Consider the following 55271-nt stretch of genomic DNA (forward strand, 5'->3'; position numbering starts at 1 on the left):
CCTACAGGAAGTGAATCACGAACGTCGCCTCACTGGAATCCCCTCTCGATTCAACCTGAGCGTCCGACGCTCTAGCGCGATACAGCCAGGAGCAATGATCAGTGGTTTGAACTTACCCGGCTCTCTGATCAGTTTTTTGGGCTTTTCTTGGCTTACCTGGTGCGTTTGTCGGGCCACGCCCGCTGGTGTCGGAGTCGACGTCGGAGACAAAGCAGTATGCAAAGATATTCCCTCGGTTCTCGTCGGTTACCCGGATCCAATCCTTTTCCCACGTTCGGAGGGTAACATGTCGATCTGTCGACATGGCGGCGGCTTTGAAAGGGCTCGGCGCGTTGATGATGCGCACCGCGATCACGTCATCGCCCTCCATTTGCTCGACAAGGTATGTCTGCATAAAGCCTCCCAAGCGCCCATTGCAGCCTTTAACGTCAGCCAAAGAGTTGGGTTGCAGCGTAGCAAAGAGATTTTTGACAAATGTGACGAACCGAGGAGGCCGCTCAAGGCGTGCGGACGAGTGTCAACGCTGGATCGCCCAAGCGGCGCGAAGATCGTCGGCTTGGGCGGTCCTGAGGCCGCAAGCAGTCAGCGCGCCTTTGGTCGCCGTTACGAGGGCAGCATTGTCGTTGGCGGTTGTACCGTCGGCCAGAGTAAAATTGTTCTCGAAGCCGACGCGGGCGTGACCGCCCAGCAGCGCACCTGTTGTAACGCAGGCGGTTTCTTCCCGACCGAAGGCGCAGACCATCCAGTGCGCGAAGCGCGGGCGGTCATGCGCAAGGAAGGGAAGCAGGTCGGCCGGCCGCGAAACCTGGCCTGGCGTGTAGCGGCCAAGCACATAGAGCACCGGGATGTCGTCGAAAGGCACCAGCCCGCGCTGCTGCATGGCGGCTAGGGCCGACGCCTCTTCGGGCGCGTAGAGGATCATCTGAGGGGCGATCCGTTCGCTCTTCAGCCACCACAGGAACTCCGCGAAAGCGGTCTCATGGGCAGCGTCCGGCACCAGTTCGCGCAGCGCCAGCGAAACGGCCTCAGGGCGGGTAGCGCGCACAATCGCCATCTGCTCGGCCGGCTGGTATCGGCCGACCGCTTCGCTGGTGATCTGGATGATTAGCCGCTCGCCCACCGCATCGCGTATCGCTTTCGTCGTCTCGCGATAAGCGTGCGCGTCGAGCAAATGGCCGCCGTCGCGATCACGGACATGCGTGTGGATCATAGCGGCGCCCGCCTCGAGGCAGGCGGCGGCGGTCCGGGCCAGTTCCCAGGGGCCGATCGGCAGGGCAGGGTGGTCTTTCTTGTCACGCCGACCACCATTCGGCGCAACGGCGATTGCCGTCGGCGCGATAAGTCCGGGGCCGGTCACGTCCCTGTCGACTGTCATAGGTGCAGTCCAATCGTTTCAGTATTGCGCACTATGTAACATATGTTGCATGATAGGTTCGCGCCAAATCGCGCGATCGTCAATCGAGGAAAGCATGACACACATCCTGCATCGCCAGATCCATGCGACCCTGCCCGTCGCGGCTGGCGGCAAGGGTATCGAACTCTTCGACGGCGATGGCCGCGCCTATATCGACGCGTCAGGCGGCGCGGCGGTTTCCTGCCTCGGTCACGGCCATCCCGACGTGACGGCCGCGCTCCACGCACAGGCCGACAAGCTCGCCTATGCCCACACCAGCTTCTTCACCAACGAGCCGGCCGAGACATTGGCCGACAAGCTCGTCTCCGGGGCGCCACAAGGTATTAGCCATGCCTATTTCGTGTCCGGCGGCTCCGAAGCGGTGGAGGCGGCGCTCAAGATGGCACGGCAGTTTTTCGTCGAGACTGGCAAGCCCGAGCGGCGAAACGTCATCGCCCGTCGACAGAGCTATCACGGCAACACGCTCGGCGCTCTCGCTGCCGGGGGCAATGAGTGGCGCCGCGCCCAATTCCGCCCGTTGCTGATCGATACGCACCACATCGAGCCATGCTATGCCTACCGCTTCCAGGAAGCCGGTGAGAGCGAGGAGGCCTACGGCCTGCGCGCCGCCAAGGCGCTCGAGGATAAAATTCTCGAGCTCGGTCCGGACACTGTCATGGCCTTCGTCGCGGAACCTGTCGTCGGCGCGACAGCAGGAGCGGTGCCGGCCGTTCCTGGCTATTTCGGGCGCATCCGCGAAATCTGTGACCGCTACGGTGTGCTCCTCATCCTCGACGAGGTGATGTGCGGCATGGGCCGCACCGGAACGCTGCACGCCTGCGAGCAGGACGGTGTCGCGCCCGACCTGATGACAATCGCCAAAGGCCTCGGCGGAGGCTACCAGCCCATTGGTGCGGTGCTGCTTTCACGCCGCATTTTCGACGCGTTCGCCGAAGGCTCCGGCTTTTTCCAGCACGGCCACACCTACATATGCCATCCGATGGCCTGCGCGGCAGCCCTTGCTGTCCAGGAGGTGATCGCTCGCGACGATCTGCTCGCCAATGTTCGGGCGATGGGAGCACATCTTTCACGGCGACTGGGCGAACGGTTCGGCAACCATGCCCATATCGGCGACATTCGCGGGCGTGGCCTTTTCATGGGGCTTGAGCTGGTCGAAGACCGTTCGTCGAAACAGCCGTTCGATCCGGACCGCAAACTAAATGCGCGCGTCAAGCGCGAGACGATGGCGCGCGGACTGCTGGTCTATCCCGCGGGAGGCACGATCGACGGCGTGCGCGGCGATCATGTGCTGCTTGCGCCGCCCTTCATCATAGACGCCGCAGCAATCGATTCGGTTGTTGAACGGCTCGGCGACGCGATAGACGCTGCAGTGGCATAGCGCCAGTGCTCTTCATTCCGGCAGGTAGGCACCGAACGCCTGTAACTCCAGTTCCGTCTCCCTGACACGAGCCGCGGCGGCCGGCCCGCTGCGCGCCAGCATCGTTGCAGCCAGCGCTTCCACGATAGCCATAGCTGCGGCTACCGACGGGAAGAAGGACGGGCTGTCGGTAGAGAATCGCAAGGTGACGTCGGCATGCCGCGCGATCGGAGCAGCCATGCTGTCTACGATCGCGACAATCGGAACGCTGTGTCGTTGCGCAGCCTCCATCACCGGCCCGAGTTCACGCGAATAGGGCGAAAAGCCGATCGCGACGACCGCTTCCCTCTTTCCAAGCGCTGCGAGTTCCGCCTCGATCGCACCGCCGTCGCCGCCGAGCAGCGTGACGTCGCGCCGAAACATCCGACAGAGATAGACGAGCGCGTGGGCGGGCGCGCGGCAGCTTCGGAACCCCGCGACGCGTATGCGCTGTGCCTTCTCCAGTATCGCGCAAGCCCTTGCTATTTCTTCGCTGCCGTTGGCCGCTTCGGCCGCCGCCAGATTGGCAACGGTCGTCCTCAGGGATTCAGCGAAAATCGCCTCCGACCCGCGCTTGACAAGCGCATCGGCCCTTGCCGCGAAAGGCGCCTTGCCGGAGCGCAGCCGGTCCTCGAACGGCTTGCGTAGCGCCGCCCAGTCGCCGAAGCCCAGCCGCCGCGCCAGTCGCACGAAGGTCGTCGGTGTCACCTCTGATCGCGCGGCCAGCACCCGCATGGAGACCAGCGCCACTTCGTCGGGATGATCGACCAGGAATCGCGCCGCCTTGCGCAGTTCTGAGCTCAGTTCGGGGAGTTCGGTCAATATGCGCGCCAGAAGCGCGTCGAAACCCATCTCCCGCGTATTCATTGTAACAAGCATTTCCCTTGATTGATAAAGCGCAACAATCGTAGCATGCATTGACGTGCCTTGACACTAAAACACCGGACGGCCTCGACGGCACGCAAAGTACCAAGGGAGAACCAGATGAAACATGCCCGGACTGCACGCCTCGGAGCGCAGATCGTTGCCTTGTCGGCCGCGCTGCTGTTTTCGGCCAGCGCAATGGCGCAGCAGAATTTCGTTACCATCGGGACCGGTGGCGTCACCGGCGTCTACTACGCCGCCGGCGGTGCTATCTGCCGCCTGCTCAACAAGGATCGTAAGACACACGGCATCCGCTGCTCGGTCGAATCGACCGGCGGATCGGCATTCAACGTGAACACGATCAAGGAAGGCGAACTCGACTTCGGCATGGCCCAGTCCGACGTCCAGTACAACGCCTACAAGGGGCTGGAATCATTCAAGGACGGTGGCGCCCATACCGACCTGCGCGCGGTTTTCTCGATCCATCCGGAGCCGTTCACGGTCCTGGCGCATCCGAATGCCGGCGTGACGAAATTCGAGGACTTCAAGGGTAAACGTTTCAACGTCGGCAATCCCGGTTCCGGGACGCGCTCCTCCATGGAACGTCTGCTCGGTGCGATGGGTTGGACGTTGGCCGACTTTTCGCTCGCATCCGAGCTAAAGGCGGACGAGCATGGTCCGGCGCTCTGCGACGGCAAGATCGACGGGTTCTTCTACGGCGTCGGTCATCCCTCGGCTAACATTCAGGATCCGACCACTACCTGCGCTGCCAAGCTGGTGCCGTTGACCGGGGAAGTCGTGGACAAGCTGGTCGCAGAAAATCCCTACTACGCCAAGGCGGTGATCCCGGGCGGGCTCTACGCCAATAATCCCGACGATACCGAAACTTTCGGCGTGCTCGCCACGCTCGTCACCTCGGCCAAGGTTCCCGACGAGAGCGTCTATCAATTGACCAGGGCGGTGTTCGAGAATTTCGACGAGTTCAAGTCGCTGCATCCGGCCTTTGCCAATCTCGATCCGGCCAAGATGGTGTCGGAAGGAAATTCCGCGCCGCTGCATCCGGGTGCTGAAAAATACTTCAAGGAGAAGGGCTGGCTGAAGTAGGCTTCGTGAACTGACGACAGACCGGCGGGTCAGCGGACCCGCCGGGGCCATCCGCAACAGGAGGCGTCATTGAGCGAAGTGAAAGAACAACCGGCCGGCGTCGATCTCGAAGAGCTCGAACAGCTTGTCGCGGAGGCTGATACGGGTGGCCGGCATCCGAGCGGAACAGTCGCTCGAATCCTGCTCTGGGTTGCAGTTGCCTGGTCGCTTTTCCAGCTCTGGTACGCTTCGCCTTTGCCGTTCGTGTTCGGCTTCGGCATCCTCAATGATACGGAAGCGCGCGCCATCCATCTCGGCTTCGCGCTGTTCTTGACGTTCCTCGCCTATCCGGCGCTGAGATCCTCTCCCCGCGATCGTGTGCCGCTGCTTGACTGGGTGCTGGCCGTGGTCGGCGGGTTTGCCGGTTCCTATCTCTTTCTCTTCTACGTCCAGCTTTCCGGGCGCCCGGGCCAGCCGACCACGCTCGATCTCGTTACCGGCACCGTTGGCATCTTGTTGCTCCTCGAGGCGACGCGCCGCGCGCTCGGCCTTCCGATGGTGGTCGTGGCATGTTTCTTCATCTTCTACACCTTTGCCGGCCAGTACATGCCGGACGTGATTCAACATCGCGGCGCATCACTTAACAAATTTCTCAACCATCAATGGCTGACCACCGAAGGCGTCTTCGGGATTGCACTTGGCGTATCGACCAGCTTCGTCTTTCTCTTCGTCCTGTTCGGTACGCTTCTGGAAAAGGCCGGCGCCGGCAACTGGATGATGCAGATCTCGATCGCGCTGCTCGGCCATTTGCGCGGCGGCCCGGCGAAAGTCGCGGTGGTCTCATCGGCTCTCAACGGCGTCGTGTCCGGCTCGTCCGTCTCCAATGTGGTTTCAGGCGGCATCTTCACCATCCCGCTGATGAAGCGCACCGGCCTTTCCGGCGTCAAGGCGGGCGCCATCGAGGCCGCGGCCTCGATCAATGGCCAGATCATGCCGCCGGTCATGGGTGCGGCCGCCTTCCTGATGGTCGAATATGTCGGCATTCCCTATTCGGAGATCGTCAAGCACGCGCTGCTGCCGGCGGTCTTCTCTTATATCGCGCTGCTCTACATGGTTCACCTCGAAGCGATAAAGATGGACCTGAAGACGATCCCGCAGCGTCCGACGCCGGCAAGAGAACGGATGCTGCGGATGGGACTGGGACTGTCGGGCAGCGTTCTCGCCGTCTGTATCGTCTATTACGGCATTGTTGCTATCCAGGCTGTCTTGGGTGGGACCGCGCCGCCGGTGCTCGCAATCGCTGGCGTGGCTCTCTACGTCGCCTCCGTCTGGTATTCCTCCCGCTATCCGGACCTAGCACTGGACGATCCGAACTCGCCAATCCTGGAACTGCCGCGCGCCTGGGACGTCACGCGGACCGGGCTCGATTTCCTCATCCCGATCGCCGTGCTTCTGTGGTGCCTGATGGTCGAGCAGATGTCGCCTGGCCTCTCGGCGTTCTGGGCAACGGTCTCGATCCTCGGCATCGTCATGACGCGTAAGCCGCTGATGGCGGTATTCCGTAACGAAAACCTCGCCGCCTCAATACGGGCTGCCTGGGACGACCTGATCGACGGGCTGGCGCTCGGCGCCCGCAACATGATCGGCATCGGTATCGCCACGGCCACCGCCGGCATCGTCGTCGGCACGATCACGCTGACCGGTCTCGGCCTGATGATGACGGAGCTCGTCGAGTTAATCTCCGGCGGCAACGTCATCCTGATGCTGATCCTGATCGCCGCGATCAGCCTTGTGCTCGGCATGGGCATCCCGACCACCGCAAACTACATCCTGGTCGCCACGCTGATGGCGCCGGTCGTGGTCGATCTCGGTGCGCAGGCCGGATTGCCAATCCCGCTGATCGCGGTTCACCTGTTCGTCTTCTACTTCGGCATCATGGCGGATATTACCCCGCCCGTCGGGCTGGCGGCCTTCGCGGCGGCGGCGATTTCCAAGGAGGATCCGATTGCCACCGGTTTCCAGGGTGCGCTCTATTCGCTGCGTACGGCGATCCTGCCGTTCGTCTTCATCTTCAATCCGGCGATCTTGCTGATCGGAGTCGACACCTGGCCTCAAACGATCTGGGTGGCGACGGTTTCGCTGATCGCCATCCTGCTGTTTTCGGCCGCGACAATGAACTGGTTCGTGACGAAAAGCCGGCTTTGGGAAAGTGCGGCCCTGCTTCTCATCTGCTTCACGCTGTTTCGGCCGGACTGGTGGCTCAATCAGGTGTCGCCGCCCTACGAGGAATTGCCGGCGAGCGAATTCCTGTCGGCGGTCGCGCAGACGCCCGCGGATGGCCGCATCAATTTCGTCGTCGAGGGTGTCGACCTCATGGGCGAAGATGTACGCAAGACGGTCAACGTGCCGCTCGGGGAGCCAGGCGAGCCGCTGGAGCGGCTGCGCGGCATTGGACTTACCATCACGCAAGCGGGCGACGCACTGATGATCAGCAATGTCGATTTCGGATCCTACGCCAAGCGCATTGGGCTGGATGTCGGATATGACGTGGTGGCGGTGCTCAGAAAGGCCGACCAGCCCTCGAGCCTCATTCCGATCGGCTTGGCGCTCGCTGCGACCGCCGGCGTTGCCGGCCTGCAGTTTGCGCGGGCGCGCAAGCAGGCGGACAGGAGGGAAACCGGGCCGGCGCGCTGAAACCGGAACGGTTGATAACAGCTGGTGGCGGGGCAAACCCTCAGTCAGCGGTAAGCACGACCTTGACGCTCTGCGAGCGGTCGGCGGCCAGGGCAAACGCATCGCGGGCCGAGGAAAGGGGGCGTTCGGCGGTCACCAGCTTCAGGACCTCGATATCCCCGCCGACGATGAGATCGACCGCCTGGTTGAATTCCGAGCCGAAACGAAACGTGCCGTTCAGATTGATCTCCTTGGCCATCACCGCATTGGCCGCCACCGGGATCTGACCACCCGGAAGATTGCCGACCTGAACAACCGTGCCGCCGCGCCGGACGCTGGCGATTGCTGCCGCGAGGCCCGCTGCGGTGCCTGAAATCTCGAACGCGACATCAATCGCCTTGTCGGCCGCGAGCGCCTTGAGTTCGTCGCCGCCGCCGGACAGGTCAATCGTCCTGTTTGCTCCAAGTTTGCTGGCGAAGGCGAGCGGCGCCTCTGCTATGTCGGCGACGGTGAGTTCGCCACATCCCTTGAGCCTGGCGGCGAGCATGGTCAGGAGCCCGATGGGGCCGGCGCCGAACAGGATGACGTTCCTGCCGGCGATGTCGCCGGCCCGTGCCACAGCATGCAGGCTGACGGCGAGCGGTTCGGCGAGTGCCGCCGCCTGGTAGGCGACGTCGGGCGGGACCTTGACGCATTGCGCGGGCGTGGCATCGAACACGCTGGCAAAACCGCCTTGCATGTGCGGCGTTCTCGACGCTGAACCCATGAAATAGATGCTTTCGCAGAGATTGGCGCGGCCCTCCGCGCATCGCGCGCAGTGTCCGCACCAGCGCGATGGGTTGACCGCCACGCGATCACCGACGGCAAGTCCTGGCGCGTCCGCGTTGATTTCGACAATCTCCCCGGCGACCTCGTGGCCGAGCACGAGCGGCGATGTCACGACAAAATCGCCGGTCCGCGCATGACGGAAATAGTGCAGGTCCGAACCGCAGATGCCGCCTGCGCCGAAGCGCACGCGCACCATTCCCGGCGCGAGGGGGCCGAGCGGGTGCTCGATGACGCGCAGATCCTCGGGGCCGAACAGCGTCGCGGCGACTGCGCTGCCGGTCATCGGATCAGTCCCATTTGCGTCGGCAGCCATAGCGTGATGGCGGGGATGAAGGTGATCAGGATCAGCGCGACGATCAACGGGACGAGCCAGGGCAGAATTGCCATGGTCGTACGCTCGACCGACAGCTTGGCGACCCGCGAGAGGACGAACAGCACCATGCCGAGCGGCGGATGGAGGAGACCAATCATCAGATTAAGCGTCATGATCAGACCGAAATGCACCGGATCGATCCCGTAGAGAACCACGATCGGCAGGAGGATAGGCACAAGGATGGTGATCGCAGCAATCGTGTCGAGGAAACAGCCGACTACCAGCATCAGGATGTTCACCAGGATCAGGAACACCCACTTGTTTTCGGTCAGCGATGTGATGAAGACCGAGAACAGCTGCGCCGCCTGACTGACCGTGAGCAACCAGGCGAAGATCGACGCTGCGGTGACGATGAAGAGGACCGACGCGGTCGTCTCGATCGTGTCGAAACTGGCCTTGGCGAGGGCTGCGAGTGTCATCGTCCGATAGCGCACGAGCCCTAGAAACAGCGACCAGATGACGGCGGCCATGGCCGCTTCGGTCGGCGTGAACCAGCCCATGGTCATGCCGCCGATCAGGATGATCGGTGTCATGAGCGCCATGACGGCAGAGAAATCGAAATACCAGTCGCAGGCGATCAGGACGACGAGCGCGATGCCAACGGCAATATTGAGGGACAATCCCATCTGGACAAGGACATAAACCGCCAGCGGAAAGCAGCACACGACGGCGACCTCGATCGAGGCGGCGGCGAGCCGGTTCAACTTGAACGGCGTATCCGACCCCCAGCCCCGACGGTGGGCGAAGATCGCGACCGTCACCATCATCAGCACAGTCATGACGACGCCGGGCAGGATGCCGGCCATGAACAGCGCGCCGATCGAGACGTTGGCCATCATGCCGTAGATGACGAAGGGCAGCGAGGGCGGGAAGATCGGGCCGAGCGTCGAGGACGCCGCGGTGACGCCGACGGCCGCCTCGACGGGATAACCGTGGTCCTTCATCGCCTTGATCTCGATCGTGCCGATGCCGGCAGCGTCGGCAAGGGCTGCCCCCGACATGCCGGCGAAGACCACCGAACCGATTATGTTCACCTGCGCGAGTCCGCCCTTCATCCAGCCGACAAGCGCCAGCGCGAAGGAATAGATCCGCCCGGTGACGCCGGCGATGTTCATGAGGTTTCCGGCGAAGATGAAGAACGGCACGGCAAGCAGCGGAAAGCTCTCGACACCGGCGATCATGCGCTGCGCGGCTATGATGTCGGGCGCCACGCCATAGAAGACGAGGTAGAGCAGCGACGCCACCGCCATCGAAACAGCGACGGGCACGCCGACCAGCATCAGGACGAGAAAGGCTCCGATCAGAAGCAGCATGGTCTATTCCCCCAGTCCGTCGAACGCGGCGGGGCGCTCCAGCGCCGAGTAGCCACGGCGGATGTTGCCGATGAATACCTGGATGGCGCGCAGCATCATCAGCACGAAACCGGCGAAGACGGCGTAGAAGACGACGTTGCGCGGCAGGTTGATGGTGACCATCCGCTCGCGGTGGACGATCCCGACATAGCGCCAGAGGAGCCAGGACATATAGGCGAAGAAGCAAATGGTGATCAGATTGACCGCAAGCGCCAGGTAGCGCCCAGCCCCAGCGGGAAGATAGTGATAGAGCACGTCGACGTGGATGTGACGCGTGGTGCGCGTGCACATGACCGAGCCCAGGAACACCACGACGACGAGGCAGTTGATGGCGATCTCCTCGGTCCAGGCAAAACTGTTGTTCATGACGTAACGCGTGAAGAACTGCAGAAAGACGCAGAACGACATGCCCCAGAACACGGCGAGCGTGACCCAGTCTTCCACCGCGTATCGCGACAGATCGACGGGCGCGGTCTCTTCCTCGAATGCATGCGCCAGTTCTTCGGGGGTAACCTGGGTGTGGACCTCTTGGGTCATCGGCAAGCTCCGGAAACCGTTGGGACAGGTTCAACAGACCCGACACGCTTATCGCGCCGGGCCCGGATTGACGCAGTTTACTTGACGGCGCGGATTGCCTCCCAGTCCTCCTTGCGGTAGCCGAACTCCTCGAACGTCACCTTCTCCATCACGTTCTTTTCGAAATCGGCGCGATCGACTTCGGTGACGGTGAGACCTCGCTCCTTGAAGGTTTCAACCAGAGCCTTTTCGCGGTCGACGATAATCTTTGTCGCTCGCGCGGCGGCTTCCTGCATCACCTCGGTGAAGATCGCCTTGTCCTCGTCCGACAATTGCGACCAGCGCGATTGCGACACGATCGTGTTGAGGTGATCGACGATGTGCCCGGTCAGGACAATGTGCTTTTGCACTTCGTAGAACTTCTTGGCGTCGATCGTCGTCAGGGGGTTTTCCTGCGCTTCAACCGTGCCCTGCTGCAAGGCGAGATAGACTTCGGCGAAGGCGATCGGCGCGGTGTTGGCGCCGCAGGCGCGCGGCATGGCGAGATAGGCCGGCACATCAGGCACGCGGATCTTCAGGCCCTGCATGTCGGCGCATTTCTCGATCGGCCGATTGGATGTCGTGTGACGCGTGCCGTAGTAGGTGGTTGCCGTGATATGATGGCCGGACGCCTCTTCGTAGCCGCCGGTCAATTCCTTGTATTTGTCGCTCTTGGTGTAAGCGAGCAGGTGATCCGCGTCGCGGAAAGTGAACGGGAAGTAGGTCACGCCGATCGGCGGGAATTCGCGGGCGGCGAAGCTCGATCCGGAGATGATGATGTCGACCGTGCCGAGGGTCAGCCCCTGGTTGATGTCTGCTTCCTTGCCGAGTTGCGAAGCCGGGAAGACATCGATCGTATAGCGGCCGTCAGTGCGCTTCTTGATCTCTTCCGCCGCCCACACGGACTCGGTGTGGAAGGGTTCGGACGTTTCGTAGACGTGGGCCCATTTCAGCGCGGTTTGTGCAGAGGCCGAAGCCATGGGCAGAGCGATTGCGGCGATCGTGCCGAGCAGAACGGCGTATTTTCTCAACATCATATTCCTCCCTGTGATTGGATTTGACTGTGCCGACAGGATCCTCCCGGTCGGCTGCTTGACCTCTAGGTTTGAGCATCGGTTTTTCCCAAAACCGGTTCCCACCCCCGGGTCGGGCCCGAGGGCAGGCTTTGGGGTCCGAATGCTCTATTCCGCGACCTCCCTGGCCGCGGATTTCTCACCGAAATTGCGTGAGAATCTCAGTTGCGACTGACGCAGATGTTCCTGCATGGCGGCCTTGGCCCGTTCAGGCTCGCGCGCAGCGATCGCGTCGCGCACCGCGCGATGCTCCTCCGCGGCGGCCCGCCAGGAATCCCTGTTCTCGAAATAACTCGACAGGCGTTCGAAATATGGGTTCATGCGCTGGTCGAAAAGCTCGCCGATGCAGCGCACCAGGACGGCGTTCCCGAGAATGCCCGCCACCATCGTATGGAACTCTCGGTCGAGCGCGATCGTCATCTTGGTCGGGTGTGGTATGTCCTCCATACGGCGCAGCACGTCGTCCATATGTTCGATGTCGATCGGCCGAACATGCAGGGCGGCTTCGGCGGCGATCGCCCCTTCGATGAACTCGCGTGCCCGCAACAGCTCGAACGGGCCTTCATCCATCTCTGCCGTCAAAACCTCGGCCCGCGGCCGGTCGGTAACATAGATGCCGGAGCCGACGCGAATGCGTATCCGCCCCTCGACCTCGAGCGCGATCAGCGCTTCACGGACGGTGGGGCGGGAGATGCCAAGCTGATCGGCCAGTTCGCGCTCGGTCGGCAGGCGATCGCCAACTGCGAACTCACCCGCGTCGATCAGCTGCCTGAGCTGATCGGCGATCTGTCGGTAAAGTCGACGCGGTTCAACGGCCTGGATCGGCATTGTCACCCAGTTCTACTTCAACAGAATCATCCGGCTGATCTCGGATCGGTAAATTGGTCTGACCTTTTGATGAAGGTGCCGCGAAAAAAGCGGAGAGTCAAGCAGCAGAGAACGCGCATGGAACTCATTCTCGGTGACTTTCTTGGAAACGACGGATCGGCCATGGCTGAACGGCAACTCTTGACCTTCCAGCGACTGGAAGGCTTATCGCGTGGTTTCGCCGCCAACACCATCTCCGGAGTTCCAGGGGAGCGGCCTATGACGCGGCGCGTTCAAGGAGGCGGCCGAAACAGTCCGTCAGGTCAGTGGAGAGAAACCGACAGGAGTTCTGCAGTGTTCGTACAGCCCGTCGACTACTTTCTTGCAGTCTTGTTCGTTCTAGCGGCCCTCAGCACGGCTTACGTGGCGTGGGATCAGTTCCGCAACAATCCCGAACCCGTGGTGATGAAATGGGGCTTCATCCTGGTCACGCTCTATATGGGACCGCTGGGGCTGTTGATTTACGTGCTGGCCGACAAGGAGCCGCGGCCGGGCGAACACGAGGCGTTCACCAAACCGCTCTGGAAGCAAGGCGTCGGCTCGACGATCCACTGCGTCGCCGGAGACGCGACCGGCATCATCCTAGCGGCGGCAATCACTGCCGCGCTTGGGCTGCCGATGTGGATCGATCTCATCGTTGAGTATGTTGCCGGGTTCGCCTTCGGCCTGTTCATCTTCCAATCGCTGTTCATGAAATCGATGATGGGCGGCACTTATTGGGAGAATGTCCGCAAGAGCTTCATGCCGGAATTCATCAGCATGAATTTCATGATGGCGGGCATGGCGCCGGTCATGAGCTTCCTGATGATGGGCAGCGACATGCGGGCCATGGAGCCGACCGAGCTTCTGTTCTGGGGCGTGATGTCGTTCGGTGTGATCGTTGGCTTCATCAGCGCATATCCATCCAACGTATGGATGGTGGCCCGTGGCCTGAAGCATGGGCTGATGACCGAACGCGAACCGGAATTCGACAAGGCGAGGGGGCGCGAGTACGCACATAGCGGCGCGGAAGCCGGGGTAGCGGGGCACCGTCACGCTCACGCGCGCCTCAACGAACACGCCACCCCTGGACATGGCGGTCCGGGCGGGAATCGCGGGGCCGGCCATCATGGATCCGGCCATGGCTCCTCCCACGGCAATGGGGGAGGCGGGTCGGGTGGTACGCATGGCGGTCACGGCACGGAACCGGATGCAACTGTGCCGCAACTCGCGGCCTTCGGCGGCGTGTCCGTACTCGCGCTGGCGCTCGGCATGATCGCTCCGGCCAATTGGGTGAACCTCACCCTCAGCGCGCGAGACGTAGGCGGCGCAATCATGCCGCCCGGCATGATCATGGACCGCGACACGCCGGCTGCAGCGATGCTGGACATGGCCGCCGTGCATCCTCGCCTGATCACGGCCAGCCATGGCTTGGAAGTTCGCGGCGACCGGGAACTGCAAGCCAGGATAGAGAACGGAGTGAAGGTGTTCGACCTGGAAACCTCGGTCATCCGCTGGGCGATTCTGCCGGACGTGAAAGTCGACGCCTATGCGATCAACGGTCAGGTTCCGGGCCCGCGACTGCATATCCGGCAAGGCGACCGAGTACGCATCAATGTCACGAACCGCCTGCCGGAGAGCACGACCATCCACTGGCACGGGTTGATCCTGCCGAACGAAATGGATGGCCCGGCCGAGATCACGCAGGAGCCGATCCCGCCCGGCGGCAGCTACCGATATGAATTCACGGCGGGCCAATCGGGGACCTACTTCTATCACTCGCATGACCATGTCGATCGCCAGCAGGCGCTCGGACTCTACGGCGCGCTCATCATCGATCCCGCCAATCCCCAGGACGAGATTGCGGCAGACCATGACTATGTTATCCAGCTTCAGGAATGGCTGATGCGGGAGGGCCTGACTTTTCCGTCGATGCCGATGGACGGCGGGCAGCCGAATTATTTCACCATCAACGGCCGCGCCTATCCGTCAACGGACACGATCAGGATGAAAGTCGGCGAAACTCTGAAGGTGCGCTTCATCGGCACCAATAATGGGTTTATCCACCCGATGCACATCCACGGCGGTCCATTCGAAGTTGTCGCCCGCGACGGCGAGACTATCCCGGGGTCGGCACGATTCCTTGCCGATACGGTCAACGTCGGACCAGGGCAACGCTACGATGTCGTCTGGCAGGCACGTCGGCCTGGAAAATGGCTGATCCACTGCCATATCGGGCATCATACGACCAACAACAATGTCGAAGAGAAGGGCGGTGGCGGACTGATGGCCGTAATCGATGTGCAACCCTGAAGCCTTTCCGCAAAGCGAAAACATAGATGGATGTGTTTGCCGTATACGGTGGCCTGTTTCTTGTTGCCTTCGCCGCGGCAACCATCCTTCCGGCGCAGTCGGAGGCCGCCCTTGCAGGGCTCCTCGCGATGGGCTCCTTCTCGCCGCCAATGCTGGTTGTTGTCGCCAGCGCGGGCAACATCCTGGGTTCTGCGGTGAACTGGGGGCTTGGTCGAGGGATCGAACGCTTCCGGGACAGGCCCTGGTTTCCGCTGCGCCCGGCGACGCTCAACCGCGCCACGAACTGGTATCGCCGTTATGGAAGATGGTCGCTACTGTTGAGCTGGATGCCGATCGTCGGCGACCCGCTGACCATGGTCGCTGGGGTTTTGCGCGAACCGCTATGGAGCTTTGTCGCAATCGTCGCCGTCGCGAAGGTTTCGCGTTATCTGGTCGTCGCCGGGGCGGTGCTGAGCCTGACGTAAAACCGAAATGACAGACATTGCAGCAGGCAGTTCCGTTCACTTTTGGTTGCACCGCAACAAAGCGACCGGCGGCGACCTTGAAAATCAGACGAACAATTGTCGGAAGGTATGATTAGGTAGTGCAAGCGGCGAAACGTGGACCGTCCCAGAACTTACCCTCCGCTGATCGCGGTGATAATGAACACCTTCGCCCCCGGTTCGAGCGGTGTATCAAGCGTGGCGCGCTCGCCGTCGATGAAGACGTTGATGTGCTTCCTGATCGCCGGCGTCGAGTCGCAGAGGCGGTCGCGCATGCCCGGCCAGCGCCGGTCGAGCTCGTTCATCATCTCGTCCACCGTTGATGCCGACATCTCCACCGAGCGTGTCGAGCCCGGGAACAGGTCGACCAGCACGCCGGGCAGTCTCACGGTGATTGCAACGGCCTGAGCGGGTCGGGCGTGACTCGTGTCGTTCGGCACGGCCCTTACCTCTCGACCACCATCGCCTCGATCGAGGTGATGACGGGCAGGTGCTCGGCAATAGTTGCAAAGCTGTCGCCTTCGTTGGCGCTGGCAAATACCGTGCCGCTCGATGTGCCGAAGTAGACGCCGGCCGGCTCCAGCCGGTCCGTCGCCATCGCTTGCCTCAGCACGCCGAAATACGCGTTTTGTTGCGGCAGGCCTTCGCGCAGGTCCTGCCAGGTGCTGCCCGCGTCGCGCGTGCGCCACACGGCGGCCTTCGCATCGGGCACATAGCGGCCCGCAGTGTCGCCGTTGAGTGGGATCATGAAGGCCGTGTCGGGGTCCCTCGGGTGGGCCGCCACCGGGAAGCCGAAGCTCGACGGCAGGCCCTTCTCGATGCTATGCCAGCTCTTGCCGCCATCGTCCGAGCGGTACATGCCGCAATGGTTCTGCTGGTAGAGTCGGTCGGGTCGCCCTGCAGCCATGACGAGGTTGTGCACGCACTGCCCGAACTCGGGATAATTCTCACCCTCCGGCAGGAAATCTGCGCGGGTTCCCTTGTTGCGGGGCTCCCATGTCCTACCGCGGTCCGACGTATGGAACACGCCTGCAGCCGAGATGCCGATCCACAGCTGGTTCTCGTCGTTCGGGTGAGGCACGAGCGAATGAAGGATCAGACCGGCGCCGCCGGGGCTCCACTGCGGGCGTGACGGATGTTTCTGCAGCCCTTCAACATGCTGCCAGGTCTCACCGCGATCGTCGGAACGGAACAGGCCGGCAGGCTGCACGCCGGCATAAAGGCTGTCGTTCTTTGGCGCGACGCTCCACACCGCCTTGATCGGCTCGGCGCCCGACTCATAGGCGATTCCCTCGCTCGAATGGGTCCAGCTCTCGCCGAGATCGGTCGATTTCCAAACCGCCGGGCCGAACCATTCGTTGCCGCCGCCAGCATAGATCGTCCCCGTCTCGAGGTTGCCGACAACATGGTTCACCGGCCATGTCGCGCAGAACGGACCTTTGAGGTCCCAGGATTTGCGCTTGGAATCACTTTCTAGGATGAATGCACCTTTGCGGGTGCCGATGAGAACGAGCACATGCTTCGCCACGACCAGCTTCTCCTTGCCGGCGACAGGTCTGTTCGCTCGACCCGTCGTTTTTTCTCGCCGCCAAAGGAACGTTACGCCATAAAGCGATAACGTCAACTCGCGGCCGCCGCGCCTCTGCCTGTTTCGACCTCGCCGCAACCGCGATCGAATGCGGCAATCGGCGGCCCGGCTCCGCGTCGGTCAGACGGCGGGCTGGGCTGCGCAGACTCGTCAGATGCACCGCAATCCCGGTCCTGATATCATGCCCGTCATGATGCAAGGGCGAAGTTGGAGGCGGCGAGATGAAGCAACTCCTGGGAATTCTCGTCGCGAGTCTGATTGCGGCCACCTCGACCGGATCGGCTGCAGGAGCCGAGGCCGCCTCGGTTTCGCAACTGAAGGAGCATACCCACATCCACGGGCTGGCCGTAGACAGGGAGAATTCCGGCAAGCTCCTGATAGCGACCCACCACGGACTCTTTCGCGCCGGGTCGGACGGAAAGGCAGAGCTCATTTCGCCGGTGCAGGATTTTATGGGGTTCACGCCGGATCCATCCGACCCGAGGTCGCTCTACGCCAGCGGGCACCCGGCGGGTGGGGGCAATCTCGGGTTCATCGCCTCAGCCGACAACGGCGTTACCTGGAATCAGGTTTCGCCGGGAGCAAACGGCCCGGTCGACTTTCACCAGATGACGGTCAGCTCGGCCGATCCTCAGGTTCTCTACGGCGCCTATGGCCGCCTACAGGTGAGCCACGATGCCGGGAAGACATGGTCGGTGGTTGGACCGCTGCCGGAAAGCTGATCGACCTCGCCGCATCGGCAAAGGACGCCGACACGATTTACGCCGCGACTGAAGGAGGCCTGTCGGTCAGCAGGGACGGAGGTCAAACTTGGGAAACGATCGTCGATGGCGCGCCAGTCAGTCTCGTTGAGGTGACGGCCGACGGTTCCGTCTACGCGTTCGTGGTGGGACGAGGACTTGTCCGGTCCGCGGAGGCTGCTCTGAACTTCGCGCCCCTTTCCAGCGGCTTTAGTGACCGAATCCTGCTGCACCTCGCGGTCGATCCAACGGACAAGGATCGGATATTTGTCGCGTCTCACCAAAGCGACATCCTGGCCAGCACCGACGGCGGCGCCAACTGGACCGAACTCGGTCGTTGAAGCGGTGACACAGGGGATCGTAGGGTGATTGGAAAGCTGGCGCTTACGCTTGCTCTCGCCGCCTTGGTGGCGGTCTATGTGGTTCTCGTTTTCGGCGGCAAGTCGGGCGGGATCCTCAAGCCCGTGTCATCGTGCGCGGCGAGGCCGTTTACGTGGCGCATTGCGCCTCTTGCCATGGCAGGAACCTCGAAGGTCAACCCGAGTGGAAAGCGCAGGACAAGGATGGATTCCTTCCGGCGCCGCCGCACGACGAAAGCGGTCACACCTGGCACCACCCGGACACGCTGCTTTTCAGGATAACTAAACTCGGCGTTGCTGAAGCCGCCAACCTCAAGGATTACAAAACGCGGATGCCAGCTTTCGGGGGAATCCTGACCGACGCCGAAATCATCGCGGCTTTGTCCTACATCAAGTCGCGCTGGCCGGACGACATGCGCCGTCGCCACGACATTGATCGAATCGTGGCGCGACAGCGCGGGAGTTCCGATCGCGGGACGGATTTTCGGTCAAACCGGCAGGGATTGCAGTCCGGTCGGAGGGTTGGTCTCAGGCACAGGCGCCGGGGCAAGCTGCTTGGCCATGTCGATCAGCGGCAGCCGGATGACCGCACGAAGGCCGTTGCTCCGGTTTTCCAGCACGATGTCGCCGCCATGGTGACGGGCGATGGCGCGGGCAATTGACAGGCCGAGCCCGACGCCGCCGGTCTCCCGGTTGCGCGACTGCTCCAGGCGGAAGAAAGGGGCGAACACCTGTTCCATGTCGCCTTGCGGAATGCCGGGTCCGGCGTCCTCGACTACGATATCCAGGCTGTCGGCACTCCTGCCCAGACTCACCTTGGCCTGCTCGCCATATCGAACGGCATTTTCAACGAGGTTGCGAATCGCTCGGCGCAGGGAGTCCGGCCGGCAGCGATACAGCACCTTGGGCCCGTCACTGACGGTGACGTTTTGGCCCAGCTCTGCCAGATCGTCGCAGAGGCTGCCGACCAGCGCCGAAAGATCGACGGTTCGCGTCTCCTCCACCGCGGCGTCCTCGCGCGCAAAGGCGAGCGCTGCTTCCGTCATCGTCTGGATCTCCTCGATGGTCTTCAGCATCTTTTCCTGGAGATCGTGATCCTGGACGAACTCCGCGCGCAGCCTGAGTGAGGTCAGCGGCGTGCGCAGGTCATGGCTGATCGCCGCCAGCATGCGCGTGCGGTCCTCGACGAAGCGCTGCAGGCGCTCCTGCATGCGGTTGAACGCCTCGGCGGTCTGGCGGATGTCATCCGGCCCTGATTCCGGAAGCCGCGGCACGGCCTCACCGCGGCCGAACAGTTCAGCGGCATTGGCGAGCCGTCGCAGCGGACGCGCGATTGCCTGCGCCCCGAAAATCGCTATGGCGGACAGGATGAGTGCGGTGAGCGCCAGCGATATCGCCGATTGCGTCGTCCAGAAGGCGTTCGGCATCGCCTTGGCGTAGGCGGCATTCAGCCAGGTGCTGTCATCGAGGCGGACGGAAAGGCCCATGCCGTTTGGGGCGGCGTCCATATAAAGAAACTTGGCCGGCCGCGAGAAAGGCTTGCCATTGCCGGACAAATCCAGCATGCGCGGCGGCACGGAAGGGTCGGCGGCATTGACTGCGGTCGAGGCCTGCCCGTTCATGTAGGCGGCATATTTGCCGGCAATCCCGGGCAGCGGCTTGGCGAGCGCAGTGAAGGCTTCCTGCTGCCAGGCGAGGGGATTGCTCGGTCCATTGTCCGAGGTCCAGAAGCGCGTATACGCCGTGCCGCTGACATTGAGGATGTCGGGCCGAAGCGAGGGCGGCGTCGTGTCCAGCAGAAGCGCAAGCGAGGACGTGCGGCTGACGAACTCGCCCTTGGCCGCCGCGTGCAGGGCCTGTCCGCGCTCGTCCCACGAGATCAGGAAGGTGATCGCCTGCGACAGGGCGAGCGCAAGCAGCACCAGCATGAGGAAGCGGGCCGCCAGGCTGCGTCTCCACAACAGCATCATGCCTGGGCCACCTCGGCGGTGAAGCAGTAGCCGCCGCCCCAGTGCGTCTTGATCAGCATCGGACTCTTCGGGTCCGCCTCGATCTTCTTGCGCAGCCGACTCACCTGGTTGTCGACGGCCCGGTCGAAACCGTCGGCCGTGCGCCCAACGGTGAGGTCGAGCAACTGATCCCGGCTGAGTACGATCCCGACATGCTCGATAAAGGCGGTGAGAAGGCGGAACTCAGCCGTGCTGAGCGCGACCGCCACGCCGTCGAGCCCGACCAGCTCGCGGCGGCCGACATTCAGCGTCCAGCGGTCGAACCGCAGCGCGTTCGATTTGAGACGACCGCGCTGCGGCGGCAGGCTGTGGACGCGCCTGAGCACGGCCTTGATCCGCGCCAGCAGTTCCCGCGGATTGAACGGCTTTGTCAGGTAGTCGTCGGCCCCGATCTCGAGGCCGACGATCCGGTCGACCTCCTCGGCCATGGCGGTAAGGAAGATGATCGGAACGTCGACCGTCCCGCGCACGTGCCGGCAGGCGGCAATGCCGTCCTCGCCAGGCATCATGACGTCGAGGACGATAAGATCGGGCAGGCTGCGGTCGAGCAGCCGCTTGAGCGCGGCCGTGCTGTCGACGACGCTGACGCGATAACCTTGCTGGGTGAGGTATTTCCCGACGAGGTCGCGGATGTCCCTGTGGTCGTCGACGACCGCGATGTGCTGCGCCGCTTCCATACAATGCTCCAAAGCCGCCGCTGAATAGTCGGCCAGTATCGACGATTTCTAGTTTGCGTCTACACGGATGATCACCTTCCGCACCATCGCGGCAATCGCGCCGGGCATCAACAAAACGTGAGAAGTGTAACGAAATGTATCAGAGCGTTGCGCCTGCGACAGCTTGCGATGAACTGCCGCTGTCCAGGACAAGGTTCTGCGACAGCTTCCGCCTAACTTGGCCGTGTCGCTAGCCAGGACTTCCGGTCTTTGCCGCCAGGCCATGCCGCGCGGCATCCGGACGGCGGTCCTCGCCAGCCTTTGATCGAAAGGATTGCACAATGGCCAGATTGATCATCAACGGCACGCCCCGTGACATCGAGGTCGAGCCGGACACGCCGCTGCTGTGGGTGATCCGCGAGCAGATCGGGCTTACCGGGACGAAATACGGTTGCGGCGTTGCCGCCTGCGGCGCCTGCACCATCCATATAGACGGCGTCGCCACGCGCTCGTGCGTGCTTCCGGTGAGCGCGGTCGAGCCAGACCAGCAAATCACCACCATCGAGGGGCTTTCGCCGGACAGTTCACATCCGGTCCAGCAGGCCTGGCTAGCGCTTGATGTGCCGCAATGCGGCTACTGCCAGGCCGGCATGATCATGGCTGCGGCGGGTCTGCTCATGCAGAACCCGAACCCCGCGGACGAGGACATCAACGCCGAGATCACCAATATCTGCCGCTGTGGCACCTACAACCGGGTGCGCGCCGCGATCAAACTGGCCGCCAAAGGCGGCGAAGCCACGCAGCGCGGTTGAGGAGAACAGTCATGAACGCCATAATTTCCGTCTCCCGCCGCAGCTTCATCATCGGCGTCGCCTCCACGGCCGGCGGCTTGTCCCTCGGTTTCAACGTGCCGTTCATCAAGCCGGCACTTGCCGAGGGCAGCGGGGCGGCGCCGGAGATCAATGCCTGGGTGGTGATCAGGCCCGACGATACGGTGGTCATCCGTATCGCCCGATCCGAGATGGGGCAGGGGACGCTGACCGGCCTGGCGCAACTCGTCGCCGAGGAGCTGAACTGCGACTGGTCCAAGGTCACGACCGAATATCCGTCGCCGGCCCAGAACCTGGCGCGCGACCGCGTGTGGGGCAATTTCTCGACCGGCGGCAGCCGCGGCATCCGCGAGTCGCACGAGTATGTGCGCATTGGCGGCGCCGTTGCGCGCGAGATGCTGATTGCCGCCGCGGCCGCCGAATGGGGCGTGCCGGCCAGCGAATGCACCGCGAGGATGGGCGTGGTCACGGATGCAGCATCGGATCGCGCCACCTTTTATGGACAGTTGGCCGCCGCCGCCGCGCGGATGACGCCGCCCGCCAATGTTAACCTGAAGGACCCGAAGGATTGGACCATAGCCGGCAAGCCGCTGCCGCGGCTTGATACGGCCGACAAGCTCAACGGCAGCCAGATCTACGGCGTCGACCTCAAGCTGCCGAACATGCTCAACGCGGCGATCCGGGCCTGCCCGTATTTCGGCGGCAAGGTGGCGAGCTTCGACGCGGCGGCGGTGGCTGAAATGCCCGGCGTGCGCACTGTCGTTCAGGTCGACGAGACCGCCGTTGCGGTTGTCGCCGACACGTGGTGGCGGGCAAAGACCGCTCTCGATGCCTTGCCGATCGTCTGGGACGAAGGTCCCAACAGGCAGGTCACCAGCGCCTCGATCGCGGCGATGCTCGAAGAGGGGCTCGGCGCAAATGACGCCTTCATTGGCGCCAAGCAAGGTGACGCCGGTGCCGCCCTGTCCGCAGCCGGACGGACGGTCACGGCGACTTATGCCTATCCCTATCAGAACCACGCGACGATGGAGCCGATGAACGCGACGGCGCTCTGCACGCCGGAGCGCTGCGAGGTGTGGGTGCCGACCCAGAATGGCGAGGCGAGCCTTGCTGCAGCGGCCGAGGCCGCCGGCCTGCCGGTGCAGCAATGTGAGGTGCACAAGATCCATCTCGGCGGCGGCTTCGGCCGACGCGGCAACTTCCAGGATTATGTGCGCCAGGCGGTCAGCATTGCCAAGCAGGTGCCGGGAACGCCCGTGAAGCTCATGTGGTCGCGCGAAGAGGATATGCTGCACGGCGCCTATCACCCGACCACGCGATGCCGGCTGACGGGCGCGCTCGACGCAGACGGCAACCTGACCGCTCTGCACATGCGCATATCTGGCCAGTCGATCCTTGCCGCGGTGCGGCCGGAAGGCATGCAGAACGGCATGGACCCGGTCGTCTTCCAGGGCCTAGTCCTCAGCGGCACGGAAGGCACGCTTGGCTATACGGTGGACAATCTGCTTGTCGACCATGCCATGCGCAACCCGCCGATCCCGCCAGGTTTCTGGCGCGGCGTGAACCTCAACCAGAACGCGCTCTACGTCGAGTGTTTCATGGACGAGCTCGCCCATGCGGCCGGCGTCGACCCGCTCGCCTTCCGACGCAAGCTGATGGCCAATCATCCGAAGCATCTCGCCGTGCTGGAGGCGGTTGCCGAACGGATCGGCTGGGACACCCCGGCCGCGGCCGGCGTTCACCGCGGCCTGGCGCAGATCATGGGCTTCGGCAGTTACGTCGCGGCGGCAGCGGCGGTTTCGGTCACCGACGGGCAGCTCAAGATCCATCGTATCGTGGCGGCGACCGATCCGGGTCACGTCGTCAACCCCGCACAAGTGGAGCGGCAGGTCGAGGGCTCCTTCGTCTACGGCCTTTCCGCCTGCATTTACGGCGAGTGCACCGTCAACGGCGGCCGCATGGAGCAGGAGAACTTCGACAGCTACGAGGTTCTGCGCATGGCCGAGATGCCGGAGGTGGAGACGATCATAGTGCCGTCCGGCGGCTTCTGGGGCGGCGTCGGCGAGCCGACTATCGCAGTCGCTGCGCCGGCCGTCCTCAATGCGATCTTCGCCGCCACCGGAAAACGCATCCGCACGCTACCGCTGAAGAACCATGACCTCGCATGACATGAGGCGCTCGAAGAACAGGCGCGGTGGACGATCGTTCGCGCCCGTTCTGTTTGCGGGGCTCGTGGCCAGCGCGTCGGCATGGGCCGACGCGGCGCCCGGTTGCCACGCGTGTCCCCATTTATTTTTTTGACCTCCGGAGAAACAGCGCCAGATAACCGCCATGCAAAACAATGAGCGGTACGCAAATACGGAGGCTCAATCCCATGGTCAGCTTCACCTTAAACGGCCAAAACAGGACTTTCGACGGTGATCCCGATACTCCGCTCCTATGGGTCATCCGAGACTTCGAACGACTAATGGGCACCAAATACGGGTGCGGCATCGCACAATGCGGCGCTTGTACGGTTCATCTCGACGGCATGCCGCGCCGCTCATGCGTCACCCCGATATCGACCGTCGAAGGCTCTGAGATCACCACGATCGAAGCCGTAAGCGGAGTGGAGGCGGAAGCCGTCCGCAAGGCATGGATCGCGATCGACGTCCCGCAGTGCGGCTATTGCCAGTCCGGACAGATCATGTCGGCCGTAGCCCTTCTTCAATCCACGCCGAAGCCGACGGACGACGACATAAACGCCGCGATGACAGGAAACATCTGCCGCTGCGCAACCTACCATCGCATCCGTCAGGCGATCAAAGACGCCGCCGGCACTCTGGAGGGCTGAGCGATGACGATCCATCCAATCATCACCACACGCCGCGGCTTCCTCTCAGGCGCCGGGTTCGTCATCGGCTTCGCGCTAGCGCCGAAGGTTTTCGCCGCAGGCGTCATACGAGGTGATCCTGCGGGCGGCGCCGGCGACCTGATCGAGATGAACACCTTCGTCAAGATCGCCGCCGACGATACGGTAACGGTCCTGTCGAAACACATCGAATTCGGGCAGGGGCCATACACGGGCCTCGCAACCATCGTCGCCGAAGAACTAGATGCCGACTGGAGCCAGATGCGCGCGGTCCATTCGCCGGCTGACGACAAGACCTACGCCAACCTGGCCTTTGGATTGCAAGGCACCGGCGGCTCGTCTTCCATCGCCAATTCCTACGACCAGTTCCGCCAGGCGGGCGCTACGGTGCGCGCCATGCTGGTGGCGGCCGCCGCGGAGGAATGGGGCGTTCCGGCCGAAGAGATCACCGTGTCGAAGGGACGGATAAAGCATGCGTCGGGTAAGGAAAGCGGGTTTGGGGCGTTGGCCGACAAGGCGGCCGCCCGAACGCCGCCGGCTGAACCAAAGCTCAAGGATCCGAAAGATTTCGTGCTCATCGGCAAGGACCTGCCGAAACTCGACACGGTAGCGAAAACGACCGGCCAGGCCGTCTACACGCTCGACGTCCTTGCCGACGACATGCTTATCGCACTTGTCGCGCACCCCGTTCATTTCGGCGCAACGGTAAAATCGTTCGACGACACCGAGGCGCGCAAAGTCGCGGGCGTGGTCGACATTAAACAGGTGCCGCAGGGCGTGGCGGTCTATGCCGACAACACCTTCGCCGCGCTCAAGGGACGCGCCGCCCTCAAGGTGGACTGGGATCTCTCCAAGGCGGAGAAGCGCTCGACCGAGGCGCTCGCCGCTGACTTTGCCCGGAAATTCGGGGAAAAAGGCTTGGAGGCAGCGAACAGAGGCGACGTGGACAAGGCCTCTTCGGCCGACAGCGTGCAGAGCCTGGAAGCCGAAATCGTCTTTCCGTTCCTGGCCCATGCTCCGATGGAGCCGCTGGACGCCGTGTTCGTGAAAGCCGAAGACGAATCGCTCGACATCTACAGCGGCGCGCAATTTCCTGGCTCGGACGAGGCGACCGCGGCGAAGATTCTCGGCCTTGAGCCGTCAAAGGTGCGGCTGCACACGCAGTTCGCCGGTGGGAGCTTCGGCCGGCGGGCCCAATTCGGCTCGCCTTACATGCAGGAGGCGGCCGAAGTCTTCAAGGCGACGGACGGCTCGCGTCCGTTGAAGCATATGTGGACGCGCGAAGACGACATACGCGGCGGCTTCTATCGGCCCATGTATCTGCACAAGATGAAGGGAACGATCGACGCCGACGGCAAGATCACAGCCTGGGATCAGATCATCGTCGGCCAATCGATCCAGCAAAAGGCCGATCTGGACGAAACGTCGGTCGAAGGCGCGTCCAACCTTCCCTATTCGATCGATAATCTGCGCGTCGTCTCCCACAATGTGGAACTCACGGTGCCGCCCTTGTGGTGGCGTTCGGTTGGCCACACCCATACGGGCTTTGCGGTGGAAACCTTCGTCGACGAGCTTTTGCAGAAGGTCGGCAAGGATCCGGTCGAAGGCCGGCTGGCGCTCCTGGCGAACGAGCCCCGTCACGTCGGTACCCTAACGAGGGTCGCCGAGATGGCCGGCTGGGGCTCGCCGGTTCCCGAAGGGCATGAGTGGGGCGTCGCAGTGGTCAAAAGCTTCAACACCTATGTCGCGCAGATCGTCGAGATCTCGCGAGCCGACAGTGGAATACCACGCATCCACAAGGTCTGGTGTGCGGTGGACTGCGGCGTCGCGATCAACCCCAATGTCATCGCGGCGCAGATGGAAGGGGGTATCGGCTATGGCCTCGGCGCCGTGCTGTTTGACGAGATCACGCTTGGCGAAGGCGGCGAGATCGTGCAGTCGAATTTCCACGATTATCGCTCGTTGCGCATCGACGAAATGCCGGAGGTCGAGGTTGCCGTCATCGCCTCGACGGAGAAGCCGACCGGCGTTGGCGAGCCGGGGGTGCCTCCAATCGGTCCCGCCGTTGCGAATGCCTGGCGCCGTCTCACCGGCAACCCGGTTCGCCGCCTTCCGATCGTTCCAGCAGGCGGCGTGTCATGATGAGAATGGTCAAGTCCAAAGCCGCTTCGATCGGCCTTGTCGTGTCGGCATTGAGCCTGGCCGCGGTCGTTTCAACGATGTCGGTGGCTCAGGACCAGCCGGATGCCGCGGCCACGACGCTTCGGGCGGCGTCGGAGTTCGAGCCAATCGCCGACAATGCGGAGCGTTCTCGGGCGCTTTTCGAGGAAGCCGGCAAGGTGATCCAGCATCCACGCTGCGTCAATTGCCACCCGGCGGGCGATCAACCCCTGCAGGGCATGGAGATGCGCGTGCATGAGCCACCGGTGTCACGCGGCGAGGGCGACATCGGCATGCCCGGCATGATGTGCGGCACATGCCACGGAGCGGCCAATGTCGAGGTCGTTGGCCAGGCTGAAACGATCAAGAGCATTCCCGGCCATCCGCTTTGGCATGTGGCGCCGATCGAGATGGCCTGGGTCGGCAAGACACTGGGAGAGATTTGCCAGCAACTGAAAGACCCGGCGCGCAACGGCGGGAAGACCGTCGACCAGATCGTCGACCATATGGCCGAGGACAGTCTGGTGGGCTGGGGATGGGAGCCCGGTGCGGGACGCGAACCTGTTCCCGGTTCGCAGCAGGTTTTCGGCGAACTTATTCGTCGCTGGGCCGAGACCGGGGCGGATTGTCCCGCGCCATAGCGCCGTCGGCGGAGCGGAAGTTATGTGGAAGAAGTCAAACGTCCGCAGTTGGGCGCAATCTTCCTGTTCGTTCTGACAAGACGAGGAAGCCGGGGCACCTTTCAAAACGAGCGCCCACCAAATTCACCGTTTGTTCTCCCTTTGCGTGGTTTGGCGTACTTTCAACGCGATTCCCTCAACAGGCGGAGGGCAGGGCGGATGTCGCCTGCGCCGGCTGCCATGACGATGCCAGCCAGACGATCCGCGGCGTTGCCGCGCGCTACCCGGCCTTTGACGCGGTGACGGGACGGCCGATCGACCTTGCCGGGCGCATCAACTCCTGCCGCGCGGAGCGGCAGCAGGCCGAGCCGCTCGCGCCGGAGTCTGACGCGTTGCTCGCCCTGACGGCCTATGTGGCGCATCAGTCGCGCGGCATGCCAATCACACCGGCGACTGACGCCCGGCTCGCGCCGTTCCGCGACAACGGCCGGCGTCTGTTCCAGAGCCGCATAGGCCAGCTCGAGGTCTCCTGCGCCTCCTGCCACGACGACAACTGGGGCAAACGGCTCGGCGGCAGTGTCATCCCGCAGGCGCATCCGACCGGCTATCCGCTCTACCGACTAGAGTGGCAGACGGTCGGTTCGCTGCAGCGGCGCCTGCGCAACTGCATGATCGGGGTCAGGGCCGAGCCCTTCGCCTTCGACGCACCCGAACTCGTCGACCTGGAGCTCCACCTGACGGAGCGGGCCCGCGGCCTTCTGGTCGAGACACCGGCCGTCCGGCCGTAATGCCGGATTGCGGCTGGCCGTTCACCTGCCGCCGACGGACAGTTGAGCGCAACGGCGCTCGGCCGGTAGCCTGAGCTGCGCACTTCCCGCTCGTGCGTTCTGTACTTACTGAGTCTCCGATCGATCTGCGCCTGCTTCAGGTCTTCTTCCAACTTTGCAGAAGCGGGCCTTTGCTCCCATAGACGGGATCCTTGCGTGGACGACCTACCTTCCGAATCGTCACCAGCGCGCCATCATGCTCCTGGGCAGTCGTGCATTCGTCATAGGTCCCAAATGGAGGGTAGGCGCCGACAACTAGAAAATCGTCGGATGCCGAAAGGCATTGGTGCCCGGTGCCGGCCGGAAGAACCGCGACGTCGCCGGCCTTCAGTGACAGGGTTCGTCCCTTTTTGCCTCCAAACCGGACTTTGGCCGTCCCCGCCGCAACTCCAAGCACCTCATGTATTCGCGAATGGTAGTGAACGTAGTCGTAGATGCCATTCCGCCAGCTGTCCCCCCATCCATTGGCCTCGAAAAGCTCCTCCAAGACGGCTGCGGGATCAAATTCTTCGGGCAGCCTCACGGCGCCCCGATAGACGACAAGCGGCCAAAACGGATGATTGGGCACCAGGCCATCATCCTTGAACCAAAACTCATTTGCTTTTCGCCGCCTTATAAGATCGGTTACTTCTTGCCTGCCCGGTCTTGCGACACCGGTAACCTGCTCGATAGCTTTCTTGGTACTCTGCAGAATGCTCATGATGTAGCCTGCATTGCTGGTTGTCAGAGGACGATTCTTCATCCCGATTCAACCGGCTACATGCCGGTCGGTTCCGCTGCCTTTTGCCCCACGGCAATCCAGCCGGATTTGTTCGATGACCACAGGAGATATTCGGCATGAGTAACGTGGTAACGCTGCATGGTGACAAGCGCTGGAAAGCGGTTCTTGTTTACGGGCACCAGAATGGCCCGATTACGATCGAACATTATCTTGAAGAGATTTCCGAGCTTCATAACATCATCGAACATGGCCCGGATTGGAACACCCTGATTGCGTGCACGGTGACGATCAATCGTCCCGACGGTGGTGAGGAGCAGAACAGCGAGGAAAAAGAGGCACGCCGTGAACATCGGTGAGATCGCGGATAAGTTCATCCGAGCGGCCGAGATCGAGCGCGTCAGCCACTAGCATGTCGGGCCGCGTAGCGGGCGCGTACCATGGCCAGTTGGCTTCCAATTGCGGGGTAAAATCGCATATAGGGTCACGTTAGAGCGCGCGCACCTGTCAAATTACCCAATCATTCCAACCGGGCATTGGACGGACTGAGACAGAAAAAAGACGATGAAATGAATAAGATAAACCACAAACTTGCCGTTGCGCCGATGATGGATTGGACGGACCGGCATTGCCGGTTCCTCCATCGCCAGTTGACGCGCCGGGCATTGCTCTACACCGAGATGGTCGTCGCCGACGCGGTCATCCATGGCGAGCGCGAGCGCTTGCTCGGCTTCGATGATACGGAACATCCGGTCGCGTTGCAGCTCGGCGGCTCCGATCCGCGGAAGCTTTCCGAGGCGGCCCGCATCGGCGAAGCCTTCGGCTATGACGAGATCAACCTCAATGTCGGCTGCCCGTCCGATCGCGTCCAGTCGGGTACGTTCGGCGCCTGCCTGATGAATGCACCGCTCCTTGTCGCCGATTGCGTCGCGGCGATGAAGGCTTCTGTCAGCATTCCCGTCACCGTCAAATGCCGCATCGGCGTCGACGAGCAGGACCCTGAGCCGGCGCTCGATGCGCTGGCGAACGGAGTTTTCGCGGCCGGCGCCGACGCGCTGTGGGTGCATGCCCGCAAGGCGTGGCTGGAAGGGCTAAGCCCTAGGGAAAACCGCGACATCCCGCCACTCGACTACAACAGGGTCTATCGGCTGAAAGCCAAAAACCAACACAAATTCATCGGCATCAATGGCGGCATTCAATCGCTTGAAGAGGCGCTTGACCACATTGACCATGTCGATGGTGCGATGCTCGGACGTGCCGCCTATCACACGCCAGGCATTCTGGCGGACGTCGACGCGGCGTTTTACGGCGATGCACCCAACGCGTTCGATTTTGCCGCGCTGATCGATGCCATGGCGGATTATGCGGCACGCCATATTGAGCGGGGCGGGCGGCTTGGCCATGTCACTCGTCACATGGTCGGCCTGTTCCACGGTTTGCCCGGTGCGCGCCGTTACCGGCAGATCCTTTCGACCGATGCTACGAGGCCCGGCGCCGGACCGGATGTGCTGAAGGCGGCTTTCGCTGCAGTCGATTTCGGCGGGACGGACGCGGAAGCCGCCTGACTGTTCAATCGCGCAAGATCATGCGGTCGCCGCGCACGTCGAAACCGGACAGTGAGCCGATGAAATTCATGCCGAGCAGGCTCTGGCCGAGCATGCCGGGCGCGGCGATCATGACCGGCATGTCCTTGCGTACGATCCCGCCGATCGCCAATTCGTCGGTTCTCACGGCGGCGGCGCGCGCCATGCCGTTGGCAGTGGAAACCGGTATGGTGAAATTGAGAGCGGCTGGATTGAACCCGGCCGCTTGCGCGTCCTGCGCGGTCAGCACGGTGCTGGTGGCGCCGGTATCGACCACGGCCCGGACCGGCGTGCCGTTGACCATGATGCGCGCTTCGAAATGGCCATTGCCGGCCTTGTCCAGGGTCACCGTGGCATGGCCGTCTTCAAGCCCCAATGCCAGCGGACTGCCGGGAACAAGGCCGGCCGTTACCCGGCTGGCGAAATCCTGCAATTCATAACGATACTGGTAGCCGGCGATCAGTGCGAGCGCGATGACGCCCCAGGTGCCGAGATTGCGGGCCATCGCGCCCAAGGGTCTGCCTGATCTAAGCAGGCTGGCGCCGATGAGCGCGACCAATGCGCCAAGCCAGATCAGCTGGCTGAAATCGTAATTCTCGACGCCGAATGTGCTGCCCGCGGAATCGTTGAACATGAGCAGGACCACGCCTGCCCCGATCGCGATCATCAAAACCCAGAACAATCGGTTCATAGCTGGCTCACGAGAGAGCGTCGCGTTCGCGCGCGAGGCGGGTGCGGCGGGTTTCCCGGCGCGGTCTGCGTTCAACCGTTTCCAGCCGGGCCGGCAGCTCGGCCATGACGCTGCGGCGGATCTCAGGGGTCATCTCGATCCAGGCGCCGATTTCCTCGCGCGTGCGGCCGCAACCGAAGCAGAAGCCGGTTTTCATATCGATCGAACAGACCAGGATGCATGGGGATTCGATGGCCGTCATAATATTCTCTCAGGGTTCCGTCAGGAATCCCTTGTCTCGCCTCCACATGGTGTAACAGCAAAGTCAATGCAAGCCCTCCGGATTGCGCCGCCGGCAACCGCTTTCGCGTCAATGCAGGCAGTTGTGCCGGCCGAGCAAGGCGGCTATGCCGCTCACCAACTCCAGGGAATGACCCCCAACGACATGACCAGTGCGCTGCCCTTCGACGATTTTCGCAATCTCCTGGCGACCCTGCCGCCGGCCGACACGGCGGCCGAAGCCCGCGTCCGTGAGCTGTTTGCCAAGGCCGACAAACCCAAAGGTTCGCTCGGCCGTATCGAGGACATCGCCGCGTGGCTCGCTGCCTGGACCGGCCGTGCGCCGCCGGCGGTGAACCGGCCCCTGGTGGCGATCTTCGCCGGCAATCATGGTGTCGCTCGGCACGGCATTTCGCCACGGCCTGTCGCTGCCACGGCGAACGCCGTCGAGCTTTGCGCGGCCGGGGGTGCGGCGGTCAATCAGATCTGCATCGCCAATGATCTCGGGCTGAAAGTGTTCGATCTAGCGCTGCACATTCCGACCGCCGACATTACCGAGGACGCAGCACTTGACGAGCGCGACTGCGCTGCCACCATGGCCTTCGGTATGGAGGCGATCGCCGGCGGCACCGATTTGCTTTGCCTTGGCGACCTCGGTGTCGGCAATTCCACCGTTGCAGCGGCTTTGTGTGCGGCACTCTTCGGAGGCAGTGGCGCAGCTTGGGTCGGATCCGGATCGGGCGCCGATGCATCGATGCGGGCGCGCAAGTCGGAAGTGGTCGACGCCGCGCTAGCCTTCCACGGCACAAGTCTCAGGGACCCGCTGGAAGCGTTGCGCCGGGTTGGCGGCCGTGAGTTCGCAGCGATTGCCGGCGCCATTCTCGCCGCCCGGATGCAGAAGATCCCCGTCCTACTCGATGGATTGGTGGCGACAGCCGCCGCCGCGACGCTCCATGCTGCCAATCCCGCCGCGCTCGACCATTGCTTGCTTGCCAGCCTGTCGCCAGAGCCTGCGCATGCTCGGGCCGCCGAGCGACTCGGCTTGCGCCCGCTGCTTGATCTCGGCGTGAGCCACGGTGAGGGGGTAGGGGCGGCCCTTGCCGCCGGCCTGGTCAAAGCCGCCGCGCTCACCAGCTCGGGCATGGCGGCGGCGGTTCATTAAAGCGCGTCGCGTTCGACCGCCTCATGTGACGCGCTTTAGGTTGTTGTTTTTACGCATGTCGTTATCGCAAAACCGCTGCACACCCTCGGTTCAAGCCCGAGGGCATGCTTTTGCGCGACATGCATTAAGCGTCTATCGCCGGTGCGCAGCAACGGCTTTGGTCGGCAGCGCCGGCAATTCCTCCATAACCCGGCTCAACGGGAAGATGGCGATCGCCTCGGTGCCTTCGCGCAGTTTGGAATGGAGTTCGAACTCGCCGCCATGCATGGCGAGCAGGCTTTGGACGATCGGCAGGCCAAGCCCGGTGCCTTGTTCGGCGCTCTTGATGGCGATCGAGCCCTGGCCGAAGGCGGACAGCACGACCGGGATCTCGTCTTCCGGTATGCCAGGCCCGTTGTCCTTGACGGAGAGGTATTGGCCGCCGCCCGCCGTCCAGCCGACGCGCACGCGGATCTCGCCGCCGGTTCCGGTGAACTTGATGGCGTTCGACAAAAGATTGAGTGCGATCTGTCGCACTGCGCGTTCGTCGGCGAACAGGCGCGGCAAGGCGTTTTCGAAATCTTGGACGATCCGGATATCCTTGTTGCGCGCCTTCAGCTCCATCATGTGACAGCAATCCTCGACGACGGAAAGCAGCATCATCGGCTCTTCGTTGAGCTGGTAGCGGCCCGCTTCGATGCGCGACAGGTCGAGGATTTCGTTGATAAGATCGAGCAGATGCTGGCCAGAGTCATGGACGTCGCGAGCATAGTCGCGATAGGTCGGGTTGCTCATCGGGCCGAGCACCTCGTTCGCCATCACCTCGGAGAAACCGAGAATGGCGTTGAGCGGCGTCCGCAACTCGTGGCTCATCGAGGCCAAAAACCGCGACTTTGCCAGATTGGCGTCCTCCGCCCGTCGCCGCGCTTCGTCCGACATCGATTTCGCGGTGTCCAATTCGGCGACCAGCGCATCCTTTTCGGAGCGGAACGAGAGCAACATCAAGGACGAGCGATTGAGGCGGCGCGCCACATAGGCGAAGAAAGGCAGCGAGACGATCAGCAACCCGGCCATGATCAACTCGACGGGCATCCACTGCCGGACGCCGGCATAGGCATAGGCGGCCACCGGAACGGCGAAGGTCGCCAGCAACGCACCGCGCAGCGATGACGCCGTGATCGCGGTCGCCGCCATGGCAAGCAGCAGCACCACCGCCTTGATCAACTGAAACTGGTCGACCTGGCAAGCATCGCAACCGAGCCAGGCGAACCAGGCCCAGCCCAGGCCGCAAAGGAAATGGCCTATCAGGAAATCACCGTGCGTTTGCAGCGGGTTGAGTTCGGCAGCTTCCGTTCGGTCGACGCGCCTCGCCATGAACACGATGATCGTGTAGCAGATGAGTGTAAAAAGGGCCCAGACGCCAATTTCCTTACCCACTCCAGCAAACAGACCCGTCGCGGCGGCCGCCAGGACGAGAAGCGGAACGATGATCGCGCCGCCTAACATCGAACGGGCGTGGAGTTTCAAAAGCTCGCGGTCGAAATCAGGATTTCCGACCTGCTGCGAAAGGCGGTCGCGCGTCTTGCGCACCGCACGCGCCACATCGCTGTTGCGATGGGGTTTCCGGCGGTCCACAATAAACTTGTCCGCTGTGGTCGAGCGTTGCGAGGGCATGGAGACTTCAATTTATGCGGGCAGCGGTTTCAAATTGTTAAGCTACGTTCGAATGATTAACCAACGGTTTGCCATATGAGCCGTTCGTGCTCGCGGCGACCGCGACAGTGATACGTCTCGCCGCGGCCGCGAAGCCTTTGGCGCCGGCTGGTGGACTACGCACTGACCGTCATCCTCCTCGGTCTGCTGATCCTTCTGGCGGCGCGCCTTGACCGGATCGAAATGCGCAAGACGGAGGGTGCAGCCGTCGTCAATGACGGCGATACGATCACGCTCGGTACCGAACGCATCCGCATGCGCGGCATTGACGCGCCCGAATATTCGCAAGTCTGCCGCAAGGACGGCGCCGACTATCCCTGCGGTAAGCTGGCGCGGCAGTCGCTGGTGGGTCTAATATCAGGCAAACTCGTCTCCTGCACCGGCTGGCAGCGCGATCGCTACGGCCGGCTGCTCGGCGACTGCAACGCCCACGGCAAGGATCTCAATCGCGCCCAGATTGAGGCCGGCTGGGCGGTTGCCTATGGCGATTTCGAAACCGAGGAAGCCGCTGCCCGCTCCGGCAAGGCCGGCATCTGGGCCGGTACTTTCGACGCGCCGCACGATTGGCGCGAGAGCCACGATCACGAAGTGACCGAAAGGAAGCACGGCACTTTGGCTTCGATTGGCGATGCCTTGCGAGAAATTTTTCGCTTCCGGTGATGGTCAATCCTATAGTTTGTTGCAACAGACCTGATCAGAGCGACGTGCGTCCATTAGGACGCACAAGGCATGCGCTGGAATTCTTGATTCGCATCGTGCTTTGCGGAAATCGATTCCGGTTTTGGGCCGATCCGATAGGAGGAATGGAATGAAACTCTTCGACGGCGGCCGGGCGCCCAATCCACGGCGGGTTCGCGTCTTCCTTGCCGAAAAGGGGCTTGAGGTTCCGCTGGTGCCCGTCGACATGGGCTCGCTGGAGCACAGAAGGCAGCCGGTCAGTTCGCGCAACCCGCTGCAGCGCCTGCCGGTGCTCGAACTCGACGACGGCACCGTCATCACCGAATCTGTCGCCATCTGCCGCTATTTTGAGGAACTGAATCCGGAACCGGCTTTGTTCGGCCGCGGCGCGCTCGGCAAAGCGCTGGTCGAGATGTGGCAAAGACGCATGGAGCTCAACTTGCTCAGTTGCGTCACTGCCGCGTTCCGGCACATCCATCCGGCGATGACGGAATGGGAGATTCCACAAATCCCCGAATGGGGCGAGGCCAACAAGCCGAAAGCCATCGGATTCCTGAGACTCCTCGACGACGAGTTGGCGAACCGGGAATTCGTTGCCGGCGACGCCTATTCGATCGCCGACGTCACCGGGCTGATTGCCATCGACTTCATGAAGCCGGCGCGTATCAAGGTGCCGGAAGATTGTGCCAACGTGCTGCGCTGGCATCAGGCAGTCTCGAGCCGGCCGAGCGCCGCCGCCTGAGAATGAGCTCCCGAGAATGAGCGAAGAGCTGGAAAACTTTGCGGCCAGGGTACGCGCCTGCCGTATCTGCGTCGAAAACCCGGTCGGCCTCCCGTTGCCACACGGGCCGCGCCCGGTGCTCAGGCCGTCGTCGAGCGCCCGCATCCTGATTGCCAGCCAGGCACCGGGCACCAAGGTGCATATGTCAGGGATGCCGTTCACCGACGCCTCCGGCGATCGGTTGCGGAACTGGCTGGGCGTCAGCAGCGAAGAATTCTACGACACGACAAAGTTCGCCATCGTGCCGATGGGCTTTTGCTTTCCCGGCCAGGATGCCAAGGGCGGCGACCTGCCACCGCGCCGCGAGTGTGCACCGGCCTGGCGTGCGCCGCTGATGGCGCTGATGCCGCATATCGACCTGGTGCTGACGATCGGCAGCTATGCACAATCCTGGCACATGGGCGCCGCGCGCCGGCCCTCGCTGACGGAGACGGTGATGGATTGGCGCACCATCTGGAATGCGCCCAGCAACCCGAAAGTGCTGCCGCTGCCGCATCCGTCGTGGCGCAACACCGGCTGGCTGAAGCGCAATCCGTGGTTTGAAATCGATTTGCTGCCGTTTCTGAGATCGGAAATCCGCTATCGCCTCGGCTGAGGCGTGAGCAAGAAATCACTTGCTTTTACGCCATATGGCAGAATTTCTTTCTTGTGAATGGCCTAAATAAGAAGGACTATAGCCAATCTATTCCTAGTCTATCCCCGTGGGAGCACCCAATGGACCGTCTTGACAGAAAAATCCTCCGCCTCTTGCAGGAGGACGCGACGCTCGCGGTCGCCGATGTCGCCAAGAAAGTCGGACTGTCAACCACGCCCTGCTGGCGGCGCATCCAGAAGCTCGAGGAGGAGGGCGTCATCAAGCGGCGCGTCGCCATCCTCGATCATGAAAAGGTCAATGTGCGCGTCACCGTATTTGTGTCGATCCGCACCAATTCGCACAGCCATGAATGGCTGCGGCGCTTTTCGGAGGTCATCCAGGAATTTCCGGAAGTGGTCGAGTTCTACCGCATGAGCGGTGACGTCGACTATCTCTTGCGCGTGGTGGTGCCCGACATCGCCGCTTACGACGCCTTCTACAAGCGGCTGATCGCCAAGATCGAGATCCGCGACGTCTCGTCGTCATTTGCCATGGAGCAGATCAAATACACGACCGAAATGCCGCTGGACTACATGGTTCTGGACAAGGAATCGGGCGCCAACGCTGCCTGAGGATTTTTCGCTTAATTCTTCTTTTTATTGAGGAAAATCCACGGCGAGTTTGCCGGCAGCGTGATGGTGTCCGGCACGAGATCGACATCCGCCACCGCCGCCTTGCGTACGGTATAACCCGACTGGATCACGCTGACACCGTCGAGAATGAAGAGCTGACTTTTCTCCATGCCTGGCTCCAGGGCGCCGGTCACGGAAACCGGCTGATAGGCTTCCGACATCCTGTAGGGGCGGGCGGGCGTGACGAGGACGATCTGATTGGGCGGCGGAATCGGCATGTGGCTGCACGCACCTGTCCACGGCACCAGCAGGAACTGATAGACGAGATCGCCGTCACGATCGAGCGGCAGCGCGTACCCCGCCAGTTGGACGGTCTTGTCCTGCAAATCGAGAGACAGCGTCTCACCACGATCAGGCATTTTTGCCGCGACCATCGGCAATCCGACACTTTCGGCAGCGGGCTGGGTGGCCGGGCGCAGGTCCTTCCAGAATATGCGCGCGGGTTCGGCGGAAGCGCTGCCCACAGCGATGGAAATCAGCACGGCCACCAGCGCCGCTGTCGATTTGAGACGATTGCCCATCGTGTGCTCTCTATTTGACAGGAGTAAAGCTGCCGTGGCCGAGCGCGTCAACGTTCGAGCCGCATCACATGGCGGCGCGAGCCGGCCATGCCGATCTCGTGGAATCCTCGGGCCACGAACATGTCTCTAAAGCCCATGAACCGGTAACTCGGCGATGTCTGGTCGACCGGATAAGCCTCGATCGTCCTGGCACCTTTGGCGAAGGCGTGATCGATGGCCGCGTCGAGCAGTGCGCCTGCCAGTCCACTGCCGCGCAATGCCCTCGGCACATAAAAGCAGACGATTGACCATACGCCCGCCTCGCTGTCGTCCTGCTCCCGCCACAGCTTGCGATAGGTCTCGCGTGGCGCCACGGAGCACCAGCCTACCATCTTGCCTTCGGCATGAGCGACAATGCCGACCGGCGTGCCAGCTTCGATGAGCGCCATCATGGCCCGTCTTCTCTCATCGTTCGACGCATGTTCGCGGTTTTCGAGGTGGCGCCAGGCCATGCACCAGCAGTATTTTGGTGCGCCAGGCTGCTCGAACAGGTTCTCGAAATCGGCGCGTGTGGATGGCGTCACCTCAGTAAAACGGATTTGGCTCCGGTCAGCCTTTCCTGGCGAGCCGCTCGAGCGTCTTGGCATCGGAAAGCTCCCTTGCAGCATCCTTGCCGATCCAGCGCGCCGTCTTGTCGCTCGAACCGGCCAGCTTTTGTGCCAGGGCAAGGGCAGCGCCGTGCAAATTCATCGATCGCTTGCCGATCGAACGAAGCGCCCAGTTCACCGCCTTCTTCACAAAATTGCGGCCATCGGTGGCGTGCGCTTCGATAATCGGCAGGAAGTCGAGAAGGGTCGCCTCTTGTTCATTCTTCCGGTGGACCACCGACCAGGCCATCATGGCAAAAGCCGTGCGCCGAATGAACTCTCGTTCGTCGGCCGCGAACTCCTTTATCAACTCCCTCCAGCAATCCGTATCGACAAAGAGATCGGAGACGCCGTCGACGATATCCCACGAGTCGAAAGTCGCCGCCCATCGTCTTGCATCCGCGGTAGAGAACCGCTTCGGATCGGCCGTGACCGAAGCGATGAACTGCGCTTCCATGATGCCTGTCTGCCATAGCTCGAAGGCACGCTCATGGTTGCGCTTGATTTTCTTGGCAATCTGCCGCTGCACGCCATGCGAGATGCCGAGCGCACGTTCGATCTTGATGCCGTAGCGCAGCATGCCAAGGCGGTTCTCCTCCGAGCCGATCGAGCGCAGATGGTCGACAATTTCCTCGGCGCTGGATTGAGGCGACAACTCGGCCACGACGAGACCTACTTTTCCAATCGCGCCAGCAAAGAGGACGTGTCCCAGCGTTTGCCGCCCATCCCCTGCACATCCTTGTAGAATTGGTCGACAAGTGCCGTCACCGGCAGCTTGGCGCCGTTGCGGTCGGCCTCCGCCAGGCAGATGCCGAGATCCTTGCGCATCCAGTCGACAGCGAAGCCGAAATCATATTTGCCGGCATTCATCGTCTTGTAGCGGTTCTCCATCTGCCATGAGCCGGCCGCTCCCTTGGAGATAACCTCGATGACTTTCTCGATGTCAAGCCCGGCCTTCTTGCCGAAATGGATGCCCTCGGCCAGCCCTTGGACAAGACCGGCGATGCAGATCTGGTTGATCATCTTGGTGAGCTGGCCCGAGCCGGCCGGACCCATCAGCCCGACCATGCGGGCATAAGCATCGATGACAGGCTTCGCCAGCTCGAAGGCTTTCTGTTCGCCGCCGACCATGACGGTCAGCACGCCGTTTTCGGCGCCGGCCTGACCGCCGGAGACCGGTGCGTCGAGGAACGAGAAACCGCCCAATACCGCCGTCTCCGCCAGTTCGCGCGCGACTTCAGCGGAGGCCGTGGTGTTGTCGATGAAGACGGCCCCCTTCTTCATCGTCTGGAACGCACCCTCGGCTCCAATCGTCACCGCGCGCAGGTCGTCATCATTGCCAACACAGCAAAAGACAAAGTCCTTGCCGTCGGCCGCCTCAGTCGGCGTGTTGGCGACGCTGCCGCCATGCTGGGCAACCCATTGCTCGGCCTTTTCCTTGGTGCGGTTATAGACGGTGACGTCGTGGCCGCCCTTGTTCCTGAGATGTCCGGCCATTGGATAGCCCATGACGCCAAGACCGAGAAATGCCACCGATGCCATATTTTCGAATCCCTTCAAGCCTGTTTCCGGACTTCTTAGCGGATCAGGCAAAGCTATGGGAGTCAGCGGTGCAGATGTATGGTAATGCGCCGTTCTATCCACTCGACCGCGTGGCGGAGTATCTCGACAATGATCAGATAGATGATCGCCGCCCAGATATAGGACTGGAAGTCGAAAGTGCGCGAATAGGTGAGCTTCGTAATGCCCATCAGATCATACACGGTGATGAGGGCCACGATGGCGGAGCCTTTGATCATCAGGATGATCTCATTGCCATAGGGACGCAGAGCCACGATCAGCGCCTGTGGCAGGATGATCTTGCGCAGTGTTTGCAGTTTGTGCAGGCCAAGCGAGGCAGCGCCTTCCCACTGACCCCTGGGGACGCTCTCGATTGCGCCGCGCAGGATCTCAGCCTGATAGGCTGCCGTATTGAGGGTGAACGAGAAAATGGCGCAGTACCAGGCTTCACGAAAAAAGCCCCACAGGCCGACAGCTTCAAGTGCCGGTCGAAACGAACCCACTCCATAGTAGATAAGAAAGACTTGGGTCAAAAGCGGAGTGCCGCGGAAGAAGTAGACATAAGCGTAGGCAAAGCTGGACAGGATCCGGTTCCTGGACATCCGCGCGTAGGCGACAGGAACTGAGAGGACGGCTCCCAACACGATCGACACAGCGACAAGCGTAAGAGTCACGCCAAGGCCAGAGATGTAGCCCGGGCCGTATTTTTGGAAGAGTTCGGAATTCCAAGCCTCGACCAAGTATACAATCATGCCGATGCCGAGCACGATCCAGAGACCGACCAACGCATATCCCAATACACGTTGCCGGGACCAGCCGCGCGGGATTGCTGGCGGTTTTTCGACCTTGGTCGCCACGTCGGCTGCTGCCGCGCTCATCGTTGCACCTGTTGTCGGCCAACCCTGCGTTCAATGGCATTGATGCCGAAGGACGAGATGATGGCGAGGAGCAGATAGATAAGAGCAGCGACCCCAAAAAACAGGAATGCGTGCTTGGTCACGCGGGCCGCGACGCCCGCTTGCCGCAGTATGTCGGCAAGACCGATGGCGGATACCAGCGCTGTATCCTTGAGCAGGATGAGCCACAGATTGGCAAGACCCGGCAACGCGATACGGATAAGCTGTGGCAGCACCACAAGTCGCATCGTCTGCCAGCCCGACAGGCCAACTGAATAGCCGCCCTCATACTGTCCCTTAGGGATGGCGCGGAACGCGGAGAGGAAGACCTCGCTGGCGTAGGACGAGAAGACGACGCCGAGCGCGATCATGCCGGAAACAAAAGCGTTCACTTCGACCGCAGCGGTCGGGTCATACAGGCGCATCAACTGCTGGATGCCAATTTGCGCGCCGTAAAAGATCATGAACAGGGTCAGCAGCTCGGGCAATCCACGAAAGATCGTGGTGTAGATATTGCCGGCCAGCCGCAGCGACGGCTCGTTGGATTGCTTGGCCAGTGCAACCAGAAAGCCGATCACCAGACCGACAGGCAGGGTCGCGGCTGCAAGCGAAACGGTGATGAAAACACCATAGGCGATGTCGTCGAGCCAGCCTTCGGGTCCCCAACTGAGCAGCGTCCAAACGCTTTGCATCCGCCTGCCTGTTCTCCTTTATGGGCTCTCTTGACAGCAGCGCGGCGTCACCCCTCGCGCGCCGCGCCTTGCGCAAACGGCGGGGATGTCCCGCCGTTCGCTGTCGTCCCGGAAGGATCAGGACTCGCCGCCGTAGACGTCGTACTTGAAGTACTTGTCGTTGATCTCCTTGTACTTTCCGTTGGCGCGGATGGCGTCGATCGCCTTATTGAACTGATTGACCAACTCGGTATCGCCCTTGCGTACGGCGATGCCGGCGCCCGGACCATGGATCTCGATGTCGGGCGTGATCGCACCGATCAGCTTACAGCAAGCACCGTCCGGCGTGGCGAGCCAGCCTTCGAGAACAGTGATATCGTCGTTGACCGCATCAACGCGGCCATTGGCGAGATCGAGCTGATATTCCTGCGCGGTCGGGTATGGCTTGATTGTACTGTCGGTATAAGCCTTGGTTGAATAATTGAAGTGGGTGGTGGACGCCTGCACGCCGATCGTCTTGCCGGCCAAGTCCTCCTTGGTCACGCCTTTGATGTCGCTGTCCTTGGGCGCGGCGATCGCCGGCGGCGTGTTGTAGTATTTGTTGGTGAAGTCGACCTTCTCGGCACGCTCCGGCGTAATCGACATCGAGGCGACGATCGCGTCGAACTTGCCGGCCTGAAGCGCCGGGATGATGCCGTCCCAGTCCTGCGCGACGAAAGTGCATTTCACCTTCATCTCGTCGCAAAGTGCCTTGGCGATATCGATATCGAAGCCCACGAGCTGGCCATCAGCGGTCAGGTTGTTGAACGGCGGATAGGCTCCCTCCGTGCCGATCCTCAAGGTTTTTTCCTGAGCCTGGGCAACGCCCAAGGTCAGCAGCGCGGCCGATGCGGCGAGCGCTATACGCAGTGCAGTACGCATGATGGTCCTCTCTGTATGTTCCCGGCCGTCGTTCCAAACGGCTCCGTGGGCGGTTCTTTTGACCGCCCGCTGGCGCGATACTCCCATTCTTTCCCAAGAAAAAGCAACCGTAAAACCGTTGCTTGCGGGGTTTCGCATTCCCAGACAATGCTGACGTTGGGGCAGGCATACCAACGAGGAATAGGGGACGGCCGATTGCTCCTTCGGCAGTGGCTCAGCGCGTCAAACCTGTCGTGCGCTCGATGAAGTCGGCTATCGATTTCGTGTCGTCGAGATCGAAGACGGGCAGGCTTTGGCCCGCTATGGCGAAATCGGCGGCGATGGCGACGATATGCGGATCATTTGCCGAAAGCGGTGCCCGGTCCTTGGCCTCCAACCGGCGCGTTTCGATCTTGCTGTGCGCCTCGCGCTTGTAGCCCTCGACCAGCACGATGTCGGAGGTGCCGAGCCGCGACAGCATCGCGTCCAGCGTCGGCTCGTCCTCACCGCGCAATTCGTGCATCAGGGCCCAGCGCCTGTCCGACACAATGGCGACTTCCGTGGCTCCGGCCTGCCGATGGCGAAAGCTGTCCGCCCCCGGTCTGTCGATGTCGAAATCGTGGTGGGCGTGTTTTACCGTCGAGACTTTCCAGCCACGCCGAACGAGTTCGGAAACCAGCTTTTCCGTCAGTGTCGTCTTGCCGGAATTCTTCCAGCCGGTGATACCGAAGACGCGTCTCATCATGACTTCATGCTTTGCAACAGACGTTCGGCCCGGGCAAGGTCGTGCCGGCAATCTCTTTGGTCATCGTCTATCGTCCATGCGGTCACTCGCCGCGAACGGCAAGCCTATATGCCGTCCGGCGCCATATCAGGTCCAGCGCTTTCGGCGGCTGTCTTTCGCCGGCCGACAATCCGTTCGCGGTAAAGTGCATAGAGGCCAGAGCCGACAATGACGCTGGCGCCGAGGATCATGGGCAGGTCGGGGACGTCGCCGAAAATGAACAGGCCAAGCAGGATCGACCAGAGCAGGGCCGTGTAGCGGAACGGCGCGATGAACGAGATGTCGCCCACCCGCATCGCCATGATGATGAACTGGTAACCGATGACCACGAGCACTGCGGCCAATGCCAGCGACGCCGTGCTTTCTCCCGTCATCGGTGTCCACCCGCCCATTGGCGAAAGCAGCGCCGCGCCGAGCACTGTCATGGCAAGCGCCGTGGCGGTCGACACCAGCAATGTCGGAATGGCTTGCGGTATCCGCTTGGTGGCAAGGTCCCGCACCGCACAACAGGCGACGCAGGCCAGCGCCAGCAGCGAATAGATGCTGAACCCCTCGAAGCCGGGCCGTACGATGATCAGCACGCCGGCAAAGCCGATGGCGATGGCCAGCCAGCGCCGCCAGCCGACGCCTTCGTTGAACACAAGTGCTGCGCCCATCGTCACCGCCAGCGGCAGTGCCTGCAGCACGGCCGAGACGTTGGCGATCGGCAGCTGCGCCAAAGCAACCAGGAACGACACGGTAGCACCGGCTTCGCCGATCACGCGTATCGCCACCATCGGCTGCAGCATCGAGCCGGGCAGGGCAAGCGCACCGCGCTGCCAGGCAAGCAGGCCCACGAAAAGCGAGGCGAAAGCGCCGCGGATCAGCATGACCTGCGCCATGTTCATGGATTCCGACGAGACTTTGGTGATCGCGTCGTTAAGGGTGAAACCAATCATGGCCACCACCATGAACAGCGCGCCGCGAAGATTTGGGGAAAGAAGCAAGGGCATTACCACTGTGGTCCTGCATCAGCCTCTACCAGCCGACTGCAAAACAGCAACGTCAAAGGGCTGGTCCACGGCCTTCGGGGGCTTGTTACAACCTCCTCGCAATAGCGGCAGGGTTTATTCGGCGGTGTGATCGAGAGGCTCAGCCGCCGGTGACGCTCATGTGCCGCGACACCGAGGGACGGTTGGTGCGGCGGTCGATGATGAAATCATGTCCCTTCGGCTTGCGGCCAATGGCTTCATCGATGGCGTCGGCAACCAGTTCGTTGCCTTCGGAGGCACGCAACGGTGCGCGCAGATCGGCGGCATCCTCCTGGCCGAGGCACATATAGAGCGTGCCGGTGCAGGTCAGCCGGACGCGGTTGCAGCTCTCGCAGAAATTATGCGTCATCGGCGTGATGAAGCCGAGCCTGCCACCAGTCTCAGAGACGTGGACATAGCGGGCCGGACCACCGGTCTTGTAGGGAATGTCGGTCAGCGTGAATTCCCGCTCAAGTGCCGCGCGCAGCAGCGACAGCGGCAGATACTGGTCGGTACGGTCGGCGTCGATCTCGCCCATCGGCATGGTTTCGATTACAGTCAACTCCATGTCGCGGCCGTGCGCCCAGCGCAGCATCTCCGGCAGCTCGGCGTCATTGAAATCCCTCAGCGCCACCGCATTGAGCTTTACCTTCAGCCCCGCTGCCTGCGCAGCGTCGATGCCATCCATGACCTTGTCGAGATTGCCCCAGCGGGTAATCTCGCGGAATTTTTCCGGGTCCAGGGTGTCCAGTGAGACGTTGATCCGCTTGACCCCGCAATCGGCGAGTTCAGCGGCAAAGCGCGAAAGCTGCGAGCCGTTGGTGGTCAGCGTCAGCTCTTCCAGGGCGCCGCTTTCGAGATGACGCGAAATCTGGCGCACCAGGTGCATGATGTTCTTGCGCACCAGCGGCTCGCCGCCGGTAAGACGCAGTTTCCTGACGCCCTTTTCGATGAAAACCGTGCATAGCCGGTCGAGCTCTTCCAGCGACAGCAGATCCTTCTTGGGAAGGAACGCCATGTCCTCGGCCATGCAATAGGTGCAGCGGAAGTCGCAGCGGTCGGTGACCGACACGCGCAGATAGCTGATCGTGCGACCAAAAGGATCGATCATGTCCATGCTGGTGCGTTTCCCGTGGCTGCGAACGGCATCGTTATATATGGCTATGTGATACGATCCAACCTGCCATTCAAGATAAGAAGTTTCGATCCTAGGTCACATCGCGCCGCCGACAGATTGTGTCGGAAGTTTCGAAGCGGCCTTTCCCCGCTACGCGAAGCGGCGTAGGGAAGGACAGATGATGCGGAACTTATCACCATGACGGCGCCGAAGGAACTCAGGGTCTCGAAGGACCGCAAGCTGCTTACCGTGACATTCCCGGACCATCAGCCATTCGAACTGCCGGCGGAGCTGCTGCGCGTTGCCTCGCCATCGGCCGAAGTGCAGGGCCATTCGCCGGAACAGCGCGTGACCGTTCCCGGCAAGCGCAACGTTGCGATCCTGAAGATCGAACCGGTCGGCAACTATGCCGTCCGCATCACCTTCGACGATTTCCACGATACCGGCATCTTCACCTGGGATTACCTGCACACGCTGGGTCATGAGAAGGACGCCCGCTGGGCCGCCTATCTCGCCGAGCTGGAAGACAAGGGGCTAAGCCGCGATCGGTAGCGCCGGCCCAGGCCCCGTCGTCAAAACGTCACCGAGATCGAGTAGCGGCGGCGGATACGCGGAGACGAAAACATGTCCGTCATTACCACGGTCGAACAGCTCGAAGCGCTCTATGGCCAGCCCGGCGAGACCTCGCTCGTCAAGGAACTCGACCATGTGATCCCCGAGTACGCCGCCTTCATCGAGGCCTCGCCTTTTGCCGCGCTCGCGACTAGCGGGCCGGAAGGGCTGGATTGCTCGCCGCGCGGCGATGTCGCCGGCTTCATCCGCATCCACGATCCGAAAACCCTGATGATGCCGGACCGGCGCGGCAACAACCGTGCCGATTCGCTAAAAAACATCATTCGCGATCCGCGCGTCGCCCTGTTGTTCCTGGTCCCAGGCTCCGGCACAACGCTGCGCGTCAACGGCCGCGCCCACATCACCACGGATGCCGCGCTCTGCGCCTCGTTCAGCGTCGACGGCAAGCCGGCGCGCTCGGTCACGGTCATCAAGGTCGATTCGGTCTATTTCCAGTGCGCTCGCGCCATTGTCCGGTCGGAACTCTGGAACCCGGCGAGGCACATCGATCCGAAGTCGTTGCCGACACCTGGGAAAATCCTGGAAATCACCAGCCGGAAAGGCATCGACGGCGAGGCTTACGACAAGGAATGGCCGGAGCGCGCGAAAAAGTCGATGTGGTGAGCGGATAGCCTTGCGAGTCTGCTTACGCTTCCTTGAGGACGTCGGCAATCTTGCGCATCTGCTCGCCGATCATGTCGCATTGCTCCGGCGTCGACTGGCTCATCGCCTTCTCGATCAGGGCTATATGGACCTTCAGCGCCTGCATCAGCAGTTCCGTGCCGGCTTCGGTCAAGGTCAGCCGCAGCACCCGCTTGTCTTTCTGATCGCCTTCGCGGCGCAGCAGCCCGCGTGTCTCGAGTTGCGGCAGCAGCATGGTGACGTTGGAGCGGCCGACCAGCAGTCGGCGGGCGAGATCGTGCTGCGACATGCCGGGATGGCGGTATAGGTTCATCAGCACGTCGAGTTGCGCCGGCTTCAGGTCCAGCGGCGCGAGCTTCACCGCCAGCGTGCGCTCCAGCACATGGCAGGCGCGCGCCACTGCGACCCAGTTGCGAAAACGCGGGTTGTCCCAGGGTAGCTCTTGTTTAATGTTCATGTTTGAACTATTATGTTCATGCTTGAACGAATGGATGGATCGCCACTATGGCATCATTTGGATTGAAGGTCATCCGGGGCGTGTTTGCCGCTGCTGAGCACGTGGCTCCGCGCCTTACCGGGCGCGCGGCATTCGAACTGTTCTGCCGCACGCCGAACGCCAAAATTCTCAGCGACGGCGAGCGACGCGCCGTCGACCGCGCCGCCGGCTTCATGGCCGAGGCGCGCCATCATCGGCTGAAGACTAAAAACGGCTGCGTCATGGTGCATGAATTCAGGCCGGAGCCGGGCAGGCGGGCCGCCGGCACGGTGCTCGTCATCCATGGCTGGCGTTCGCGCACCGAATATATGCGTACGCTGATCGAAGCCTATCGCGACGCCGGTTATAAGGTTGTCTCGCTCGACCTGCCGGGCCACGGCCAATCGCAGGGCCGCCGGCTCACATTGGTCAGCGCTGTTGAAGCCGCACGGATGACCGGCGAATGGTTCGGCCCGTTCGTGGCGGTCGTCGGTCATTCCTTCGGCGGTGCCGTCGCCGCCAATGCCGTCGTCGGTTCGGTCAAGAATATTCCGCCACTGGCGGCCGAGCGGCTGGTGCTGATCGCGGCGCCGAGTTCCCTGCCGGCGATTTTCGATGATTTCAGCCGCATGCTCAGTGTCGGCCCACGCTCGCATGCCGCCATGGCCGACCGGGTCGAACGCATCGCCGGCCGGCCGCTGCACGAATTCACCGGCGACCGCCAGCTTGCCAGCACGCCGGTGCCAACGCTGGTCATCCATGCGCCAGACGACCGCGAAGTGTCCGCCGACCATGCAAGGCTCTATGCCGGCGCCGGCGACCATGTGCGGCTTTACTGGGCCGATGGGCTCGGCCATCGCCGCATTCTCGCCGATAGGGGCGTGGTCGAGCGTGCGGTCGGCTTCCTTGCCGAACACCGGGAGTCGGTATCGCTGCATTAAACGCTGCCGGCGTTTGTCACGTGTCAGTGCCGGCCATCACCTTCCACGCTGCCATCGCACCGGCGACAGTCGCCAGCAGGGCTGCGCGCGATGCGCGACGCCTCGCTTCGGCAAGGCTGAAGGGATCGCCGGCATGGTCGCCTGGCTGGCAGGCCCCCGAAGGGCGCTTCGTGACAGGCGCCGCACTGACCATCGACGGTGGCGCCAACGCCTGACCTGTGCACCATTTCCTGGAACCGGGGCGGATCCAATTCGCTTCGGTTGTCACAGCGTTGTGAAACTGTTCTGCAACAGACCTTCCGAAATTTATGAAAGCTTAACGAAATCAGTATGAATCGGTGTAGTCGCGTCTTACATCCGTCATGCGGTGCGGGCGAGACCGTCAAGCGATGCGGAACGGGAGCCGGTTGCAGCCGGAGCGGGTGATCCATGAAATTCCTCGAAAACAAAGCAACCGTGATGCCGCTTGCGGCGGTCGCGGCAATGCTGGCCTTCGGCGTGCCCCAGGCAGACGCGCAAGGGCTTTTCGAGAGGCTTTTCGGCGGTGGTATCAGGCACGCGCCGCAAGGTGATTTCCCCCCGCCGCCATCAAGGCAGAAGCCGAAATACAAGCCAAATGCAATGGCGCCCGCTGCCTCTCGTATCAGCAGCCCGTCCTATTACACCTACAAGAGCGATCCGCTTGTACGCGTCGACTTCTCTCCGCTGACAGCAACGCCGGAGCCGGCAATGCCGCAGGACGCCGCCTTCCAGCCGTCTTCCGCCACCGGTGCTGCCTTCCGCGAAGCGATTGCCGGGCTCGATGACTACGAACTCTACGCTGAGAAGGACATCGCCAAGACGCTCATCGCCTATTACTCGGCCAATCCAGATTTCATCTGGGTGACGGGAGCCACTGCCAACAGCCGCGCGCAGGATGCGGTGCGGGTGCTTGGCGAGGCAACGAGCTATGGCCTCACGCCGGCCGACTATACGGTTGAAGTGCCTGCCGCCGGCGCATCGACCGGCAGCGCCGATGCGCGGCTGAAGGAGCTAGCCCGCTTCGAGATGGCGCTGTCGGCGCGCGTCTTGCGCTATGTCCATGACGCGCAAAACGGCCGCGTCGATCCCAATCGCATCACCGGCTATTATGATTTCCCGGCCAAGCCGCTCGACATGGAGAGCGTGCTGAAAACGCTGGCGCGCACCCAGCAAGTGCGCACCTATCTCGAATCACGGCATCCGCAGAACGCGGAATACCAGGCGCTGCGCGTCGAACTGGAATCACTTCAGGCCAGCGCCGACGACGAGATCGTCGTTGACCCCAAGCTGTTGCTGAAACCGGGGCAGACCAGCCCCGAACTGCCGAAGCTACTGACCAAGATCGCGCGCAATCTCGACGACGAGATGGGCGGCGCCTATGGCGAGATATTGGCCAGGCTCGCCACCAGCGAGGTCTATGATCCGGAACTGGTGCCGGTCATCAAGGCGGTGCAGAAAAAGGCTGGCATGAAGGGCGACGGCGTCATCGGTCCGCGCACCGTCGCAGCGCTGGTCGGGACGTCCAAGGCCGACAAGATTCAAAAGGTGCAGGTCGCGCTGGAAGAGTTGCGCTGGTTGCCATCCGATCTCGGCAGTCCGCGTGTCTTCATCAACCAGCCGGCCTTCACGGCAAGCTACATCGAAAATGGCGAGGAGAAGCTGAAGACCCGCGTCGTCATCGGCAAGACCACCAACCAGACATCCTTCTTCTACGATCAGGTTGAGCAGGTCGACTTCCATCCCTATTGGGGTGTGCCGCAGTCGATCCTCGTCAACGAGATGCTGCCCCGGCTGCGCAGGGATCCCGGCTATCTCGACCGCGCCGGCTACGAAGTGGTCAACGCGCGCGGCAAGCGCATTCCCTCCTCCTCAGTCAACTGGGGCGCCTATGGCGCGAAAATACCTTATGGCGTGCGCCAGCTGCCGAGCGAGGCCAATGCGCTGGGCGAACTGAAGATCCTGTTCCCCAACAAGCATGCAATCTACATGCACGATACGCCGCAAAAGTCGTTTTTCCAGCGTGACATGCGCGCGCTCAGCCATGGCTGCGTTCGTCTGCACGATCCGCGCGGCATGGCGGCGGCCGTGCTCGGCACCTCGGTCGACTATATCGCGGAGAAGCTGAAGCACGGACATTCTACCGAAAAGGTGGCGCGCACGATCCCGGTCTATGTCGCCTATTTCACCGCCTGGCCTGATATGTCCGGCAATGTCGAATATTTCAGCGACGTCTACGACCGCGACACGCGGCTGCAGCAGGCACTCGACAGCACGGAAGCAGTGCGCTCGCCGGCGAGCTGAGGACCCTAACGCAGAGAGAACGGGCGTCGGAAGCCGGATTCGCGCCCGGCGATCAGCCAGTAGACCAGACCGGCGACAAGGCCGGCGGCGGCGATGATGCCGATATCGGCCCAGCGCTCGGGGCTGAGGTCCTCCGGCGCGCTCGGCCAGATCAGGACGAAGCCGGCAGCCGCTGCTGCGGCGCCGAAGAACATGTGCAGCCAAAAACTGCGCAGCGAAAACGATTCGGCGATCAACGCGAAGATCAGCGTCTGCAGGCCGGTCAGTATGATCGTCAGGAAATAGATGAACATGCCGAGCGGCGGCACGACCAGCGCCGCGATGGGCGAGACCCCCATGAAATCGAAATACGCCGGTGCATCAGGCAGCGAACTCAATGCACCATAGATCGTGGCCACGGCAATCAGTCCGACCAGCACCGCAACGAAATAGCCGGCGAGCATCATAAGAACGCGTTTTACCACATGCTTTGCCGTCGCCATGCCCACCCCCGTGCGGCTCAATGATCACGCCGCAGTCAGCCATCAAAGGCGCATCGGCGCAAGGGGATGCCGAAAAGCGTGCAGGAACCGTCGCTCCACTCTGGTGAAGCTACGGCGCCGCCGCTTCCGAAGGATCGTCCTTAAGCTGCGCTGTAACCTAGTTGCCGGAATTGTTCCGGATCCTTTAAGAAAGCCGGCCGCACGTATCGCCTGGAGGAAGATGGCCGCGATCTATTTCGGCTCGGCTGTAACCGGATCGTAGGTGATTTCGACCTTCGCCTTGTCGGTCGTGTAATAGGTGACGGTGTAGGCGCCGCTGTCCCAGCCGACCTCGTCAACGTAGCGAAAGTCGCCGCGCTGCTCGACCTTGGCAATTATTTCCGACAGTTTCCTGGCATTCTGCGGCGGCAACGGACTTCCGTCTGCGGCAAACGCCGATCCGCCGACAAGCAGCACGGCGGCCGCCAAAACAAATCTGAACATGGCTTTCCCTCACACTTCGACGAGGAGAAACTCGCGGCCATGCAGGTTTGTTCCGGATTCGGCAATGAGCGCGACAATCTAGCGCCGTGCCGACGCGCCGCATTGTTGTCGGCTTGGACGGAGAACTGGAGGCAGCCTCGAAAAGCTGCGGGGTATTGGTGGGCGATGCAGGGATTGAACCTGCGACCCCACCCGTGTGAAGGGTGTGCTCTCCCGCTGAGCTAATCGCCCGCTCGTTGCCCGAAGGCCAAGCGCGCCGCGATATAAGGGAGGCCGACAGAGGAAGTCAAGGCGATGTCCGGGCGTTCCGACGAAGACCGAATGCAACCCCGCCGGGAACGACCCGGTCGCCGTCGTTCAGTGCCCCGCAGCGGCAATCAGGCGTTCGGCCAGACCAAGCGTCAGCGCATCGAAATGCGAGATTACCGCCGACGGTTCGAATTCGCGCACATGGCGGTCGGTGTAGCCGAAATCGACCGCCACCACGGGAATGCCGGCGGCTTTCGCCGTATCAATGTCGGTCTGCGAATCACCCACCATCAGCGCGCGGTGCGGGTCGCCGCCGGCCAGAACGATGGTTTCGGTCAGATGGCGCGGGTCGGGCTTGCGGAACGCAAACGTGTCCTGACCGCAAATCGCCGCGAAATGCTTCGCCAGGCCGAGCGCCTCGATCAGCGCCACCGAGTTGGCCTGGTATTTGTTCGTGCAGACGGCCAGGAGATAACCGGCCGCTTCGAATCGGGTGATCGTCTCGACGACGCCGGGGTAGGGGCGCGATTTACCCGGGATGTTGTCGGTGTAGTGATCGAGGAACAGCTTTAACAATCGGTCGTGTTCCTCTACCGCCAGCGATCTTTGCTGCGCAGCATGCGCGCGCTCGATCATCACCCGGCCACCATGGCCGACGAAACGCTTGAAGCCGGCCTCGTCGACGGCTGCGAGTTCGCTGGCGGCAAGGCTGTGGTTGAGGCTGTCAAGCAGGTCCGGCGCTGTGTCGATCAGCGTCCCGTCGAGGTCGAACACGATGATCGGTCGGGTCATGGCCTGTCCTGTGACGATTGCGCTGCCGGCAGGCGATAGCCGCTGCAGCCCATCCAGGCAAGCAGTGCTTGGTCAATCCACAGGGCAGAGCCTTTGATCGGACGGGCAAAGATGCTAGGAGCGCCGAAACAAGCGAAATCCGGAGCAGATATGGATGCGAGGCAACTGAAGGTCGAGGCCGCGCGGGCGGCACTTGCCCATGTGACTGGTGGCATGCGGCTTGGCATCGGCACCGGCTCGACGGCCGAGGAGTTCGTGCGGCTGCTCGCCGAAAAGGTCGCCACCGGCCTTACCATCATCGGCGTGCCGACCTCGGAGCGCACCGCCATCCTCTGCGGCGAGCTTGGCGTGCCGCTTTCGACACTGGAGGAAACGCCCGAACTCGACCTTACCATCGACGGCGCCGACGAGATCGATCCGGCGCTGACATTGATCAAGGGCGGCGGCGGCGCGCTGCTGCGCGAAAAGATCGTGGCGGCGGCTTCCGCCCGCATGATCGTGATTGCCGACCGTTCGAAGATGGTCGAGACGCTCGGCCGTTTTCCACTGCCCATCGAGGTCAACTCGTTCGGCCTGCGTGCCACGGAAATCGCGATCGCCGCGGCAGCCGGAAGGCTCGGCCTTTCCGGTCCCGTCACATTGAGGATGACGGGGGGCCAGCCTTTTGTTACAGACGGCGGCCATTTTATCCTCGATGCATCTTTTGGCCGCATTCCGGATACAAGAGCGCTTTCGAATGCTCTCCATGCCATTCCGGGGGTGGTCGAGCATGGTCTTTTCATCGGGCTGGCATCAGCGGCTATCATAGCCGGCGACGGCATCCAAACCGTCCATGCCGCCCGAAAACCAGGGAGTTCTATCGATCATGATGTTGCATAACCGGGTTCGCCGTTTTTCTGCCATTCTGGCAGCTTCAGCCGTCTTTGCGCTTTCATCGCCGGCGTTCTCGCAGGACGTCACCGACGGGCATCTGAAGGCGGCCCGCGCCGCGGTCGCGGCGATCCACGCGACCGACCCGTTCGACAACATCCTGCCGCAGGCCGCCGCCGCGCTTCAGCAGCAGCTTATCCAAAAGAACCCGGACATGCAGGAACTGATCGGCAGAACGGTCAGCGAAAAGGCTCTGGCCCTAGCCTCGCGCCGCGCCGATCTCGAGAAGGAAGCGGCCTTGGCCTATGCCAAGGTATTTTCCGAAAAAGAGCTTACCGAAATCGCCGCTTTCTACAATTCCGATTCCGGCAAGAAGCTGCTCGACAGCGGCCCAGCCGTGACGCGTGACTTGCTCAAGGCCGCCGACATCTGGCAGAACGGCGTCGCTCGCGATCTCGCCCAGCAGGTCGGCGAAACGCTGGCCGCGGCAGCAAAGGCCGCAGCGCCGGCAAATGCCGCGGCTCCTGCGGCTGGTACGGAGCCGGAAGCACCGAAGAACTGAGCGTATTTTCCGGCGGCGTTATCGCTGCTAGACCGGAAAGCCCGGCCTTCGTTGCGCGTCCGACAGCATGCGCGGCGTGGTGGTCCGGGCTTTTCTTTTGGTGGTTTGCAGCCTACCTGTCTCAAACATTTTGAAGGGCAAGGAGCCGCACCATGGCCGGTTACGAGTACGATCTTTTCGTCATCGGCGGCGGCTCTGGCGGGGTGAGGGCGGCGCGCGTGGCGGCGGCACTCGGAAAGCGCGTCGGCATTGCCGAGGAATACCGCTATGGCGGCACCTGCGTCATTCGCGGCTGCGTGCCGAAGAAGCTCTATGTCTATGCCTCGCAATTTCCCGAACACTTTGCCGACGCCGCGGGTTACGGCTGGACCGTGCCGCAGGCGAGCTTCGACTGGCAGACATTGGTTGCCAACAAGGATCGCGAGATCAGCCGGCTGGAAGCCATCTACAGGAAGAATGTCCAAGGCGTCGGCGGCGAGACGTTTCATTCGCGCGCCATGCTGGTCGATCCGCATGCGGTGCATCTTCTCGGTGAGGACCGCACCGTCACCGCCGACCAGATTCTCATCGCCACTGGCGGCCGCCCGGCACCGCACCCGGCTCTGCCCGGCCATGAGCATTGTATCTTTTCCAACGAGGCGTTCGATCTCGACGAATTGCCGAAGGCGATCATGATTGAGGGCGGCGGCTATATTGCCGTCGAATTCGCCAACATCTTTCACGGCCTCGGCGTCGACACCACGCTGGTCTATCGCGGCAAGGAGATCCTCTCCCGCTTCGACATGGATCTCAGGCGCATGCTGCACGAGACGATGGAAAAGAAGGGGATAAAAATCCTCTGCCATGCCGTATCCGAATGGGTCAGGAAGCGTCCGGACGGTCGCCTCGACGCGGTCGTCACAGGCAGCAAGATGCTGACGGTCGATCAGGTCATGCTCGCCATCGGGCGTCTCCCCAACACCGAAAACATGGGTCTTGAGGGCGTCGGCATCGAGATGACCAAGATCGGCGCTATCAATGTCGACCAATATTCGCGCACCAACATCGACAACATCTGGGCGATCGGCGACGTCACCAATCGCGTGCAATTGACGCCAGTGGCGATCCACGAGGCGATGTGTTTCGTCGAGACCGCCTTCAAGGGCAACCCGACCGCGCCCGACCATGATACGATCGCCACCGCGGTCTTTTCGCAGCCCGAGATCGGCACGGTCGGCCTGTCGGAAGATGAGGCCATAAAGCGTTTTTCCGATGTTGAGGTCTACCGCGCCACCTTCCGGCCGATGCGGCACACACTGTCCGGGCGCGACGAAAAGATGCTGATGAAGCTGGTGGTCGACGGCGCCTCGAAAAAAGTTCTCGGCGCCCATATCCTCGGGCCGGATGCCGGAGAGATGGCGCAGCTTCTCGGCATTCCGCTGAAGGCCGGGCTGACCAAGGATGATTTCGACCGCACGATGGCCGTGCATCCGACCGCGGCGGAAGAACTCGTCACCATGTACAAGCCGACCTACCGGGTGAAGGACGGCGAGCGCGTCTGACGTTTTGCCCGTATCGTCACCAACGGAGCATCTATGCACGCAGGCAGCGGTGCAGCGCCACTCGACCGCAATTTTAGATCACCAGTCCGATGCGATACCGGGCAACGATATTCTGTTCGCCGCTATTTCTGCCTCATGCGGCGAGGGAAGCGCAGCCATCTTTCCTCGACCGGCCTTGGGTGCTCGAGGATGGTGGTGAGTTCGACCGGCAGGCTCGGCGCCAGCGGCTTTTTGGTCGCGACGCCATCGGCGATGGCAACGATGCTGTGGTAGAATTCGGCGCCTGAAAGCGATCTTGGCGGCACGGCCTCGTGCATGATTGAGATCACCGTGACGTCTGGACAATTGTCCTTGATCGCTTGATGGAAGGCGATCTTCCCTTCGGGGTCGAGCGCGCCGGTCGCTTCGTCGAGGAACAGCAGTCCGGGCTGCTGCAGCACGATACGAGCGACAACCAGCTTCTGTTTCTGACCGCCCGAAAGCACCTGGTCCCA

Annotated in this window: 56 protein-coding genes, 1 tRNA gene and 4 pseudogenes (1 of these 61 running past the window's edge); 29 read left to right on the forward strand and 32 right to left on the reverse strand. The window is 62.3% G+C overall.

Annotated features, from left to right (window positions below; genetic code table 11):
• Window positions 1-112: 112 nt before the first annotated feature.
• Together AC0L25_RS02855 and AC0L25_RS02860 are read right to left on the reverse strand one after the other, a co-directional pair.
• Complete coding sequence (locus tag AC0L25_RS02855) at window positions 113-394, reverse strand: hypothetical protein (protein ID WP_473594125.1); 282 nt, start codon at window positions 392-394, stop codon at window positions 113-115.
• 123 nt (window positions 395-517) lie between these two features.
• Window positions 518-1375: a beta-keto acid cleavage family enzyme gene (locus tag AC0L25_RS02860; protein ID WP_473594126.1), complete on the reverse strand. Its 858-nt coding sequence runs from the start codon at window positions 1373-1375 to the stop codon at window positions 518-520.
• A gap of 94 nt (window positions 1376-1469) precedes the next feature.
• Between AC0L25_RS02860 and AC0L25_RS02865 the strand changes: the two genes are divergently transcribed.
• On the forward strand, window positions 1470-2792 hold the full coding sequence (locus AC0L25_RS02865) for an aspartate aminotransferase family protein (protein ID WP_473594127.1): 1323 nt from the start codon (window positions 1470-1472) through the stop codon (window positions 2790-2792).
• A 12-nt stretch (window positions 2793-2804) separates the two neighbouring features.
• Here AC0L25_RS02865 and AC0L25_RS02870 read toward each other — a convergent pair whose 3' ends face one another.
• Complete coding sequence (locus AC0L25_RS02870) at window positions 2805-3677, reverse strand: MurR/RpiR family transcriptional regulator (protein ID WP_473594128.1); 873 nt, start codon at window positions 3675-3677, stop codon at window positions 2805-2807.
• Between the two features lie 117 nt (window positions 3678-3794).
• Here AC0L25_RS02870 and AC0L25_RS02875 point away from each other — a divergent pair, with 117 nt between their 5' ends.
• A complete protein-coding gene (locus AC0L25_RS02875) occupies window positions 3795-4778 on the forward strand; it encodes a TAXI family TRAP transporter solute-binding subunit (protein ID WP_473594129.1) in 984 nt (327 codons plus the stop codon).
• A 180-nt stretch (window positions 4779-4958) separates the two neighbouring features.
• Window positions 4959-7451 (forward strand): TRAP transporter permease, encoded by a 2493-nt coding sequence (locus AC0L25_RS02880; protein WP_473594248.1) that lies wholly within the window; start codon window positions 4959-4961, stop codon window positions 7449-7451.
• A gap of 40 nt (window positions 7452-7491) precedes the next feature.
• On the opposite strand, the gene AC0L25_RS02885 is transcribed toward AC0L25_RS02880, so the two are convergent.
• The 5 genes from AC0L25_RS02885 to AC0L25_RS02905 form a co-directional block, all read right to left on the reverse strand.
• Window positions 7492-8541, reverse strand: coding sequence for an L-idonate 5-dehydrogenase (locus AC0L25_RS02885; RefSeq protein ID WP_473594130.1), 1050 nt, complete (start codon window positions 8539-8541; stop codon window positions 7492-7494).
• Window positions 8538-9944: a TRAP transporter large permease gene (locus AC0L25_RS02890; RefSeq protein ID WP_473594131.1), complete on the reverse strand. Its 1407-nt coding sequence runs from the start codon at window positions 9942-9944 to the stop codon at window positions 8538-8540. Before AC0L25_RS02890 ends, AC0L25_RS02885 begins: the two co-directional genes overlap by 4 nt.
• Window positions 9945-9947: 3 nt before the next feature.
• The gene (locus AC0L25_RS02895; RefSeq protein ID WP_473594132.1) at window positions 9948-10520 is read right to left on the reverse strand and encodes a TRAP transporter small permease; all 573 of its coding nucleotides are present in this window, start codon (window positions 10518-10520) and stop codon (window positions 9948-9950) included.
• A gap of 77 nt (window positions 10521-10597) precedes the next feature.
• The gene (locus AC0L25_RS02900; RefSeq protein WP_095492910.1) at window positions 10598-11572 is read right to left on the reverse strand and encodes a sialic acid TRAP transporter substrate-binding protein SiaP; all 975 of its coding nucleotides are present in this window, start codon (window positions 11570-11572) and stop codon (window positions 10598-10600) included.
• 147 nt (window positions 11573-11719) lie between these two features.
• Window positions 11720-12439 (reverse strand): FadR/GntR family transcriptional regulator, encoded by a 720-nt coding sequence (locus AC0L25_RS02905; protein WP_473594249.1) that lies wholly within the window; start codon window positions 12437-12439, stop codon window positions 11720-11722.
• Between the two features lie 333 nt (window positions 12440-12772).
• On the opposite strand from AC0L25_RS02905, the gene AC0L25_RS02910 reads away from it, so the two are divergent.
• Window positions 12773-14770, forward strand: coding sequence for a multicopper oxidase domain-containing protein (locus AC0L25_RS02910; protein WP_473594133.1), 1998 nt, complete (start codon window positions 12773-12775; stop codon window positions 14768-14770).
• Window positions 14771-14796: 26 nt separating this feature from the next.
• The gene (locus AC0L25_RS02915) at window positions 14797-15234 is read left to right on the forward strand and encodes a YqaA family protein (protein ID WP_473594134.1); all 438 of its coding nucleotides are present in this window, start codon (window positions 14797-14799) and stop codon (window positions 15232-15234) included.
• A gap of 152 nt (window positions 15235-15386) precedes the next feature.
• Here AC0L25_RS02915 and AC0L25_RS02920 read toward each other — a convergent pair whose 3' ends face one another.
• The gene (locus AC0L25_RS02920; protein ID WP_473594135.1) at window positions 15387-15692 is read right to left on the reverse strand and encodes a MoaD/ThiS family protein; all 306 of its coding nucleotides are present in this window, start codon (window positions 15690-15692) and stop codon (window positions 15387-15389) included.
• A 5-nt stretch (window positions 15693-15697) separates the two neighbouring features.
• A complete protein-coding gene (locus AC0L25_RS02925) occupies window positions 15698-16780 on the reverse strand; it encodes a WD40/YVTN/BNR-like repeat-containing protein (protein WP_473594136.1) in 1083 nt (360 codons plus the stop codon).
• Window positions 16781-17061: 281 nt separating this feature from the next.
• Between AC0L25_RS02925 and AC0L25_RS02930 the strand changes: the two genes are divergently transcribed.
• The 3 genes and pseudogenes from AC0L25_RS02930 to AC0L25_RS02940 form a co-directional block, all read left to right on the forward strand.
• Window positions 17062-17562 carry a WD40/YVTN/BNR-like repeat-containing protein gene (locus tag AC0L25_RS02930; RefSeq protein ID WP_473594137.1) on the forward strand — a complete coding sequence of 167 codons (501 nt, stop codon included), beginning with the start codon at window positions 17062-17064 and terminating at the stop codon, window positions 17560-17562.
• Window positions 17529-17921: a WD40/YVTN/BNR-like repeat-containing protein gene (locus tag AC0L25_RS02935; RefSeq protein ID WP_473594138.1), complete on the forward strand. Its 393-nt coding sequence runs from the start codon at window positions 17529-17531 to the stop codon at window positions 17919-17921. Before AC0L25_RS02930 ends, AC0L25_RS02935 begins: the two co-directional genes overlap by 34 nt.
• A gap of 152 nt (window positions 17922-18073) precedes the next feature.
• Window positions 18074-18283, forward strand: a pseudogene (locus tag AC0L25_RS02940) (c-type cytochrome); the annotation flags it as partial.
• A gap of 144 nt (window positions 18284-18427) precedes the next feature.
• Here the strand turns inward: AC0L25_RS02940 and AC0L25_RS02945 are convergent.
• Together AC0L25_RS02945 and AC0L25_RS02950 are read right to left on the reverse strand one after the other, a co-directional pair.
• Entirely contained in the window at window positions 18428-19909 is a 1482-nt protein-coding gene (locus AC0L25_RS02945) for an ATP-binding protein (protein WP_473594139.1), read from the reverse strand.
• Window positions 19906-20625 carry a response regulator gene (locus tag AC0L25_RS02950; RefSeq protein ID WP_473594140.1) on the reverse strand — a complete coding sequence of 240 codons (720 nt, stop codon included), beginning with the start codon at window positions 20623-20625 and terminating at the stop codon, window positions 19906-19908. Before AC0L25_RS02950 ends, AC0L25_RS02945 begins: the two co-directional genes overlap by 4 nt.
• Window positions 20626-20945: 320 nt before the next feature.
• On the opposite strand from AC0L25_RS02950, the gene AC0L25_RS02955 reads away from it, so the two are divergent.
• The 6 genes and pseudogenes from AC0L25_RS02955 to soxA all read left to right on the forward strand — a co-directional run.
• Complete coding sequence (locus AC0L25_RS02955) at window positions 20946-21416, forward strand: (2Fe-2S)-binding protein (protein ID WP_473594141.1); 471 nt, start codon at window positions 20946-20948, stop codon at window positions 21414-21416.
• A gap of 11 nt (window positions 21417-21427) precedes the next feature.
• Window positions 21428-23602, forward strand: a complete 2175-nt coding sequence (locus AC0L25_RS02960; protein WP_473594142.1) for a xanthine dehydrogenase family protein molybdopterin-binding subunit — start codon at window positions 21428-21430, stop codon at window positions 23600-23602.
• A gap of 206 nt (window positions 23603-23808) precedes the next feature.
• Window positions 23809-24267 (forward strand): (2Fe-2S)-binding protein, encoded by a 459-nt coding sequence (locus tag AC0L25_RS02965; RefSeq protein ID WP_352953302.1) that lies wholly within the window; start codon window positions 23809-23811, stop codon window positions 24265-24267.
• A gap of 3 nt (window positions 24268-24270) precedes the next feature.
• On the forward strand, window positions 24271-26427 hold the full coding sequence (locus tag AC0L25_RS02970) for a xanthine dehydrogenase family protein molybdopterin-binding subunit (protein ID WP_473594143.1): 2157 nt from the start codon (window positions 24271-24273) through the stop codon (window positions 26425-26427).
• Window positions 26424-27086, forward strand: coding sequence for an Isoquinoline 1-oxidoreductase subunit (locus AC0L25_RS02975; protein ID WP_473594144.1), 663 nt, complete (start codon window positions 26424-26426; stop codon window positions 27084-27086). The genes AC0L25_RS02970 and AC0L25_RS02975 overlap by 4 nt, the downstream gene beginning before the upstream one ends.
• Window positions 27087-27274: 188 nt before the next feature.
• Window positions 27275-27853: pseudogene (soxA, locus tag AC0L25_RS02980) on the forward strand (sulfur oxidation c-type cytochrome SoxA); the annotation flags it as partial.
• A gap of 136 nt (window positions 27854-27989) precedes the next feature.
• Here the strand turns inward: soxA and AC0L25_RS02985 are convergent.
• Window positions 27990-28592 carry a cupin domain-containing protein gene (locus AC0L25_RS02985; RefSeq protein ID WP_473594145.1) on the reverse strand — a complete coding sequence of 201 codons (603 nt, stop codon included), beginning with the start codon at window positions 28590-28592 and terminating at the stop codon, window positions 27990-27992.
• A 137-nt stretch (window positions 28593-28729) separates the two neighbouring features.
• On the opposite strand from AC0L25_RS02985, the gene AC0L25_RS02990 reads away from it, so the two are divergent.
• Window positions 28730-28969 carry a hypothetical protein gene (locus AC0L25_RS02990; RefSeq protein WP_027151810.1) on the forward strand — a complete coding sequence of 80 codons (240 nt, stop codon included), beginning with the start codon at window positions 28730-28732 and terminating at the stop codon, window positions 28967-28969.
• Window positions 28970-29179: 210 nt separating this feature from the next.
• Window positions 29180-30175 carry a tRNA dihydrouridine(20/20a) synthase DusA gene (dusA, locus tag AC0L25_RS02995; RefSeq protein ID WP_473594146.1) on the forward strand — a complete coding sequence of 332 codons (996 nt, stop codon included), beginning with the start codon at window positions 29180-29182 and terminating at the stop codon, window positions 30173-30175.
• A gap of 4 nt (window positions 30176-30179) precedes the next feature.
• Here dusA and AC0L25_RS03000 read toward each other — a convergent pair whose 3' ends face one another.
• Together AC0L25_RS03000 and AC0L25_RS03005 are read right to left on the reverse strand one after the other, a co-directional pair.
• Window positions 30180-30884: a TIGR02281 family clan AA aspartic protease gene (locus tag AC0L25_RS03000; protein WP_473594147.1), complete on the reverse strand. Its 705-nt coding sequence runs from the start codon at window positions 30882-30884 to the stop codon at window positions 30180-30182.
• Window positions 30885-30891: 7 nt separating this feature from the next.
• Window positions 30892-31125, reverse strand: coding sequence for a DUF1289 domain-containing protein (locus AC0L25_RS03005; RefSeq protein ID WP_095492971.1), 234 nt, complete (start codon window positions 31123-31125; stop codon window positions 30892-30894).
• Between the two features lie 183 nt (window positions 31126-31308).
• Here AC0L25_RS03005 and AC0L25_RS03010 point away from each other — a divergent pair, with 183 nt between their 5' ends.
• Window positions 31309-32304 carry a nicotinate-nucleotide--dimethylbenzimidazole phosphoribosyltransferase gene (locus AC0L25_RS03010; protein ID WP_473594250.1) on the forward strand — a complete coding sequence of 332 codons (996 nt, stop codon included), beginning with the start codon at window positions 31309-31311 and terminating at the stop codon, window positions 32302-32304.
• A 132-nt stretch (window positions 32305-32436) separates the two neighbouring features.
• Here the strand turns inward: AC0L25_RS03010 and AC0L25_RS03015 are convergent, their stop codons facing one another.
• Window positions 32437-33957 carry a sensor histidine kinase gene (locus AC0L25_RS03015; protein WP_473594148.1) on the reverse strand — a complete coding sequence of 507 codons (1521 nt, stop codon included), beginning with the start codon at window positions 33955-33957 and terminating at the stop codon, window positions 32437-32439.
• Between the two features lie 150 nt (window positions 33958-34107).
• On the opposite strand from AC0L25_RS03015, the gene AC0L25_RS03020 reads away from it, so the two are divergent.
• The 4 genes and pseudogenes from AC0L25_RS03020 (at window position 34108) to AC0L25_RS03035 (ending at window position 36661) form a co-directional block, all read left to right on the forward strand.
• The gene (locus AC0L25_RS03020) at window positions 34108-34656 is read left to right on the forward strand and encodes a thermonuclease family protein (RefSeq protein WP_473594149.1); all 549 of its coding nucleotides are present in this window, start codon (window positions 34108-34110) and stop codon (window positions 34654-34656) included.
• Between the two features lie 148 nt (window positions 34657-34804).
• A complete protein-coding gene (locus tag AC0L25_RS03025) occupies window positions 34805-35416 on the forward strand; it encodes a glutathione S-transferase (protein ID WP_473594150.1) in 612 nt (203 codons plus the stop codon).
• Window positions 35417-35432: 16 nt separating this feature from the next.
• A pseudogene (locus AC0L25_RS03030) lies at window positions 35433-36050 on the forward strand (uracil-DNA glycosylase family protein); the annotation flags it as partial.
• A gap of 119 nt (window positions 36051-36169) precedes the next feature.
• Window positions 36170-36661, forward strand: a complete 492-nt coding sequence (locus AC0L25_RS03035) for an Lrp/AsnC family transcriptional regulator (RefSeq protein ID WP_006333679.1) — start codon at window positions 36170-36172, stop codon at window positions 36659-36661.
• An 11-nt stretch (window positions 36662-36672) separates the two neighbouring features.
• Here AC0L25_RS03035 and AC0L25_RS03040 read toward each other — a convergent pair whose 3' ends face one another.
• From AC0L25_RS03040 to moaA, 10 genes are all read right to left on the reverse strand, one after another.
• The gene (locus AC0L25_RS03040) at window positions 36673-37242 is read right to left on the reverse strand and encodes a DUF3299 domain-containing protein (protein ID WP_473594151.1); all 570 of its coding nucleotides are present in this window, start codon (window positions 37240-37242) and stop codon (window positions 36673-36675) included.
• 47 nt (window positions 37243-37289) lie between these two features.
• The gene (locus AC0L25_RS03045) at window positions 37290-37889 is read right to left on the reverse strand and encodes a GNAT family N-acetyltransferase (protein WP_473594152.1); all 600 of its coding nucleotides are present in this window, start codon (window positions 37887-37889) and stop codon (window positions 37290-37292) included.
• Complete coding sequence (locus AC0L25_RS03050; RefSeq protein ID WP_473594153.1) at window positions 37831-38532, reverse strand: DNA alkylation repair protein; 702 nt, start codon at window positions 38530-38532, stop codon at window positions 37831-37833. The genes AC0L25_RS03045 and AC0L25_RS03050 overlap by 59 nt, the downstream gene beginning before the upstream one ends.
• 8 nt (window positions 38533-38540) lie before the next feature.
• A complete protein-coding gene (locus AC0L25_RS03055; protein ID WP_473594251.1) occupies window positions 38541-39410 on the reverse strand; it encodes an NAD(P)-dependent oxidoreductase in 870 nt (289 codons plus the stop codon).
• 62 nt (window positions 39411-39472) lie between these two features.
• A complete protein-coding gene (locus AC0L25_RS03060; RefSeq protein WP_473594154.1) occupies window positions 39473-40306 on the reverse strand; it encodes an ABC transporter permease in 834 nt (277 codons plus the stop codon).
• Complete coding sequence (locus AC0L25_RS03065; RefSeq protein ID WP_473594155.1) at window positions 40303-41016, reverse strand: ABC transporter permease; 714 nt, start codon at window positions 41014-41016, stop codon at window positions 40303-40305. Before AC0L25_RS03065 ends, AC0L25_RS03060 begins: the two co-directional genes overlap by 4 nt.
• A gap of 117 nt (window positions 41017-41133) precedes the next feature.
• Window positions 41134-41916 (reverse strand): ABC transporter substrate-binding protein, encoded by a 783-nt coding sequence (locus AC0L25_RS03070; protein ID WP_123151327.1) that lies wholly within the window; start codon window positions 41914-41916, stop codon window positions 41134-41136.
• Window positions 41917-42130: 214 nt separating this feature from the next.
• Window positions 42131-42640: a molybdopterin-guanine dinucleotide biosynthesis protein B gene (gene mobB, locus AC0L25_RS03075; RefSeq protein ID WP_473594156.1), complete on the reverse strand. Its 510-nt coding sequence runs from the start codon at window positions 42638-42640 to the stop codon at window positions 42131-42133.
• A 104-nt stretch (window positions 42641-42744) separates the two neighbouring features.
• Window positions 42745-43665 carry a DMT family transporter gene (locus AC0L25_RS03080; RefSeq protein WP_473594252.1) on the reverse strand — a complete coding sequence of 307 codons (921 nt, stop codon included), beginning with the start codon at window positions 43663-43665 and terminating at the stop codon, window positions 42745-42747.
• Between the two features lie 145 nt (window positions 43666-43810).
• The gene (moaA, locus tag AC0L25_RS03085) at window positions 43811-44806 is read right to left on the reverse strand and encodes a GTP 3',8-cyclase MoaA (protein ID WP_473594157.1); all 996 of its coding nucleotides are present in this window, start codon (window positions 44804-44806) and stop codon (window positions 43811-43813) included.
• 198 nt (window positions 44807-45004) lie between these two features.
• Here moaA and AC0L25_RS03090 point away from each other — a divergent pair, with 198 nt between their 5' ends.
• Window positions 45005-45358 (forward strand): gamma-butyrobetaine hydroxylase family protein, encoded by a 354-nt coding sequence (locus AC0L25_RS03090; RefSeq protein ID WP_473594158.1) that lies wholly within the window; start codon window positions 45005-45007, stop codon window positions 45356-45358.
• 72 nt (window positions 45359-45430) lie between these two features.
• On the forward strand, window positions 45431-46042 hold the full coding sequence (locus tag AC0L25_RS03095; protein WP_473594159.1) for a pyridoxamine 5'-phosphate oxidase family protein: 612 nt from the start codon (window positions 45431-45433) through the stop codon (window positions 46040-46042).
• A gap of 22 nt (window positions 46043-46064) precedes the next feature.
• Here the strand turns inward: AC0L25_RS03095 and AC0L25_RS03100 are convergent, their stop codons facing one another.
• Entirely contained in the window at window positions 46065-46517 is a 453-nt protein-coding gene (locus AC0L25_RS03100; RefSeq protein WP_473594160.1) for a MarR family winged helix-turn-helix transcriptional regulator, read from the reverse strand.
• Window positions 46518-46564: 47 nt separating this feature from the next.
• Here AC0L25_RS03100 and AC0L25_RS03105 point away from each other — a divergent pair, with 47 nt between their 5' ends.
• The 3 genes and pseudogenes from AC0L25_RS03105 to AC0L25_RS03115 all read left to right on the forward strand — a co-directional run bounded on the left by AC0L25_RS03105 (window position 46565) and on the right by AC0L25_RS03115 (window position 49798).
• A complete protein-coding gene (locus tag AC0L25_RS03105) occupies window positions 46565-47476 on the forward strand; it encodes an alpha/beta hydrolase (protein ID WP_473594161.1) in 912 nt (303 codons plus the stop codon).
• Between the two features lie 88 nt (window positions 47477-47564).
• Window positions 47565-47691, forward strand: a pseudogene (locus AC0L25_RS03110) (SDR family oxidoreductase); the annotation flags it as partial.
• A gap of 214 nt (window positions 47692-47905) precedes the next feature.
• On the forward strand, window positions 47906-49798 hold the full coding sequence (locus AC0L25_RS03115) for a L,D-transpeptidase family protein (RefSeq protein ID WP_473594162.1): 1893 nt from the start codon (window positions 47906-47908) through the stop codon (window positions 49796-49798).
• A gap of 5 nt (window positions 49799-49803) precedes the next feature.
• Here the strand turns inward: AC0L25_RS03115 and AC0L25_RS03120 are convergent, their stop codons facing one another.
• The 4 genes from AC0L25_RS03120 to AC0L25_RS03135 all read right to left on the reverse strand — a co-directional run bounded on the left by AC0L25_RS03120 (window position 49804) and on the right by AC0L25_RS03135 (window position 51804).
• Complete coding sequence (locus AC0L25_RS03120; RefSeq protein WP_473594163.1) at window positions 49804-50280, reverse strand: hypothetical protein; 477 nt, start codon at window positions 50278-50280, stop codon at window positions 49804-49806.
• Window positions 50281-50511: 231 nt separating this feature from the next.
• Window positions 50512-50763: a PepSY domain-containing protein gene (locus tag AC0L25_RS03125; protein ID WP_473594164.1), complete on the reverse strand. Its 252-nt coding sequence runs from the start codon at window positions 50761-50763 to the stop codon at window positions 50512-50514.
• Window positions 50764-50919: 156 nt separating this feature from the next.
• Window positions 50920-50994: transfer RNA gene (locus AC0L25_RS03130), tRNA-Val, on the reverse strand.
• A gap of 126 nt (window positions 50995-51120) precedes the next feature.
• Window positions 51121-51804, reverse strand: coding sequence for a phosphoglycolate phosphatase (locus AC0L25_RS03135; RefSeq protein ID WP_473594165.1), 684 nt, complete (start codon window positions 51802-51804; stop codon window positions 51121-51123).
• Window positions 51805-51954: 150 nt separating this feature from the next.
• Here AC0L25_RS03135 and rpiA point away from each other — a divergent pair, with 150 nt between their 5' ends.
• The 3 genes from rpiA to gor all read left to right on the forward strand — a co-directional run bounded on the left by rpiA (window position 51955) and on the right by gor (window position 54777).
• Window positions 51955-52683, forward strand: coding sequence for a ribose-5-phosphate isomerase RpiA (rpiA, locus tag AC0L25_RS03140; RefSeq protein WP_473594166.1), 729 nt, complete (start codon window positions 51955-51957; stop codon window positions 52681-52683).
• Window positions 52670-53236, forward strand: a complete 567-nt coding sequence (locus tag AC0L25_RS03145) for a DUF2059 domain-containing protein (protein ID WP_473594167.1) — start codon at window positions 52670-52672, stop codon at window positions 53234-53236. The genes rpiA and AC0L25_RS03145 overlap by 14 nt, the downstream gene beginning before the upstream one ends.
• Window positions 53237-53388: 152 nt before the next feature.
• Complete coding sequence (gene gor, locus AC0L25_RS03150) at window positions 53389-54777, forward strand: glutathione-disulfide reductase (RefSeq protein WP_473594168.1); 1389 nt, start codon at window positions 53389-53391, stop codon at window positions 54775-54777.
• Window positions 54778-54899: 122 nt separating this feature from the next.
• Here gor and AC0L25_RS03155 read toward each other — a convergent pair whose 3' ends face one another.
• On the reverse strand, window positions 54900-55271 hold the 3' portion of the coding sequence (locus tag AC0L25_RS03155; protein ID WP_473594169.1) for an ABC transporter ATP-binding protein/permease. The gene runs 1515 nt beyond the window's last position; 372 of the gene's 1887 nt are visible here — the last part of the coding sequence; its start codon lies beyond the right edge, outside the window; the stop codon is at window positions 54900-54902.

This window comes from Mesorhizobium sp. WSM4813, from assembly GCF_055811555.1.

Excerpts from the sequence above, each read along its gene's own strand:
- AC0L25_RS02855 (WP_473594125.1), bottom strand. The coding sequence starts at position 394 with ATGCAGACATACCTTGTCGAGCAAATGGAGGGCGATGACGTGATCGCG.
- AC0L25_RS02860 (WP_473594126.1), bottom strand. The coding sequence starts at position 1,375 with ATGACAGTCGACAGGGACGTGACCGGCCCCGGACTTATCGCGCCGACG.
- AC0L25_RS02865 (WP_473594127.1), top strand. The coding sequence starts at position 1,470 with ATGACACACATCCTGCATCGCCAGATCCATGCGACCCTGCCCGTCGCG.
- AC0L25_RS02870 (WP_473594128.1), bottom strand. The coding sequence starts at position 3,677 with ATGAATACGCGGGAGATGGGTTTCGACGCGCTTCTGGCGCGCATATTG.
- AC0L25_RS02875 (WP_473594129.1), top strand. The coding sequence starts at position 3,795 with ATGAAACATGCCCGGACTGCACGCCTCGGAGCGCAGATCGTTGCCTTG.
- AC0L25_RS02885 (WP_473594130.1), bottom strand. The coding sequence starts at position 8,541 with ATGACCGGCAGCGCAGTCGCCGCGACGCTGTTCGGCCCCGAGGATCTG.
- AC0L25_RS02890 (WP_473594131.1), bottom strand. The coding sequence starts at position 9,944 with ATGCTGCTTCTGATCGGAGCCTTTCTCGTCCTGATGCTGGTCGGCGTG.
- AC0L25_RS02895 (WP_473594132.1), bottom strand. The coding sequence starts at position 10,520 with ATGACCCAAGAGGTCCACACCCAGGTTACCCCCGAAGAACTGGCGCAT.
- AC0L25_RS02900 (WP_095492910.1), bottom strand. The coding sequence starts at position 11,572 with ATGTTGAGAAAATACGCCGTTCTGCTCGGCACGATCGCCGCAATCGCT.
- AC0L25_RS02905 (WP_473594249.1), bottom strand. The coding sequence starts at position 12,439 with ATGCCGATCCAGGCCGTTGAACCGCGTCGACTTTACCGACAGATCGCC.
- AC0L25_RS02915 (WP_473594134.1), top strand. The coding sequence starts at position 14,797 with ATGGATGTGTTTGCCGTATACGGTGGCCTGTTTCTTGTTGCCTTCGCC.
- AC0L25_RS02930 (WP_473594137.1), top strand. The coding sequence starts at position 17,062 with ATGAAGCAACTCCTGGGAATTCTCGTCGCGAGTCTGATTGCGGCCACC.
- AC0L25_RS02935 (WP_473594138.1), top strand. The coding sequence starts at position 17,529 with ATGGTCGGTGGTTGGACCGCTGCCGGAAAGCTGATCGACCTCGCCGCA.
- AC0L25_RS02945 (WP_473594139.1), bottom strand. The coding sequence starts at position 19,909 with ATGATGCTGTTGTGGAGACGCAGCCTGGCGGCCCGCTTCCTCATGCTG.
- AC0L25_RS02950 (WP_473594140.1), bottom strand. The coding sequence starts at position 20,625 with ATGGAAGCGGCGCAGCACATCGCGGTCGTCGACGACCACAGGGACATC.
- AC0L25_RS02955 (WP_473594141.1), top strand. The coding sequence starts at position 20,946 with ATGGCCAGATTGATCATCAACGGCACGCCCCGTGACATCGAGGTCGAG.
- AC0L25_RS02960 (WP_473594142.1), top strand. The coding sequence starts at position 21,428 with ATGAACGCCATAATTTCCGTCTCCCGCCGCAGCTTCATCATCGGCGTC.
- AC0L25_RS02965 (WP_352953302.1), top strand. The coding sequence starts at position 23,809 with ATGGTCAGCTTCACCTTAAACGGCCAAAACAGGACTTTCGACGGTGAT.
- AC0L25_RS02970 (WP_473594143.1), top strand. The coding sequence starts at position 24,271 with ATGACGATCCATCCAATCATCACCACACGCCGCGGCTTCCTCTCAGGC.
- AC0L25_RS02975 (WP_473594144.1), top strand. The coding sequence starts at position 26,424 with ATGATGAGAATGGTCAAGTCCAAAGCCGCTTCGATCGGCCTTGTCGTG.
- AC0L25_RS02985 (WP_473594145.1), bottom strand. The coding sequence starts at position 28,592 with ATGAGCATTCTGCAGAGTACCAAGAAAGCTATCGAGCAGGTTACCGGT.
- AC0L25_RS02990 (WP_027151810.1), top strand. The coding sequence starts at position 28,730 with ATGAGTAACGTGGTAACGCTGCATGGTGACAAGCGCTGGAAAGCGGTT.
- dusA (WP_473594146.1), top strand. The coding sequence starts at position 29,180 with ATGAATAAGATAAACCACAAACTTGCCGTTGCGCCGATGATGGATTGG.
- AC0L25_RS03000 (WP_473594147.1), bottom strand. The coding sequence starts at position 30,884 with ATGAACCGATTGTTCTGGGTTTTGATGATCGCGATCGGGGCAGGCGTG.
- AC0L25_RS03005 (WP_095492971.1), bottom strand. The coding sequence starts at position 31,125 with ATGACGGCCATCGAATCCCCATGCATCCTGGTCTGTTCGATCGATATG.
- AC0L25_RS03010 (WP_473594250.1), top strand. The coding sequence starts at position 31,309 with ATGACCAGTGCGCTGCCCTTCGACGATTTTCGCAATCTCCTGGCGACC.
- AC0L25_RS03015 (WP_473594148.1), bottom strand. The coding sequence starts at position 33,957 with ATGCCCTCGCAACGCTCGACCACAGCGGACAAGTTTATTGTGGACCGC.
- AC0L25_RS03025 (WP_473594150.1), top strand. The coding sequence starts at position 34,805 with ATGAAACTCTTCGACGGCGGCCGGGCGCCCAATCCACGGCGGGTTCGC.
- AC0L25_RS03035 (WP_006333679.1), top strand. The coding sequence starts at position 36,170 with ATGGACCGTCTTGACAGAAAAATCCTCCGCCTCTTGCAGGAGGACGCG.
- AC0L25_RS03040 (WP_473594151.1), bottom strand. The coding sequence starts at position 37,242 with ATGGGCAATCGTCTCAAATCGACAGCGGCGCTGGTGGCCGTGCTGATT.
- AC0L25_RS03045 (WP_473594152.1), bottom strand. The coding sequence starts at position 37,889 with ATGCTGCAAGGGAGCTTTCCGATGCCAAGACGCTCGAGCGGCTCGCCA.
- AC0L25_RS03055 (WP_473594251.1), bottom strand. The coding sequence starts at position 39,410 with ATGGCATCGGTGGCATTTCTCGGTCTTGGCGTCATGGGCTATCCAATG.
- AC0L25_RS03060 (WP_473594154.1), bottom strand. The coding sequence starts at position 40,306 with ATGAGCGCGGCAGCAGCCGACGTGGCGACCAAGGTCGAAAAACCGCCA.
- AC0L25_RS03065 (WP_473594155.1), bottom strand. The coding sequence starts at position 41,016 with ATGCAAAGCGTTTGGACGCTGCTCAGTTGGGGACCCGAAGGCTGGCTC.
- AC0L25_RS03070 (WP_123151327.1), bottom strand. The coding sequence starts at position 41,916 with ATGCGTACTGCACTGCGTATAGCGCTCGCCGCATCGGCCGCGCTGCTG.
- mobB (WP_473594156.1), bottom strand. The coding sequence starts at position 42,640 with ATGATGAGACGCGTCTTCGGTATCACCGGCTGGAAGAATTCCGGCAAG.
- moaA (WP_473594157.1), bottom strand. The coding sequence starts at position 44,806 with ATGGACATGATCGATCCTTTTGGTCGCACGATCAGCTATCTGCGCGTG.
- AC0L25_RS03090 (WP_473594158.1), top strand. The coding sequence starts at position 45,005 with ATGACGGCGCCGAAGGAACTCAGGGTCTCGAAGGACCGCAAGCTGCTT.
- AC0L25_RS03095 (WP_473594159.1), top strand. The coding sequence starts at position 45,431 with ATGTCCGTCATTACCACGGTCGAACAGCTCGAAGCGCTCTATGGCCAG.
- AC0L25_RS03100 (WP_473594160.1), bottom strand. The coding sequence starts at position 46,517 with ATGAACATTAAACAAGAGCTACCCTGGGACAACCCGCGTTTTCGCAAC.
- AC0L25_RS03105 (WP_473594161.1), top strand. The coding sequence starts at position 46,565 with ATGGCATCATTTGGATTGAAGGTCATCCGGGGCGTGTTTGCCGCTGCT.
- AC0L25_RS03115 (WP_473594162.1), top strand. The coding sequence starts at position 47,906 with ATGAAATTCCTCGAAAACAAAGCAACCGTGATGCCGCTTGCGGCGGTC.
- AC0L25_RS03120 (WP_473594163.1), bottom strand. The coding sequence starts at position 50,280 with ATGGCGACGGCAAAGCATGTGGTAAAACGCGTTCTTATGATGCTCGCC.
- AC0L25_RS03125 (WP_473594164.1), bottom strand. The coding sequence starts at position 50,763 with ATGTTCAGATTTGTTTTGGCGGCCGCCGTGCTGCTTGTCGGCGGATCG.
- AC0L25_RS03135 (WP_473594165.1), bottom strand. The coding sequence starts at position 51,804 with ATGACCCGACCGATCATCGTGTTCGACCTCGACGGGACGCTGATCGAC.
- rpiA (WP_473594166.1), top strand. The coding sequence starts at position 51,955 with ATGGATGCGAGGCAACTGAAGGTCGAGGCCGCGCGGGCGGCACTTGCC.
- AC0L25_RS03145 (WP_473594167.1), top strand. The coding sequence starts at position 52,670 with ATGATGTTGCATAACCGGGTTCGCCGTTTTTCTGCCATTCTGGCAGCT.
- gor (WP_473594168.1), top strand. The coding sequence starts at position 53,389 with ATGGCCGGTTACGAGTACGATCTTTTCGTCATCGGCGGCGGCTCTGGC.